The following is a 56,349-nucleotide window of genomic DNA, read 5'->3' as shown; positions in this document are numbered from 1 at the left end:
GCCGCCGATCTCCACGGGCTCGGCGGTGAAACGGTAGGCCGAGGTGAGCACCGGGCCGTCGTGGCGCAGGGTCTCCTCGACGGCGCCGGAGAGCAGCGAGGGGTCGCAGCGGAGGGCGTCGAGCTGATCCGGGTTGGTGAGCAGGGCGTGGACGGCGCCCGAAATGAGGTTGACGGTGGTCTCGTGTCCGGCCACGAGCAGGAGGAACGCCATGCCGAGCGGTTCCTCCGGGGAGAGCTCGTCCTCCCCGTGGGCGGCTGTGGAGGCCAGGGCGCTCAGGAGGTCGTCGCCCGGTCTCCTCAGCTTCTGTTCGACGAGGGCGGTGAGGTAGTCCGTCATGGCCTGTGCGGCGGCGTTCGCGGAGGCCGGGTCGGCGGGGTGGACCATCCCGGTCGACCAGTCCCGGAAAGCGGCCCGGTCGGAGGCGGGGACGCCGAGGAGTTCGCAGATCACGGCCACCGGCAGCGGCATGGCGAAGGCGGCGACCAGATCGGTGCGGCCCCGAGCGGACACGGCGTCCACGAGGTCGTCCGCGATCCGCCTGATGCGCGGGCGCAGCGACTCGACGCGGCGGCCGGTGAACTCCCGGGCCACCAGTCGCCGCAGGCGGGTGTGGTGGGGCGGGTCGGTCTGGAGCATGTTCCGGCCGATCGAGTGGCCGCCGTCGTCCTCCCGGTCGGCCGAGTGGCGTATGTCGTTGCGCAGCCGTGGATCGGTGAGCGCGGCCCGCACCGCGTCGTGGCCGAGGACCAGCCAGACGCCTCCGGTCCGGTCGGTGGGGAAGCGGTGGACCGGGCCGCGCTCGCGCAGCAGGGCGTACACGGGATGGGGGTCGGCGGTGAAGTCCGTGCCGCGGGGGGGGGGCCAGGTGGCCGAGGTCGGGCACGATCATGGGCTGCCTCCAGAAGTGGGTGGGAGCGCGTCGGCGAGTCATCCGGGGAGTGATCCCCGTTTTGCGACGGTAGCAGTGAAACGGGGAGCGGTCCACGCTTTACTGTTAGGGTGCCGTCCATGTGCACGGTCGGGAGAGGCGGGACGAGCGGATCCGCGCCACTGCGGCGGGACGCGCGGCGCAACAGGGAACTGCTGATCGCCGCCGCCCGCGAGGTCTACGCCGAGCAGGGCGTCGAGGCGCCGCTGGACGACATCGCCCGGCGGGCCGGGGTCGGCAACGCCACCCTCTACCGGCACTTCCCCACGCGCGGCGCGCTCATCGAGGCGGTCTTCCGCGACTCGCTCACCGAGACCCTGCGCATGGGGGAGGAGGCGCGGCTCGCCGAGGACCCCTGGGAAGGGCTGACCGCCTACCTGGAGAGGATCTTCGAGGGCCTGGCCGCCGACCGGGGGGCCAACGACCTGATGACCACCGGAGCCGAGGAGTCCCCCTCTCTGGAGGAGTTGCGGGCCCACAACCGCGAGACGGTGGACGCCCTGCTCCGCCGCGCCCGGCAGCAGGGCGCGGTGCGGCCGGACGTCACCGCCGAGGACCTGCTGTTCGCCCTGGCGGCGCTGGGACGGGCGGTACCGGCCTCCGAGGCGGTCGAGCCCGCCGCGTGGCGCCGCTGTCTGGCCCTGCTGCTGGACGGCCTGCGCGCCGAGCCCGTCCGCCCCCTGCCCGCGCCGCCGGTCGGCTTCGGCACCCTGGAGCAGGTGCTGCGCGAACTGGGCCCTTCCGGACCCGGCCGCCGGTAGGAGCACTCCGTCCGGGACCGCCGGGCCGGACGGCGCACGGGCGGTGTCCCACCCCGGCGGCCGACCGTAAGCGGCCGGGGTCCCTCGCCGGAGGCCGGGGCCGGCCGGCCACCCGCACCCGGCCAGGGGGCCACGTCAGTCGGTCCGGCCGGCGGCTCCCTGTCTCCGCTCCGAGCCGTCCGCCCCGCCGGCACCCTCGCCGCTGCCGCCGCCCCGCCGGGGGGAGCGCCATGCCCGGAGCAGCAGAACGGCGGCCGCCAGGGCGGCGATCCCGGCCGGCACGACCGTGTCGGGAACGCCGCCGCCCCAGTCCGCCACCCACCGCTGCAGGGCGAACTCCTGGTCGACGTCGAGCAGCGCGGGCAGTGCCGAGGAGCCGTCGAAGACCAGGAAGACGGCGCCCAGCAGGATGAAGAACAGTCCGGACAGCAGCGAGACGCTGTGCGTCTCCAGCCGTCCGACGCGCAGGGGGCGGCCGCGCAGCCACTTCCTGCGCCCCAGCTCGAAGCGCTCCCAGAACAGGGCCAGGACGAACAGGGGCACGGCCATGCCCAGCGCGTAGACGGCCAGCAGGGCGCCGCCGTACCAGGGGCTGCCGCTGACGGCGGCGACGGTCAGGACGCCGCCCAGGATGGGCCCGGCGCAGAAGCCCGCCAGCCCGTACACCGCGCCCAGGGCCAGGACCGACAGGGGAGAGGAGGGCCGGATGCCGGCCGCGGCCGTCTGCATCCGGCGCGAAGCGAACCCCAGGCCCAGGATCTGGGCGACGCCGAGCGCGATGACCGTCCAGCCCGCGACGGTGACCAGCAGGTCGCGGTTGCCGTAGAACAGCCGGCTGGCGAAGGAGCCGGCGGCGCCCAGCGGGACGAGCGTCAGGCACAGGCCGCCGTAGAAGACCGCGGTCCGGCCCAGCAGCCGGGCCGGGCTGTTGAAGGAGTAGGCGAAGAAGGCGGGCAGGAGCAGGGCGCTGCAGGGGCTGAGCAGGGCGAGCAGCCCGCCGGCGAACGCGGCGAGATATCCGATGTCGCTCACTCGGCGTGCGCCTCCGCGGCCTTCTTCGCGTCCTCGATCGCGTCGGTGAAGACCTCGGTCGGCTGGGCGCCCAGGATGGGCCGGTCGTTGACCAGGAAGGCCGGGGTGCTGGTGACGCCCAGCTCGTAGCCCTCCCGGGAGTCGCGCTCGATCGCCTTGCCGGCGGCGTCACTGTCCATGTCGGAGCGGAACTTCTCCAGGTCCTTCACCCCGGCCTCGCGGGCCATCTCCACGAGCTTGTCCCCGGCGAAGTGGCCGCTGTTCATCTTGCGCTCCTCGCCGAAGGCGAGCTCGTGGAACTCCCGGAACCTGCCCTGCCGCCCGGCGGCGTACCCGGCCCGCGCGGCGGCCTCGGACTCCTCGCCGAAGATCGGGAAGTCGCGCCACTCGATGCGCAGCACACCGGAGTCGACGTACTTCTCGATCAGCTCCGGCTCGGTGTCCCGGGCGAACTTCCCGCAGAACGGGCACTGGAAGTCGGCGTACTCGATCAGCACCACGGGGGCGTCGGTGCTGCCGATGGCGTTCGGGTCGTCGTCGTCGCGGCGGGCGAGGGCGAGGAGGTCCTCGTTGGGGGGTGCGGTGTTCCGCGGGGTCTCCACCCGGGCCGCGGGCTCGTCGCCGGAACCCGAACCGGAGCCCGCGCCCAGGGCCGAGACCAGACCCAGGACGAGTGCGAGGACGAGGACGGCGACGGCGGCCAGGGTGCCGCGCTTGCGGCGTGTGGACGTGCTGGACATGGCGGGCATGGCAAAGCTCCAGGGAAGAACGGAGAGGAACGGGAGGGACGGGAGGAAGCGGTGGACAGCGGGGAGGAGGCGGTCAGGCCGCGGGGGCCGCGTCCCGTACGGGGGTGCGGCAGGCGATCTCACCGGTCAGCCGCTTCACCGCCGCCACGGCCAGCAGAGCGACCGAGGCCAGGGCGAGGAACGGCTGGACGGGGGCCCAGATGCCGAGCGCGCCGGAGGTGCCCAGGGCGATGAGGACGAACTTGTTGCACACCGGGCAGCCCACGGCCAGGAAGGACAGCACACCGCCGATGGAGCCCGAGCGCGATGCCCGGGGTGCGGTGGGGGCCTTGACGTAGGTGGCGATGACGATACCGGCCAGCAGGGCGGTGGCGGCGAGCGTCGGGTAGTTCCACCACAGCGTCGGCGTCATCCGGGAGAAGAGCGGGTTGGGGATGACGGCGGTGGGGAGGCCGACCAGCAGGGCGGTCAGGGCGGCGCCGCCCGCCGCGGCGCCCCAGCGCAGCGGGGTCCACGCCGCGAGGGCGGTGCCGGCCGTGCGCAGGGCACGCGGGAGGGAGGAGAGCATGAGGGAGATCCTGTCCTGTCGTGACGCGGAACCGGGGGACCGGAAGGGCCGTGTGCGGACCGCGTGTGAACGATGACGACGGCGGGAGCCGCGGGAGGCGGCCCCGGGACAGGTCTAGATCCTCAGGACGGTGAAGGCGTGCGGGGCGTGCGTGACGGGCCCGGCCCGGCCCGTGGGAGCCCGGGCGCCGTGGATGTCGGGGTCCGCGGACACGCGGCGCCCGTGAACCTCGGGCGCTGCCACGGGGTCTCCCGCGCCCGTGGCGGATACGACCGCCGGCGCGCCCTCGTCGCCGGAGCACGAGGGGGAGTCGCCGTCGCCCGCCGTGGGCGCGGTCACCGCCGCCATGGCCCGGTCGGTGTACGCGGGCGTCCCCGAGAGGTGGGGCCCCTCCGCGAGGGGCGCGGACCCGGCGGGGGCGAGTGCGCGGTCCTGATGGGCCGCGGAGGCCGACGCCGGGACGCAGAGCACTGTCAGCAGAGCGGTGAGGGCCAGTGCCAGGGCGCAGAGGACCTTCGGGGAGAGGCCGGGGATGCGACGGAAGACGTGCATCGCTTGTGTTCCCCCTCCTCCGCAGGGCTCGGTCGCTCGGTCGGCGTGAGACGCACGGTGTCGAACGTGCGGTCCACCGGGTAACCGGGGACACTCGGCAGCGTACAGGACGGCGTCGACCGCGGATCTTCCTTCCTTCCGCCGGGTGGGCGGGAGAGGCCGGGGCGCGGACACCGCCTCCGTTTCCATACCCCTAGGGGTATAAATGTCCAGAGGGGTCGCCACGCACGGTCGGCACGGGACCGGAGGCGGGCGCGGAGGGGGCCGGCGCCCGGGGAGACGGAGAGCGCAGGGATCGGAGGGACGATGGACAGCCGGGCGTGGGACGAGCGGTACGCGGCCGCGGATCTGGTCTGGGGCGGTGAGCCCAACCGCTGGGTGGTCCGCGAGGACCTCGCGGAATCGGGCCTGGCGTCCCGGCGTGCCGAACGAGTGCGCCGCCCGGTGGCGGGCCCCGAGGGCGGACAGGCCCACGCGATCGACGCCCTGGTGCGCATGGAGCGCCCCCTCCCGGACTGAGCGCCCCTCCGGCCCGAGCGGCCCCGGGCCGCTTGGGCCGGAGGGGATGCCGGGCGTCACTTTCCGGCGGCCTCCCGCAGGGCCTGGACGTCGATCTTCCTCATGCCCAGCATGGCCTTCATGACCTGCTGGGACACCGTTGGGTCGGGGTGGCCCAGCAGTTCGGGCAGTTCCCGCGGGACGATCTGCCACGACAGGCCGTAGCGGTCCTTGAGCCAGCCGCACACGCTCTCCTCGCCGCCGTCGGTGAGCCTGGCCCACAGCTCGTCCACCTCCGCCTGGTCGGCGCAGTCCACCGAGAGCGAGATCGCCTCGCTGAAGGTGAACTCCGGGCCGCCGTTGAGCGCGATGAACTCACGCCCCGCGAGCTCGAAGGTGACGGTCATGACCGATCCCGGCTCGCCCGGCCCGGCCTCGCCGTAGTGCTGGACGTCCGTGATCCGGGAGTCGGGGAAGAGAGAGGTGTAGTACCGGGCGGCCTCCTCGGCCCGGCCGTCGAACCACAGACAGGTCGCGATCTTCTGCTTCTGCATGGCATGCCCTCCTGGTGTGCGGATGCCGAACGCCTTCCGATGGGTGGACCGGCCGGGCCGCCGGAACTCATCGCCGCCCGCCCGGTGGCTTCGGGCGGGCGGCGCACCGGGCGGTGGGGGCGGAAGAATGCGGAAGGATGCCGACGCGCCGGTGGCGCGGCGGTCCGAAGACCGCCGCGCCACCGGTTGTGGGGGGAGGGAGTGTGTGCGGGAGCCGCCGTGACCGGGGTCAGGAGGCGGTGCAGGAACCGAGCCGGGGCGCGTTCCAGTTGCCGTTGGCCATCACCGTGAAGCCGAAGCTGGTGGAGGAGCCGGCCGCCAGGGTGCCGTTCCCGCTGGGCCGCATGGTCATGACGTTGCCGCTGGAGTCCCAGCTCGGGGTGCCGTTCCAGGTGGCGGAGATCTTCTGGGGCGAGGTGACGGTCACCGTCGTGGACCAGTTGGTGATCGGGGCGCTGCCGGCCCTGACGGTCACCCTGCCGTTGAAGCGGTCGCCCCATCGTTCGGTCTGCTCGTAGGTGACGGTGCAGGAGGCCGTGTCGCCGCCACCGGTGGTCCCGCCGTCGGTGCCTCCCGTGGTCCCGCCGCCGTCGGAGCCGCCGAGGGCCTCCATGACGCCCTGGTAGGCGGGCTTCTTGTTGTAGTTGCCGTCGAAGAGCAGCGGGGTGTCGGAGGAGCGCCAGGAGTACTTGTCGGTCACGCCCCAGACGGTGATGCCGGTGCAGCGGGAGACGGCCAGGCAGGCCTGGGTGACGCCCTTGAACTGCTCGGCCTGGGAGGAGCCGGAGCCGGCGATGTCGAGCTCGGTGATCTGGACGTCGACGCCGAGGTCGGCGAAGTTCTGCAGGGTGGTGTGGTAGTTGCTGGGCACCGGGTTGCCGCTGTTGAAGTGGGCCTGGAAGCCGACGCAGTCGATGGGCACGCCGCGCGCCTTGAAGTCCCTGACCATGTTGTACACGGCCTGGGTCTTGGCGTGGTTCCAGTTGTCGGTGTTGTAGTCGTTGTAGCAGAGCTTGGCGTCCGGGTCGGCGGCACGGGCGGTGCGGAAGGCCTCCTCGATGAAGCCGTTGCCCAGGCGCTGCTGGAAGACGGAGTTGCGGCGCGCGCCGCTGGAGCCGTCCTCGAACGCCTCGTTGACCACGTCCCAGGAGTGGACCTGGCCCTTGTACTGGCCCATCACCCGGTTGATGTGGTTGTTCATCGTCGAGCGCAGGTCGTTCGTGGACAGGCTGGTCACCCAGCTCGGCAGCTGGGAGTGCCACACCAGGGTGTGGCCGCGCAGCTTCATGCCCTGGCTGCGGGCGTGGTTGGCGATCCGGTCGGCGGTGGAGAAGTTGAACGAGTTGCGGGAGGGCTGCAGGGCGTCCCACTTCATCGCGTTCTCGGCGGTGATCGAGTCGAACTCCCGGTTCAGGACGCTCATGTAGTCCGACTCGCCCATCCGGCCGGCGGCGATCGCGGTGCCGAAGTAGCGGCCCTGCTCCGCCGCCGCCCCGGCCAGGGTGGAGGCGGCGGAGGCGGTGCCGGTCAGAGCGGTGACGGTGCCTGCGGCCGCCAGCGCCAGGGTGGCGCCCACGACCAGCGCGTTGCGCAGCGCGGAGCGGCCGCGCCGGCCTGGTGTTCTGGGCTCCGGGGAGGTGCGGGGGGTGTCGATCACTGGGGTCCCTTCGTCCGTGGCCCGTCATCGTCCTGCCGGGGCAGAACGGGACGCCGTCGGGCCGGTGGGTGCCGCTCGCGACTCCAGGGCCCGCCACCTGGCACTAGGCCGGTGACAGGTCCATGGCGATCGGCAACGATCGAAGTGGAGTATGCGCTGACCGCAAGCCAGCGTCAATGCTTCCTTCCGGAAAAGTTTCGGACGGTGTCGAGGTTCATTCCCCTTTGTTGGCCAGGGTGTTGAGGCATTTGGGGAGACCTTGGACCCGGTCGAGACATGTGACCGCTCGAAAATTTCGGTAGTTTTCCGGACGGAGTGAAGGGCCCTTCCAGCGGCTGCGGGACCCGGCCGGACAGCACAAGGCCGCGCCGCGACGAGGGGGAGGGGCGTCGCGGGCGCGGCCGTACCGTGCGCATGCCCGGCGATCCGCCGCTCACACCCGGCCGACCGCGGGAAAACGATCCGCGTTCGGTCTTCCGGAGGCCCCGAAGGGCAACGTGCGCCAGCCCCCTGACGCCGTATCACCAGATCGGCATGTTCACCCCTCCGGCCAGGGGCGATGTCGCCGGAGCCGGCGCGGCACTCCTATCCTTCCCCCGGAGCCGAACGGCGCACGGACGGCCGTGGCTCCACGCCGCCCCCGCCGGGCGGACGGTCCGGACGGCGCACGGCCCGGACCTCTCGAGCGACGTACGGAGTGTGCCCATGGCCCTGTGGAACCGCCTCAAGGAATCCGCACAGACGATGCAGGCCCAGTTGGAGGAGAGGAGGAACGAACTCAGGGGCGGCGCGTTCCGCGACGCGTCCATGGCGGTGTGCGCACTCGTCGCCGCGGCCGACGGCAGGGTCGACCCGGCCGAGCGGCGCCGTGTCTCCTACCTGATCGCCAACAACGAGGTGCTGAGGAACTTCCCCGCCGACGAGCTGCGGAGCCTCTTCGAGGACCGGCTGGACGCGATCGCCGCCGACCGCGAGAGCGGCAGGGCCGACGCCCTCAAGGAGATCGCCAAGGCCAGGAGGAAGCCGCTGGAGGCGCGAGCCGTCGTCCAGATCGGCATCGTCATAGCGGGCGCCGACGGCCGCTTCGACCTCGCCGAACGGGCCGTGGTCCGCGAGGTCTGCCAGGCACTGGACCTGCCCCCGCACGAGTTCGACCTTTGAACCGGTGAGCGCGGGGCCCGCGCCTCACACCCCCGCGCCTCACGCCCAGCACCCCGTGCCTCCACGCCCGGTCCTCTCCCCCCGCCGTCCCTCGCCCACATGGCCCACCGCGCCGTTTCGCGCCGCGTGCCGCGGGAACCCGCCGCGAGCGGCAACCGAACGGCACCACGTACGGCGACGTACGGCGAGGGACAGAGGAACAGATGCAGATCGGCTACAAACTGGCGGCGGAGGCGTTCGGGCCCGCCGAACTCGTCCGGCAGGCGGTCCGCGCGGAGCAGGCCGGTTTCGACTTCGTCGAGATCAGTGACCACTACCACCCGTGGCTCGACAACCAGGGCCACTCGCCGTTCGCCTGGACGGTCCTGGGCACCATCGCGGCGAGGACCGAGCGCATCGGACTGGCGACCGGCGTGACCTGTCCGACCGTGCGGTACCACCCGGCGATCATCGCCCAGGCCGCCGCGACGCTCGCCCTGCTCTCGGAGGGCCGGTTCGTCCTCGGCGTCGGCGCCGGCGAGCGGCTCAACGAGCACGTCGTCGGCCGGGGCTTCCCCGCCGTCGCCGCGCGCCACGAGATGCTCCGCGAGGCCCTGGAGATCATCCGGCTGCTGTGGCGCGGCGGATACCGGTCCTACGAGGGCAAGCACCTGCACCTGGAGGACGCGCGGATCTTCGACCTCCCCGAGGAGCTCCCGCTGATCGCGGTGGCCGCCAGCGGCCGCCCGTCGGCGCGGATCGCCGCCGAACTCGGCGACGGGCTGTTCGCGACCGAGGCCAAGCCGGAGATCCTGCGCCGCTACCACGATGCCGGCGGCTCCGGCCCCGCCTACGCCGAGGTGCCCATGGCCTGGGCGCTCGACGAGCACACCGCGGCCCGGGCCGTCCTGGAGACCACCCGGTGGGCCGTCACCGGCTGGAAGGTCATGAGCGAGCTGCCCAATCCGGTCAACTTCGCGGCCGCCACCACCACCGTCCGCGAGGAGGACATGCTCGCCAACTTCGCCTGCGGCCCTGACCCGGCCCGGTTCGTGGAGATGGCGCAGCAGTACGTCGACGCGGGCTTCGACCGGCTGGTGCTGATGAACGCCGGCCCCGACCCGGACGGCTTCATGGAGTTCTACAGCGGCGAGCTGGACCAGCGCATCCGTGCGCTGTCGCCGCGCTCGGCCGGATCCTGAGCGGGACCCCGGAACGGGGTGGAAGGGGGGCGCCGCAGCGCCCCCCTTCCACCCCGTTCCGGGGCCGGTGTCACCCGCGCCTGCCCGGGGCGGGCGTCACCTGCGCCGACAGCGGCACCGCGATGTCCTCCAGCGCCCGCCGCTCGGCCGGCACCGCCAGGAGGACGGCCACCAGCCCGGCCGCGGTCATCAGCCCGGCGCCGATCTGGAAGGCGAGCACGGTGTCCGAGAGGACGCCGGACTCGGTGAGCCTGGCGAAGATCAGCGGACCGCTGATTCCGCCCGCGGCCGTACCGATGGCGTAGAAGAAGGCGATCGCCATCGCCCGCGTCTCCATCGGGAAGACCTCGCTGACCGTCAGATAGGCCGAACTGGCCCCGGCCGAGGCGAAGAACAGCACCACGCACCAGCAGGCCGTCAGCGTGGTGGCGCTCAGATGGCCGCCGCCGAACAGCCAGGCGGTCACGAAGAGCAGCAGTCCGGAGAGGATGTACGTGCCGGAGATCATCACGCGGCGGCCGACGGTGTCGAAGAACCTGCCCAGCAGCAGCGGGCCGAAGAAGTTGCCGACGGCGATGACCGCGAAGTAGTAGCCGGTCGAACCGGTGCCCACGTCGAAGAACGTGGTCAGGATCGCGCCGAAGCCGAAGGTGATGGCGTTGTAGAGGAACGCCTGGCCGACGAAGAGGGACAGCCCCAGCACCGCGCGCTTGCGGTAGTGGGAGAAGACCGTGCGGGCGATCGTCCCGAAGCCGATGCCGCGGCGCGTGTGGATGGTGATCTCACCGGCCGGCGGCGGCAGTTCGGCACCTTTCTCGGCGCGGATGCCCTCCTCGACCTCGCCCACCAGCTTCTCGGCCTTGTCGCCCTGCCCGTGGATGAACTGCCACCGCGGGCTCTCGGGCACATGGCGGCGCACCAGCAGGATGGCCAGACCGAAGACGACGCCGAGCGCGAAGGTCAGCCGCCAGCCGACGTCGAGGGCGAAGACGTCGGTGTCCAGCATCACGACGGACAGCAGCGAGCCGCCCACCGCGCCCAGCCAGAAGCTGCCGTTGATGATCAGGTCGATGCGGCCGCGGTACTTGGAGGGGATCAGCTCGTCGATCGCGGAGTTGATCGCCGCGTACTCGCCGCCGATGCCGAAGCCCGTCAGGAAGCGGCAGGCGAAGAACCACCAGCTGGAGAAGGACAGCGCGGTCAGCGCGGTGGCGCCCAGATAGACGGCCAGGGTGATGATGAAGAGCTTCTTGCGGCCGTAGCGGTCGGTCAGCCAGCCGAAGAACAGCGCCCCCGAACAGGCTCCGGCCACATACAGGGCCGCCGCGATGCCGGTCACCTCGGCGGAGGTGATGGGCAGTCCGCTGCCCTCCTCCGCCAGCCGCCCGGCGATGTTGCCGACGACCGTGACCTCCAGGCCGTCGAGGATCCACACCGTGCCGAGCCCGATCACGATCATCCAGTGCCAGCGCGACCACGGCAGGCGGTCGAGCCGGGCAGGCACGGACGTCGTGACCGTGCCCGTACCCACCGACGGTTCCACGGGGCTGCCAGTCGCCATCACCACTCCCTTCGGCGCCGTGCCGAGGGGATGCGCCTCGGCGCGCTCCTGACGGTTTCCCGGCGGAGAACGGCCCACACGCGGCTGTACGGGGAGGGCGTGCCGGAGGACCGGCGGCCTCAGCCGCCGAGCAGGGCGTCCAGCCAGAGCCGCTCGCGCCGCTCGGTGTACTCGGCGTCCCGCCGCCACGTCTCCCCGTGGCCCTCGTCCCACAGCCTCGCCCACGGCTGGACGCCGTGTGAGGCCCGGTCCCGCAGGAAGTCGTGCATGGCGCGGGTACGGCGCCCCAGCAGGGGCGCCAGACGGCGGCGTTCGTCCTCGTCCAGCCCGTAGGCGCCGGCGAAGGCCCGCAGCCTTGCCCCGGCGTTCGCGCGCCGGAAGGCCGGATTCGCCGACAGCGGGACGAAGCCGTGGGCGGCGTAGGCCAGATCCTCCAGGCGGGAGCCGGGCGCCGCGCCGTCCCAGTCGATGAACGCCCACTCCCGGCCGCCGTCGGACACCAGGTTCCACGGGGCCAGATCGTGGTGGGCGATGATCTCGTGCCCCTCGGCGGGGATCAGCCGCTGCCAGCGGGCGCCGGGCGGCGGGGTGAAACCCGCCACGGCGTCGTGGAACTCCCGGACCAGACGTGCCACCCGCTCCAGCCGGTGGACCGGGTCCAGCAGGGAGAAGCGGTCCGGCCACACGGTCCGGCCCGGCAGGTACGTGAGCACCTCGCGTCCGCGGGCGTCGACGCCCAGCGGCCGGGGCGCCCCCCGGAACCCGGCCCCGTGGAGGTGCTCCAGCAGGGCGTGCACGGCGGGCGTCCAGGGCCCCGCGGGGCGGCGTACGGTGTCGCCCACCCGGACGACGCCCGCGCTGACGTTGCCGCCCGCCAGCGGTTCCTCCGCGAACTCCCGCACGTCATGCTCCACGCCACCCAGTCTCACCCGCCCGCCGCCGCACGCGCACCCGGATTAGGGTGTGGGCGCCCGACGGCCGACGGCCGCACCCCAGCCCCACCCAGGAGCCCCACCGTGCAGCACCCCGACGGATCCGAGACGCCCACCGCCGAGAACGGATTCCCCGGCAGCGGCCGGCGCGTGCTGGTCAGTGGCGCGTCCAGGGGGCTGGGCCGGGCGGTGGCGCGGGCGTTCGCCGCCAACGGCGACACGGTGGCCGTACACCACGGCAGCCGCCGGAAGGACGCCGAGGCCACCCTGGCCTCCCTGCCCGGCGACGGCCACGCCCTGCTCGGCGCGGACCTGGCCGACCCGCGGCAGACCGCCGACCTCGCGGACGCGGCGGCCGAGGTGCTGGGCGGCCTGGACGTCCTGGTGAACAACGCGGCCGTCAACACCCCGCACCCGCCCGCGACCACGGGGTACGAGGACTGGTGCGAGGCCTGGCGGCGGCACGTGGACGTCAACCTGCTCGGCACGGCGAACCTCAGCCACGCCGCCGCCCGCCACATGATCGGCCAGGGCACCGGCGGCCGGATCGTCAACGTCGGCTCGCGCGGGGCGTTCCGCGGCGAGCCCGACCACCCCGCCTACGGTGCCACCAAGGCCGCCGTCCACGCGCTGGGCCAGTCCCTGGCCGTCGCCCTCGCCCCGTACGGCATCGCCGTCACCTCGGTGGCGCCGGGCTTCATCGACACCGAACGCGTCACCCACCGCCTGGCCGGCGCCGAAGGGGAGGCCATCCGCGCGCAGAGCCCGTACGGGCGGGTGGCCTCGCCCGAGGAGGTGGCCGAGGCGGTGCTGTGGCTGGCGTCCCCGCGGGCCCAGTGGAGCGCGGGCGCCGTACTGGACCTGAACGGGGCCTCCTACCTGCGGACCTGAGCGGCGCCGGCCCGTTCGCCCGGACGGGCGGAGCCGGCCGGACCGCCCGGCGGCACCCGTTCGCGGGAGCCTGTGTCCCGAGGGGGCGTGTGCCGCGTACGGTGCGAACGAAGCCGTCCGGCGCACGCCCCGCATCCCGACCCCGGCACGAGGAGCCTCAAGCACCATGGACACGGCCGTCTACCGCCACAACGGACTCGTCTGCGCCGACCACACCCTCCGGGTGCCCCTGGACCACGCCCGCCCGGACGGCCCGGAGATCACCCTGTTCGCCCGCGAGGTGACCGCCGCCGGACGGGAGGGGGAGGACCTGCCCCGGCTGCTGTGGCTCCAGGGCGGCCCCGGTCACCGGGCCGAGCGGCCGAACGCCCCGGGGGCCTGGCTGCGCGAGGCGCTGCGCGACCACCGCGTCGTCCTGATGGACCAGCGCGGCACCGGCCGCAGCACCCCGGCCGACCGCCGCACCCTCGCCACCCTCCCGGACGCCGCCGCCACCGCCGCCCACCTGGCGCACTTCCGCGCCGACTCCATCGTCCGCGACGCCGAACTGCTGCGCCGCCACCTCGCCGCCGACGGCGAGCAGGACCGCCCCTGGACGGTGCTCGGCCAGAGCTTCGGCGGCTTCTGCGCCCTGACCTACCTGTCCCTGGCACCCGAGGGACTGGAGAAGGTGATGATCACCGGCGGCCTGCCCTCCCTGAGCGCACACGCCGACGACGTCTACCGCGCCGCCTACGCCCGTGTGGCGGACCACAACGAGCGCTACTTCGGCCGCTACCCCGGCGACCAGCGCCTGGCCGACGCCGTGGCCGGGCACCTGGAGCGCGAGGACGTACGGCTGCCCACCGGCGAACGGCTGACCGTGCGCCGCTTCCAGACCCTGGGCACCGCCTTCGGCGGCGTCTCCTCCTTCGACTCCCTGCACTACCTGCTGGAGACCGCGCTCGTGCCGGGCGCGCGCGGACCGGAGCTGTCCGACACCTTCCTGCGCGGCGTCGAGGCCGCCGTCTCCTACGCCGAACGCCCCCTGTACGCCGTCCTGCACGAGGCCATCTACGCCCAGGGCGACCGGCCCACCGCCTGGTCCGCGCACCGGGTCCGTGAGGAGTTCCCCGCCTTCGACGCCTCGCGCGGCGGTCCGCTGCGCTTCACCGGGGAGATGGTCTACCCCTGGCACTTCGAGGAGGACCCGGCGCTGGAGCCGTTGCGGGAGGCCGCCCACCTGATCGCCGGGCGCACCGACTGGCCCGCGCTGTACGACGCCGACCGCCTGGCCGCCAACCGGGTGCCGGTGGCGGCGGCCGTCTACCACGACGACATGTACGTCGACCGCGAGCACTCCCTGCGCACCGCCGCCGCCGTACGCGGCCTGCGCCCCTGGATCACCAACGCCCACGCGCACGACGGCGTACGGGTGGACCCCGCCGTCTACAACCGGCTGCTGGCCATGGTGCGCGGCGAGATGTGACGGGCGATCAGGCCCCGTCGGCCTCCTCCGGCGCGTCGACGTCGTACCAGTCGTCGGCCAGCAGGCCGGCGTGCGACGGCTGCACCCCGGCCTGCACCGTGCCGTCGGCGGTGACGAACCGCAGATGGGCGGCGAGCGGCCGGCTCCGCCCGTCGGGGCAGGCACAGACCGACTCCGGTTCCAGGTAGACGTACTTGCCCGGCTGGATCCAGCTGCGGCGCGCCACACGGCGGCCGTCCCTCAGAAGCTCCAGGGCTGCGGAGAAGTCCATGCGGCGAACGTAGCGGACCGTCCGCGAGGCCCTTGAACACCGGATGCCGGATGTGCTATGGGAAGACCCGCGGAATCCGCCGAATCCATCACAGCCCCACAGCCGTCAGAGCCCCACGACGCCGTCCGAGGCCGTGAGTTCGTACTCCAGCGTGATCTCGCGCCTCTCGCCGGGAGCCAGACGGAGCGTGTAACGCACCATGCCCTCCGCGTCCATGCCCTCGTCGGGCTCCGGCAGGCACGCTCCCATTCGCAGCCGCACCTCGACGGCGGAGACCTCCGAGACCGGAACACGCTCGCGGACCACCACGACCGCCGCCTCCCCCTGCGGGGAGGAGTCCAGCCGGGAGACGAACAGCCGCACCGTACGCGTGATCACCGTGCGGTGGTTGACGCCGCTCAGGCCCGCGGTGCCGCGGCTCTCCTCGACATGGCGCACCACCCGGTAGGTGTCCTCGCCGCCGAAGGCCAGCGAGACCTCCTCGCCCCGCCCGGTGAACGGCAGTTCGCCGCGCCCGGTGAACCCGCCACCGTGCACCAGGTCCACCGGCCCGGCCAGCAGCACGTGCCCGGCCCCGTTGGCCACTCTGGCCACCCTGGTCACCAGCGGCGACAGCTCGGGGGCGCACTCCAGCCCGGTGCGGCACGGCGCGGTGAACGCCGACAGGGGCACCCGGTGGGGGCGCCCGTCACAGGCCACGTCGACGGGCGCCGCGGCGGTCATCACCCGCACCTCGCCGCCGTCCGACAGCCCCGGAAGCTCCGCGTCCGCCCCGTCCTGTCCGTCTCCGTTCGGCCCGTTCCCGACCGTGCGCACCTCCTCCTCGCGCAGATCCACCTTCACCGTGCGCCGCTCCGCGGACGAGCGCTCCCGCAGCACCAGCTCGTCCTCGTGCAGCGCCGGGGGACCGGCGGCGAGGGTGGGCCGGGCGGTGGACAGCGACAGCCGCACCCCCTTCCAGTCCTCGCCGGTGCGCTGCCACACCACCGCGTCGGTCTCCAGGCGCACCGACCGCTCGTCCCCGGCCAGCGTCGCCCGGTACGCCGGCCGCCACAGGGCGCAGGGCACCAGATGGGTCAGACGCAGCACGGCGGGCCCGGGGCGGTCGGCCTCGACCACCACCTCGACGACCGCCGTCAGTTCCTGCGGCTCCTCCTCGGAGCGCCGCAGAGCCCGGCGCGCTTCCTCCAGTTCCTCCGCCGCACCGAGCAGCCGGCGCCGCAGCAGACGCAGCTCACCGGAGCGCGCCTCGTCCTCCTCGTCGATCCGCTCCATGCGGTCCGCCCAGCGCTCCGGGTCGGCCGAACCGGCCCCGGCGCCCTCGGTGACGTCGCGGTACAGGTCCGCCCTGGCCTGGGCGACGACCGCGAGGCGGCTCTCCAGCCGCTGCCGCAGCCACCGGGCGTCGCGCAGCTCCTCCTCCAGATCGTGGACCCTGCGGCGCGGCTCCGAGGCGTCCTCGCCCAGGTGCCCGGGGCGCGGGGGCGCGTACGTGCGCACCACCCGGGCGTCGACGACCCTGACGCCGCCCGCACCGCCCTCCCCGGCCGGCACCTCCGCGCGCAGGGAGCGGTCCACGGCCAGCGGCGTCACCGGACCGACCAGCAGCCGCTGCGCGCCCGCTGCCAGTTCGACGCTCCCGTGCCGCTCCACCTGGGCCCGGTCCTCCATGCACGTCACGGCGGTGACCGGCAGAGGGACCGGTTCCGGGCGGGAGGCCGGCGCGCCGGGGCCGGCCGTGTCCTGGGGTGCTCGGGTCATGGTGTGGATCGGTCCCTCCGGTTCCCGCCGACCAGTGCCTTCCCCGAGGGGAACCGCACCTCGTATCCGCCCGTGAGGACGGTGGTCCGGCCCGGCTCCAGCTCCACCCGCCAGATCCGCGCCCCGCGCACATGGTGGCCGTCACCGCCGTCACCGCCGTCGAGGGGCCTGCCGGGGTCCGTCCAGGGCGGCTCGGCCGGGCGCTCCTCGACCCGCACCTCCTTGTCGGCGCCGACGGGCACGCGTTCGCGCACCTCCACCGTGACCCGGTGCGCGAGGCGGTTGGCGAGCTCGACCTCGACCGTGTGGCCGAGCACCGTCGTCCCGCCGCGCAGCCCGGCGGCGGACTCGCGCAGACGCGTACGCCGCGCCGCCTTCACGCTCTCGACCGCGCCGATCCCCACCCTGCGGCACTCTCCGGGCGCGAGGGTGGGCAGCGGCGCGGTGAGGACGAAGTCGCCGTCCACGACGACGTCGGCCGGCCCGGCCGGCAGCGGGTGGCGGGAGGCGTTGGTCAGCAGCACCGTGCCGTACACGGTCGGGTCCACCGACGGCACGCACACGTACTCCGTCACCGTCTCCACCGGGATCTCGCGGACGGGGACGGTGTGCCAGGCCCCGTCCGCGGCCACGTCCACGGGTGCGGCCGTGTCGTAGCGGTGGTGGAAGGAGCCGGCGGACCGACGTACGTCGGCCGCTTGGGCGGGCCGCGCCGGCCGTGCCACGGACTCGGCCCGCCGCCGGTGCTCGGCGACGGCCGCGCTCGTCTTCCCCTGAGCGGGCCACAGCCTGCCGCGCCGGCCGGGCTCGTCCGGGCCGGCCAGCGTCAGGCCCAGGTAGTCGAGCATGCCCTCGGCCGGGACCGGCGGGGAGGGCGGGAGGGGGACGGCCACCGCTCCCGGAGCTCCGGGCACGGCCGGGACGAGCGGCGCGGAGGCCGCGGCGGGGGCGCCGTACGCGGCGAACCCGCGCTCGGCCCGGTGGGGTGTCCGGGGCGTGCCCGGCTCCGGCGCGGCACCCGGCGCCGCGGCCGCGCCGGCCGGGAGCGGCAAGGCCGCGGAGGCGGGCGGCGCCCCGCCGGCCCGGACCGGCACGGGGCCGGGCGGCGGCCCCGGCGGGAGAGCCGCGTCGTAACCGGCGAACAACTCCTCCAGCCCCGGCGGGGGTTCGCGCCACCCCCGCGCGGCGGACTCCTCCTGGCGACGTCCGATCCGCAGCGACCGCAGCCGGGGGACGTCCGCAGGCCGCAGCAGGTCGGCGGTGGACAGGCCCAGCCGTACGCCCGTCCAGTCCTCGCCGGTGCGCTGGGCCACGCAGGCCCGCAGGACGAGCGTCCCGCCGGAGGCGGAGTCCGTGCCGTCCAGCCGCAACTGGTACACCGGCGACCAGGTGGCCCCGGGCACGTGGTACTCGATCTCCAACTCCACCTCGGGGCAGTCCTGTTCGCCTCCGCCGCCGTGCGGCGCGCCGTCCCCGGCCCGTTCCAGGGTCAGGACGGCGGCGGCCGACTCGCCCGCCCGCGTGGCGGGCAGCGCGCTGGAGGCCGCTTCCAGACGGTGGGTGAGTACGTCGACGTCGTGCTCGGCATCGCTCAGTCCGGACTCCACCGCCCGCAGCCGCCCCTGGAGCAGCGCCAGCCGGCCGTCCACGAAACTCGCCAGCGCCAGCAGGGACTCCACCGGAGCCCAGCGGGGCGGGTCCCCGCGGCGGGGCCGCGGCGGCACGGCCCGCAGCTCGGCCACCTTCCCGATCTCCGCGGTGAGCCGGCCGTGCCGCTCGCGCAGCCGGTCCAGCCGGTTCTCGGCCTCCTCCAACTCCAGCTTCAAGGAGGGCAGTTCGCGATCCTGCCGGGGAGCGGCGGACCGCACCGGCCGTACGTCGGTCACCCGCAGCCCGGGCGGTCCGGAGACGACCCGGCCGCGCAGCGAGTGGTCGTACAGGGCGATCGGCAGCCCCTCCGCCCGGACGCGCACGACCGCGTCCGGAGCCTTCGGGCCCCGCGGCAGGGCGCAGCGGGCGCGCCGGACGCACACGGCCCCGACGGCATGCACCACCACGGACTCCAGGGCCGACTCCAGCACGGCTTCCGGTACCGGCTCCCTGCCGGATTCCGTACGCGCACCGCCGCCCGCGACCGCCTCGTCCGTCATACCGCCCCTCACACCCCTCGCCCGACCGGTGACCGCACCATAGCCGCCGGACGGGGCGGCGCAGGAGGCGTTGCGGTGGATCCGGGACGTTCTCCCGTCCTGCTTCAGCCGTCGGACTCCGTGCCGGGCGGCGGCCGTTCACCCGCGGAACTCACGAGGGCCCAGCCTCACCGCGTTCGCGCAGGTACGCGTCCAACTCGGCGGCCCCGGCCAGCATCGCCCGCCCGCGGGCGGACAGCCGGCCGTGCCAGTCGCGCAGAGTGGCCTCCAGCGGCTCCGGCCCGCCGGCCGTCCGCACCCGGTCGACCAGCGGGGCGATCTGCTCCAGCAGATGGCCGCCCCGTCTGAGCTGGTGGACCAGCCGGGCGTCCCGTACGTCGGCCTCGCCGTAGACGCGGTATCCGGTGCGCGGGTCGCGGTGCGGGCGGACCAGTCCGGCACGCTCCCACTTGCGCAGCGTCGCGGGCCGGATGCCGAGCCTCCCGGCCAGCGGCCCGATGAACATGCTGCCGGCCCCGGCCCCGGCCCCGGCCCCGGCCCCGGCCCCGGAGGCCGAGCCCGGCCCGGGGGCCGCGGCGGGATCCAGATCGCGCAGGGCGCTCTCCACGGCCCGGAGGGTCCGGCGGTCCTCCAGGAGCTGGGCGTGGCTCTCGTCGACGAGGCGGAACGCCTCCTCCTGCGAACCCTCGTTCACCGCCCGCATGATCGCCGTCGCCGCCCGGTGGCCGTGGCCGGGCACCAGGGCGAGGAAGGTGCGCAGGGCCCGCGCGTGCAGCGGGGTGTAGACGCGGTAGCCGTGGGGTGTGCGGTCGGCGGCCGGAAGGATGCCGGCCTCCTCGTAGTTCCTGACCGCCTGTGTGGACAGGCCGTGCCCGCGCGCCAGATCGACCGGCCTGAGCCGCTCACCGTTTTGAAGGTTTCTCCCCATGAAGGCGAAGATATCTCGGAAAAGTCTCCACCGAAGGTTCAACGATAGCGTTGAAGGCATGGCTACCGACACCAAGGACATCGCCCGCGCCGTCGACGCGGCGGCCGTCATGGGAGTGCTCCCGGCCCGGCCCCGGATGCTCGCCCTGGGCGAGCCCACCCATGGCGAGGACGCGCTGCTCGGCCTGCGCAACGAACTGTTCCGGCAGCTCGTCGAGGAGGAGGGCTACCGGACGATCGCGATCGAGAGCGACTGCATGGCGGGCCTGACCGTGGACGACTACGTCACCTCCGGCACGGGCACCCTCGACCAGGTCGTGGAGAGCGGGTTCAGCCACGGCTGGGGCGCCTTCGCGGCCAACCGCGAACTCGTGCGCTGGATGCGCGCCCACAACGCCCGCGCCGACGCCGAGGGCCGGCCCACCTCCGACCGGCTCCGCTTCGCCGGTTTCGACGGCCCGCTGGAGATCACCCACGCCGCGAGCCCCCGGCAGGCCCTCACCGCGCTCCACCGCCACCTCGCGGCTCATGTGGACGCGGACCTGCTCCCCTGTGACGAGCGGACGCTCGACCGCCTGCTCGGCGACGACGCCCGGTGGACCGAACCCGCCGCGATGACGGACCCGTCCCGGTCGGTGGGGCGGACCGCCGAGGCGGACGGGCTGCGGCTGCTCGCCGACGACCTGGTGGCGCTGCTGGAGGAGCGGACACCCCACCTGATCGCGGCGGCCTCACGGCAGGAGTGGGACCGGGCGCGCCTGTACGGGCGCACCGCGACCGGCCTGCTGCGATACCACCGCCGGATGGCCGACGCGTCACCGGAGCGTATGGCCCGGCTGTGCGCGCTGCGGGACTCGATGATGGCCGGGAACCTCCTCGCTCTCGCAGACCGGGGCCCGGTGCTCGTCCACGCCCACAACTCCCATCTCCAGCGGGGGAGGAGCACGATGCGGATGTGGGAGGGGCCGGTGGAGTGGTGGGGCGCCGGCGCGCTGGTGAGCGCCCGGCTCGGCGAGGAGTACGCCTTCGTGGCCACGGCTCTGGGCACGATCCGGCACCGGGGGGTGGACGCCCCGCCGCCGGACACCCTCGAAGGACTCCTGTACGCGCTGCCCCGGGACCGCTGCCTCGCCGGTGCCCGGGAGTTGGCCGCCGCCCTCGGCGACCCCCCTCCCGCTCCCCGTGTGTCCTCCTGGTTCGGCTACGCCCCGCTCGATCCGGCCCATCTGGCGGACAGCGACGGCGTCGTGTTCCTCAAGGACGTGCCGCAGGGCTGACCCGCGAGGCCGAGGGCTTGGCGCGCGGCCCTTTCCAGATGCCCGCGCCGCACCTAGGGTCTGGCCGGTAAGCGCTTTCTGCCATCGTCGGCCACCGAAGGAGCCCGAACCCGATGCCCCCGGTCACCCAACGCCTCCGCGCCGCCGTCGTCGGCGCCGGGGCCATCGCCACCGTCGGCCACCTGCCGGCCCTGGAAGCCCACGCGGACGAGGTCGAGCCGGTCGCCGTCGTCGACGTGGACACCGGACGGCTCGACGCCTTCCGCGCGAGGGCGGGCGAAGGGGTGGCGGGCTACACCGACCTGGCCCCGATGCTGGAGCGGGAGAGGCCCGACCTGGTGCTGATCGGCAGCCCGCCCTCCCTCCACCGCGAGCAGGCCGTGGCCGCGCTGCGCGCCGGAGTGTGGGTGCTGTGCGAGAAGCCGCTGTGCCTCCCCCTCGCCGAGTACGACGAGATCGCCGCCGCCGAGGGACCGGAGGAGGACGGCGGCCCGTACGCCACCGTCCTCTTCCAGCACCGCTACGGTTCCGGCGCCGTCCACGCCCGTGAGCTGTTCGCCTCCGGCGCGCTGGGCGCGCCGCTCGTCGCCCACTGCCAGACCACCTGGTACCGCGACGCCGCCTACTACTCCGTCCCCTGGCGCGGCCGGTGGGCCACCGAGGGCGGCGGTCCCGCCATGGGCCACGGCATCCACCAGACGGATCTGCTGCTGCATCTGCTCGGTGACTGGGCCGAGGTGCGGGCCATGGCCGGACGCCTGGTGCACGAGGTGGAGAGCGAGGACGTCTCCACCGCCCTGGTCCGCTTCGAGAGCGGCGCGATGGCCACCGTCGTCAACAGCGTCCTGTCCCCGGAGGAGACCAGCCGCATACGGATCGACTGCGCCGACGCCACCGTCGAACTCACCCATCTGTACGGCCACTCCAACGACGACTGGGTCTACACCCCCGCCCCCCACGTGGCCGGCGCCGCGGACGGCGCCGACCGCGTCCGCGCCTGGCGCACCCCGGCGGCCGACCTGCCCAGCTCCCACACCGCCCAGCTCGCGGCCGTACTGGCCGCCCGGCGCGCGGGCGTCCGGCCGCCCGGCAGCGGCCACGAGGCCCGCCGCACCCTGGAGTTCACCGCCGCCCTGTACAAGTCCGCCTTCACCGGGCTGCCGGTGCGCGCAGGCGAGATCGTCCCCGGCGACCCGTACCACGCCGCCATGCACGGAGACCACCCCGACTGGGCGCCGGGCGCCTCCGGGAGGGGGGCGATCCGATGAGCGCGCCGCTGACTGTCACCCACACCCACGGCGAGCGGATCTCCGTCGCCTGCGCCGGAGTGGAGCTGATGGCCTACGTGTACCGGCCCGACCCGGACGCCTTCGAGTCCCGCAAGCCCTACGCCCACCCGCTGCGAACCCTGGCGGGCCGCACCGTCACCGGCTACCGGCCCAGCGACCACCGCTGGCACAAGGGGCTGCAGATGACCGCCAGCCATCTGTCAGGGCAGAACTTCTGGGGCGGCAACTCCTACGTCCACGGCCGCGGTTACCTGCCGCTGCGGGACCGGGTGGGGTGGATGCGGCACGACGGCTTCGACACGGTGGACGTCCTCGGCCCGGCCGGGGACCGGGTGCGCGTGGCCGAACGGCTGACGTGGATCGAGAACGGCGGAGAGGAGTGGGCCCGGGAGAAGCGCACCGTCGAGGTGCACTCGGCCGAGCCCGGAGAGGGCGCCTGGGCGCTGGACTGGTCGGTCCACCTCACCAACATCCGCGCCGAGCCGTTGGTGTTCGGCTCCCCGACCACCGCCGGACGCGAGATGGCCGGTTACACCGGTCTCCACTGGCGCGGTCCGCGCGACCTCACCGGCGGCGACGTCCTCGGCCCCGGCGGCCGGGGCGGGAAGGGGGAGGCCGGCGCCGCGGCCATGATGGGGACCCGGGCGCCCTGGCTGGCCTTCACCGCCGAACGCGACGGAGCGGACGCGCACACCACCGTGGTCTTCGCCCACGCGCCCGGGAACGACGAAGCGATCCACGCCTCCCACTGGTTCGTGCGCTCCGAACCGACCCCGGTCGTGGCCTTCTCCTGGGCCTTCTTCGAGGAGTTCGAACTGCCGCCGGGCGAGAGCTTCGCCTACCGCTACCGCGTGGTCGTCGCGGACGATGCCTGGGATGAGGGCCGGGTGGAGTCCTGGCTCGGAGCGCACGGCTGGTGAACGCACGGGCGGCGGACACGCGGGGGTGCGCACAGAGCCGGTGAGCGCGCGGCCCGTCCGTCAGGTGCGCGCCTCCAGGTCGCGCCGGGTGTCGTCGCCGTACACGCCCTTCTCATCGCCCCGGATGCCGTACCACTGCTGGTAGCGGGCGACGGCCTCGGTGACCGAGGCGTCGTAGCGGCCGTCGACCTCGCCGCCGGGGTAGATGCCCGGGATCTGACGCAGCCGCCGCTGGAGCTCCTCCACCTCCGGACCGCCGTCCCCCTCCCGCAGCATGCTGGGCAGGGGGCGCCGCGACTGCTGGGAGGCGGGGCCGGGCGGCGGCGCGGCGGACTCCGGCGGTGTTCGGGACGGCTGTGCGGGCGCGGACGGCGTGCCGTCCGGGGAGGACGGGGGTGCGGCGGGAGCGGAGAGGCCGGGGTCCGGTGAGCCGGACGCGGAGGGCGGGGCGTCCGGCGCGGAGGCCGTCCGCTCGGGGGAGGGCGGCGGACCGCCGGACAGCGGTGGGCGGGGGTCGGCGGGCGTCAGGACACCGGAGGCCACCAGCAGGGTCGCCAGGGCGGAGCCGATCGCGCCCGTGGTCAGGGCCAGGGCGGTGGTGCGCGGGCCGCGGCGCCCGGTCAGGAAGCCCGTGCGCGGCTCGGGGGGCGCGGCGGGCCCGGAGGAACCGGCCGGACCGCCCCGGCGGGAGCCGCCGGCCTCCGTACCCCGTGCACCGGCTCCGTCCCCGCTTCCGGAAGCGTCGTCACCGGACCGCTGCGGTGCGCCCGGCCCCGGGCGGTCCCACGGGCCCAGGGAGCGCGGCTCCCCGGCAGCCGGACGGCGCAGCCGTGATCTCGAGTCGGGACGCAACGCCATCTCCCCCCTCCTGTGCTTCCTCCGCACCCGCAGAGCGGGGCGCGGAGGGGACCGCGGTGCGCCCGCGCGAGCGTTCCGCGGCCGACACGCACTCCACCGAGGCGCCGCGCCGCAGAGTACGCGGCCGCTCACGGATGGTCCCGGGGAAGGACCTTACTCGGTCGCGGCCGTGCCGGGGCCCGTCGTGCGCGGGCGGCGCACGGCTTCTTCACGTCCTGGGGCCCCCGGTCGTCCCTGGGCGCTCCGGGGTGCCCGGGTGCGGGTCGGGGGCGGTCAGGGGGCGCCGGAGGCGTCGAGGTAGACCCATGCGCCGGCGTGGCGCACGAAGCGGCTGTGCTCCTCCATGACGCCCTCGCGCCCTCGCTCGGTCCAGTGGGCGCGGAAGGAGACGGCCCCCTCGGTGTGGAAGGGACTGCCGCCGGTGGCGCCGAGGATCTCCAGACGCCGCCACCGGGTTTCCGGGTCCGTCTCCAGCCGCTCGGGCGCGGTGTCCGGATGCCAGGTGCGCAGCAGGTACGCCCGGTCGCGCACGGCGAAGGCGCTGTAGCGGGAGCGCATCAGGGCCTCGGCGGTGGGGGCGGCCGCCCGCCCCCGGTGGAACCGGCCGCAGCAGTCGGAGTAGGAGGCGGGCAGCCCGCACGGGCAGGGCGCACCGGGGGAGAGGGCGGGGGAGGCGGACGGGGCCTTCTGGCGCGGACGGGATCGGCGTCGGGACATGCCTCAATGGTGACCGCCGCGCGGACCGCGGCGCGCTCCGGGGCGCCGGTACCCGGGTACGCCGGTGCGGTCCCGTGTGTTTCCCGGCGCGGAAGGGGGGAGACGGTCCCTGTCGGCGCGCAGGAGCCCGGGAGGCCCCGGAGAGCACGGGAACGGAAAGGGGCGCGTATGACGCGGCAGGACGCCGGGAAGCGGCAGCCGGAGAAGCCCGCAGGGCGGCGTGCCCGGCTGCCCCGGCCGGTGTACGAGAGGGAACTGCTCCGGCTCCAGGAACAGTTGGTGATGATGCAGGAGTGGGTGCGCTCCACCGGCGCCCGGCTGGTCGTGGTCTTCGAGGGGCGTGACGCGGCGGGCAAGGGCGGCGCGATCAAGCGCGTCACCGAGTACCTCAACCCGCGCGTGGCCCGTATCGTCGCCCTGCCCGCGCCCACCGAACGCCAGCGCACCCAGTGGTACTTCCAGCGCTACGCCGAGCAGCTTCCGGCGGCCGGCGAGATCGCGCTGTTCGACCGCAGCTGGTACAACCGCGCGGGTGTCGAGCGCGTCATGGGGTTCTGCACCGACGAGGAGCACGCGCGCTTCCTGCGCCAGTGCCCGGTCTTCGAGCGGCTGCTGATCGAGGACGGCGTCCTGCTGCGCAAGTACTGGTTCTCGGTGAGCGACGAGGAGCAGGAGAGGCGCTTCCGGTCGAGGCTGGAGGACCCCATGCGGCGCTGGAAGCTGTCCCCGATGGATCTGGAGTCCCGCGTCCGCTGGGAGGCGTACTCGCGGGCCAAGGACGAGATGTTCGCCCACACCGACGTCCCCGGGTCCCCCTGGTACGTCGTGGAGGCGGACGACAAGCGGCGGGCGCGGATCAACATGATCGCCCATCTGCTGTCCGGCGTCCCCTACCACGAGATCGAGCCGCCGGAGCTGAGCCTGCCGCCCCGGCCGCCGTCCACGGGCTACCGGCGGCCGCCGAGGGAGACGCAGACCCGCGTGCCCGACCACGCCGCGACCCTGGAGGGGAGCGGTGGGTAGCGGCGCCCATGCCGTGTGCCCGGCGTACGGGGGTTCCGCCGGGCACACGCTGCCTGCCGGAGGCCACCCGCTTCCCGCGGGTTCCGATCGCGCGGTGCGCGGTCTCGCTCCGCTTCTCCGCGTCCGGTGGCCGCCTCCGACGGCCACCACCAGGACACCACGGACACGGCCGGGACGGCAGGGCCGACGGTCCCCCGTCCCCGGGACCGTCGGCCCCGGGGACGGGGCGGGAAGGTCCTATCCTCGGAAGCATGAGCGGGGCCGCGGTCACCCTGTTCCTCTGCGGTGACGTGATGCTCGGCCGGGGCGTCGACCAGATCCTCCCGCACCCCGGCGACCCGGAGCTGCGCGAGGCGTACATCCGGGACGCCCGCTCCTACGTCGGGCTCGTGGAGGCGGCCGGCGGCCCGGTGCCCCGGCCGGCCGGCTTCGAGTGGCCCTGGGGCGAGGCGCTCGCGGCGATCGACGATGCCGCCCCCGACGCCCGGATCGTCAACCTGGAGACCGCCGTCACACGCAGCGGCGCGTTCGCGCCGGGCAAGGGCGTCCACTACCGGATGAGCCCCGCCAACCTCCCCTGCCTGTCGGCCGTCCGCCCCGACGTCTGCGTCCTGGCCAACAACCACGTCCTGGACTTCGGCCGTCCCGGCCTGGAGGAGACGCTCGACGCCCTGGCGGGTGCGGGAATCGCCACGGCGGGGGCGGGCCGGGACCTCGCCGCCGCTCGGCGGCCCGTGCCGGTGCCCCTGGAGGGCGGGCGGCGGGTGGTGGCCTTGGCCTTCGGCATGCCCTCCAGCGGCGTACCGCCGTCCTGGTCCGCGGGCCCCGGACGGCCCGGCGTGGACGTCGTTGCCGAGCCCTCGCCGGCCGCCGCTGCCGCCGTGGCCGAGCGGATCCGCCGGGTCAGGAGGCCGGGGGACGTCGTGGTCGTCTCGGTCCACTGGGGGCCGAACTGGGGCTATGGGGTCTCCGCCGAGGAGACCGGCTTCGCACACGCCCTGGTCGACGGCGGCGCGGACGTCGTCCACGGCCACTCCTCGCACCACCCCCGGCCCCCGGAGGTGTACCGGGGAAGGCTCGTGCTGTACGGCTGCGGTGATCTGGTGAACGACTACGAGGGCATCACCGGATACGAGCGGTACCGGGACGACCTGCGGCTGCTGTACTTCGTCCGGCTGGAGCCGGACGGCCGGACGACCGGTGTGCGGATGGTGCCGCTCCAGGCGCGGCGGATACGGCTGCGCCACGCCTCGCGGGAGGACGCCGAATGGCTGCGGGCGGTCCTGGACCGCGCCGGCTGGCGGCCGGACCCGGACCGGGTGCTGTTCGCGGGGGGCGGGCGCCAGGCGATCGCGGCCGCGATCGCCGCGCTGGTCCCGCGGGGCGGACGGCTGGGCGCCGAGGAGCTGACCTACCCGGTACTGCGGTCCGTCGCGGGCCGGCTGGGGGTGGAGGTCGTCCCGCTGGCGGTGGACGGGGCGGGGGTGGTCCCGCAGGCCGTGGCCGAGGCCCACCGCACAGCACCGCTGGGAGCCGTCTACCTCCAGCCCACCGTCCACAGCCCGCTGGGCCTGGTGACGCCGACGCGGCGACTGGCCGAGCTGGCGGACGTGCTCGACCGGCTGGGCGTGGCCGTGATCGAGGACGCCGTCTGGGCCTTCCTCCGCGACGTACCGCCGCTGGCCGCCCTGCTCCCGGAGCGCACGGTCGTGGTCGACAGCCTCTCCAAGCGCCTGGCCCCAGGGCTGACCGCCGGATACGCGGTCGCCCCTCGCGCCCTCGCGCCCGCCGTCGCCGCGGCGCTGCGCTCCGGGGGATGGGGGCCCGCGCGCTTCGCTCTGGACGCGGCGGGGCGCTGGTGGGCCGAGGGGGCGGTGGAGGAGATCGTGCGGGCCAAACGGCGGGACGCGTCCGCCCGCCGGGAGATCGCCGCCCGCCGGCTGGAGGGCTTCGCGGTCGGCGGCGATCCGTCCTCGTACTTCTGCTGGTGGGAGCTGCCGCGTCCGTGGCGGGCCGACACCTTCGTCGCGGCCGCCGCCCGGCACGGCATCGCGGTCACCCCGGCGGCCGCGTTCGCCGCCGACGGGCTCCGGGCCCCCCACGCCGTACGTCTCGCCCTCGCCTCGCCGCCGCCGGACGTCCTCGCCCGCGCGCTGGACACCCTGGCCGTCCTCGCCCGCTCGGGGCCGGAGGAGGCCTGCGCCGAGTGACCTTCCGCGGACGCGGGCCCTTGCGGGGCAATGTGGGCGGCGGCCACCGGAGAGCCGGTGAACCTGTGGCTCCTGCATGTTCGGGTGATCTGCGTCACGCCCTACGGTACCGGCATTGATTGTCAGGTCCCTTTCAGGCGTAAGGATCCCCCTCGTGAGAGTCATGACCCTCCTGCGCCGCGCGGGTGTGCTGCTGGGCACGCTCGCGCTGGCGTTCACCGGACTGTCCGCCGCCCCGGCGGCGGCCGCCGAACTCGAACGCGTCACCGGCTTCGGTTCCAACCCGGGCGCACTGACCATGTACCGCTACATTCCCGACGACCTGCCCGCCGGCGCCCCGGTCGTCCTCGTCCTGCACGGCTGCACCCAGGACGCGCCCGGCTTCGTGACGACCTACGGCTGGCGCGCGTACGCCGACAGCCGCGGCTTCGCGCTCGTCGCGGCCCAGCAGGAGACGGGCAACAACAGCTCCCGCTGCTTCAACTGGTTCCAGGGCGGCGACACCTCGCGCGGGCGGGGCGAGGCGCTGTCGCTGCGCCAGATGGTCGCCCACACCGTGAGCGCGGTGGGGGCCGACCCGTCCCGGGTGTACGTCGCAGGGTTCTCCGGCGGCGGCGCGATGGCCGCGAGCATGCTCGCGGCCTATCCGGAGGTGTTCGCGGGCGGCGCGGTGCTGGCCGGTGTGCCGCACGGCTGCGCCACCAGCATGGTCGGGGCGTTCGGCTGCATGAACCCGGGCGTCACGAAGACCGCCGCCCAGTGGGGCGATCTGGTCCGCGCCCAGAACCCCGGGTACGGCGGCCCGTGGCCGTCGGTCGCGATCTGGCACGGTGCCTCCGACACCACCGTCGCCCCGGTGAACGCGGACGAGCTGGTCAAGCAGTGGACGAACACGCACGGCACGGACGCCACCGCGGACGGCTCCGCCTCGCTGCCCGGCGGGGTGACGCGGAGGGACTACGGCTCCTCCGCCGGCACCGTCGTGCGCGACTACCGCGTCTCCGGAATGGGGCACGCCGTCCCGGTGCGTCCGTCGGAGGGCTGCGGCACGACCGGCGCGTACACCGCCGACCTGATGTGCTCGACGGCGTACATCACCGCCGACTGGGGCCTGGGCGGCACCGACCCCGGTGACCCCGGTGACCCCGGTGACCCGGGCGACCCCGGCGACCCGGGGACGCCCGCCTGCTTCACGGCGAGCAACTACACCCATGTGCAGCAGGGCCGCGCCACCGTCCGCTACGGCTACACCTACGCGGTCGGCTCCGGTGACGCGCTCGGACTGTGGAACATCTACACCGTCACCTCCCTCACCGAGACCGAGCCCGGCTGGTACGAGCGGACGGCCTCCTGCGGCTGAGCGCCCCGCCACGCCCCCGCCGTACGCCCGCCGGCACGCCCGGGGGGCGTACGGCGCGCCGTACGGCCGGCGCACCGCTCCCCAACAGCCGGTGAACACTCGCCGGAAGCCGGAAACACCACTTCGCCGGAGCCCGGCCCGCTCATATGTTTGACGGCCCTTCACCATGTTCTCCACGGGGGTCGGACAGGCCATGGACATGCTTCGGTGGGAAGTCGTTCTCGCGGTGCTCGGTGTGCTCGTCCCGATCGTCGCCGCGCTCTACGAGTTCGTCTTCGTCGGACGCAAGCGACTCGGCTACCGGGTGCAGATGGACACCACCGCGACCGACGCCGTGCACGCCCGGCTCGCGGGAGTCCAGTACGCGGGGGCGCTCCAGCAGCTGCGGGAGGGCGACGGCACCCGGCTGGTGGACCCGTCGTTCGTCCTGCTGCGCGTGGAGAACAGCGGCGCGACCCACATCGACATCGACGACTACGCCGTCCTCCCCGACGACAGGGTCGGTGTCCGGGTGGAGTTCCCCGGGCGCAGGGTCGCCGGGATGGTGGTGACCGAGCTCAGTGACGACTTCCTGCGCCCCTGCTTCAGCGACGACTCGGGTCTGAACGTGCGCGACGGCGTCATCGAACTCCCCAAGGTGCCGCTCAACCGCTCCGCCCACTACAAGGTCCTGGCCGCCCTGGAGCGCACCGGCGGTGCGGGGGCCGGCACGGACCCGCAGGCGCCGTTCGAGCCGCCCAGGGTCATCGGCGGGATCAAGGGCGGTGTGGGCAACGGCGGCATACAGGAGACCAGGAGCCAGACCGGGACGCCGTGGCAGGCCGTCGTGCTGGTCTGCTTCCTGGTCCTGGTCATCCTCGGGCAGCTCGCCTTCTCCGTGCTCGGCCGCGTGGACGGCGCGGCGCCGCTGGACTGCGCCGGCGGCGAGCTCACCCTCACCGGGTCCACCGCCTTCGAGCCGGTGCTGCGGGAGGCCGCGAAGGCGTACCGGGAGACCTGCGGCGAGCAGGACGTGACGTTCCACCACGACTACCGGGGGAGCAAGGAGGGGCTGGACGCGCTGGCGAGGCAGGGGGCGCGGGAGGGCGAGGGGAACACGCGGATGCTGGCGTTCACCGACGGGGGCAAACGGGACGACCAGCCGCTGCTGCTGCCGCGTCCGGTCGCCTTCACCCTCTTCACCCTCGTCGTCCACGAGGACACCGGGGTCCGGGACCTCACACTGGAGCAGATCGACGGCCTGTACAGCGGGAGGACCGCCAACTGGAAGGACCTGGGAGGAGCGGACCTGCCCGTCCGTCTGGTGAGCCGTCTGAGCAACTCCGGCACCCGCGGCGTCTTCGAGAAGCGGATCTCCGCCGGATCGCGGCAGCTCGTGCGCAACTCCGACGACTGCCGCACCCTGCTGCCGGGCATGCCGCGCGGCCCTCTCAACTGCGAGCGGGGCTCCACCACCGGAGTGCTGGACGAGGTGGCGCGGACGCCCGGGGCGATCGGCTACAGCGGCCTCGACGAGGCGTCCGGACGGAAGGACCTGCGGCTGGTGCGCATCGACGGGCAGCGGGCCACCCCGGAGGCGGCCGACCACGGGGCCTACCCCTTCTGGGAGACGGAGTACGCCCACACCTACGGCGAGCCCCCCGCCAGGTCCCTGGCCGCCGGCTTCCTGCGCTACCTGACGAACGAGGTCGGCAGGGACGTCGTGCGCTCCCGCGGTCACCGGCCCTGCGCCGAGCTGCGGAACCCCGTGCTGTGCCGCCCCGCGCCGGCCACGGCCTCGCGGGAGGCGGGGGCGGGCGAGGGCGCCGGCGGATGACCGCCGCCGCGCCACCGGGCCCGGGCGCGGGGGCCGCCGCCCGGCCGTGCGGCTCCGGGCGGCGGCACACCAGAACCTCTGGTATGCCTTGAATGCCGCGAAATTCTCGAATGTCGTGGATACCGCTCGAATCGGACGAGGCGAACTGGAGATCATCGTGTCCGAACGCAACACGCTCGCCCGCAGCCTGCACGACCTGGGCATGGGCGCATGGTTCGGCGGCTCCCTGATGGGCGCCGTGGGTCTGAACGGCGTCGCCAGGGAGTGGGAGGACGCCGCGACCGGCGACAGGATCGCGAGCATCGGATGGGCGAAGTGGACGCCGGTCAACGGACTGGCCATCGCCGCCCACCTCGCGGGCGCCGTATCCCTGCTGGCGTCCAACATGTACCGCGTGGAGCACCAGCGGGGAGTGGGGGCCTCCTCGGCGATCAAGACCGTCCTGACCGGCGCGGCCCTGGCGGCCACGGCCTACAGCCGCGTCATGGGCAAGAAGCTGGAGATGGCCACCTCCGCCGACCCGGGCAAGGCGGCCGGGGCCCAGCACCACCCGGCCTCCACGGAGGACGCCGAGCGGCAGCTGCGCTGGGCCCAGTGGAGCATCCCCGTGCTGACCGGCGCGCTCACCGTCGTCAGCGCGCTCCAGGGCGAGCAGCAGAAGCCGGTCGAGCAGAAGGCGGGCATGCTGCGCAAGGCCGCCGCCCGCCTGGACATGGGCTGACACGGGACACCGGATACCCGGCGCACGGCACCCGGCACCCGGCACCGGGCGCCGGGTCGCGCGGTGCGTCAGCGGCCGGCGGCGTTCGCCACGAGATCGCCCCGCGCGGCCGCCGGCGTACCGCCGCGGGCCGGCGTGCGCTGCCGGTAGTCGCTGGGCGAGGTGCCGTAGGCGAGGCGGAAGGCGCGGCTGAAGGCGGAGGGGTCGGTCAGACCCCACCGGGCGGCGACGGCGTGGATGGGCGTGCGGTGCAGGGCGGGGTCGGACAGGTCCCGCCGGATGCGCCGCAGCCGCTGGTCGCGCAGGAACGCCGAGACGGTGGAGCCCTCGTCCCGGAACAGCCGGTGCAGATGGCTCAGGGAGATGTGGTGCGCCGCCGCGATCGCGGGCGGGGACAGGTGCGGGTCGTGCAGGTGCCGGCGTATGAAGGCCTGGACGCGCAGCAGCAGGGCCCGCCGCTGGTCCTCCGGCGGCAGCGCGTGGTCGCTCTCCAGGACGTGGGCGAACAGGGCGGACAGCAGATCGACCGCGACCGCGGCCAGCCGGGGCCCGTCGGACGGCCGGTAGCGGGCGGGGTCCGCCGCCACAGTGGTCAGGAACTGCGCCAGCAGCGCCCCCATGCCCTCCCGTGCGGGCAGGCCGCGGCGGGTCAGCCCGGTCAGCCGCTCCGGCGGCAGGTGCAGCAGGTCCCGGGGGACCTCCAGCCCGATGCCGCTGTACGGGCCGTCGCCGTCGCCCGCCCACATCTCGCAGGGGCGCGAGGTGTCCACCACGCACAGGGAACCGGGGCCGTAGCCGTCCGCGCGACCCTCCCGTGCGACCCTCAGCCGCCCCCGCAGCGGCAGGGACACATGGACGGTCCGCGGGTCGTGCCGCCGGACCAGCTCCGGGGTGCGCCGCAGGACGGCGGGCGCGAACTCCGCGGGCCACACCGTGACGGCTCCGAGGCTCAGCACGCGCAGCCGGGCCCGGAAGTCCGCCCGGTGGGGGCTGTCCGCCTCCAGGGGCGCGTGGGCCCGCCGGACCAGTTCGCACCATCGGCCGAACCGCTCGGCCGCGGGCACGTCCTCGCTCGCGAACACCGTCTCGTACACCATGTACTCCTCCTTCTCCCCGGTCGTGTCCCCCGCCGCCGGCCCGGCAGGAGCACACCGGTCAGTCCGGCCATGCCCGAGCCCCGAGTCTCGACCGGCAGGCGTTGTCAGGCAGGCCCGTTCCGCCGCGCCGGACAATTCGCGGCCGGCGCGCGGCCCGTTCCGGGGCGGGAGGCGACGGGGCGGAGCGCGGGCTTGTCGGCCGGTCGCGGGAGGCCTACGGTGGCGCCCGATCGCGGACGCGGCGGGCGGACACGGCGGGGGAGGACACGCGATGGGGCGCCGGGAGAAACCACTGGACCCGGCTGCCGGGCCGGTGCAGCGATTCGCCGTCGAACTGCGTGAGCTGCGCCGGGCGTCGGGCGGCACCACCTATCGGGCGATGGCCCAGCGGGCGCCCTACTCGGCGGCGACGCTGGCCGAGGCGGCGGCCGGCCGCAGACTGCCCACGCTTCCGGTCGCCCTGGCCTACGCGCAGGCCTGCGGCGGCGACCGGGAGGAGTGGGAGGAGCGCTGGCGCCGGGCGTGCGCCGACTCACTGGCCCAGCCGTCCGGCGCTGACGGCGCCGACGCCCCCTACCCGGGGCTCAGACGCTTCCAGCCGGAGGACGAGAAACGGTTCTTCGGACGCGAGCAGCTCACCGGCGACCTCGTACGCCGGGTGGGGGAGAGCCGCTTCACGGCCGTCGTCGGCGCCTCCGGCAGCGGCAAGTCCTCACTGCTGCGCGCGGGGCTGATCCCCGCCCTGCGCTCCGGCACCGCCGCGATGCGGCCTGCCGCCATCCGCGTCTTCACCCCCGGCCCGCGCCCGATGAGGGACCACCCCCGCCTGCTCGCGCCCGCCTCCCGTGCCCCCGACGCGGACACGGTGGTCGTCGTCGACCAGTTCGAGGAGGTCTTCACCCTGTGCCGCGACCCGGGGGAGCGCAGGGAGTTCATCGACCTGCTGCTGGCGGCCCGCCGCCCCCGCAGCCGGCTGCGGGTCGTCGTCGCGGTCAGGGCAGACTTCTTCGGCCACTGCGCGGGCCATCCCGACCTGGCCGACGCCCTGCGGGACGCCACGCTCCTGGTCGGGCCGATGACCCCGGCGCAACTGCGCCGGGCCATCGTCCGCCCGGCCGCCGACGCGGGCCTGATCGTCGAACGCGCCCTCACCGCCAGGCTGGTGGACGAGGCGACCGGCGAGCCCGGAGGACTGCCGCTGATGTCCCACGCCCTGCTGGAGACCTGGCGCCGGCGCCGCGGACGCGCCCTGACCCTGGCGGCCTACGAGGCCGCCGGCGGCATACGCGGCGCCATCGCCCAGACCGCCGAGGACCTCTACACCCGGCTGGACCCCGACCAGGCCGCCGCCGCCCGCGGGATCCTGCTGCGGCTGGTCAACCCCGGCGAGGGGGCGCCCGACACCCGGCGCCCCACCGACCGCGGCGAGCTGGGCGCGGACGGCGCGGGCCGCACCGCCGAGGCGGAGGTGCTGGAGCGGCTGGCGCGGGCCCGCCTGGTCACCCTCGACGGCTCGACGGTAACCCTGGCGCACGAGGCGCTGATCGCGGCCTGGCCCCGGCTGCGCGGCTGGATCGAGGCGGACCGGCGGCGGCTGCTCGTCCACCGGCAGCTGACGGAGGCCGCGCAGGTCTGGCACTCCCTGGACCGCGACGCGGGAGCCCTCTACCGGGGCGCCCGGCTCGCGGCGGCCCGTGACCGGCTCGGCGGCACGGAGGCGGGCCTCACCGCGCTGGAACGGGAGTTCCTGCTGGCCAGCGAGGCCGCGGAGGAGGCGGAGGCGGAGGAGGCCCGGTCCCGGACCATGCGGCTGCGGCGGCTGTCGGTGGTGCTGTCCGCCCTGCTGGTGCTCTGCGCGACCGCGATCGCGGCGACCGTCCAGCAGTACTCGATCGCCCGTGAGCAGCGGCGCGTCGTCACCTCGCACGAACTGGCCGCCCGGGCGGACTCGATGGCCGGGGAGCGCCCGGAGGCGGCGGCGATGCTGGCCCTGGCCGCCTTCCAGCGGGCCGACGTCCCCGAGACGCGCAGCAGTCTGCTGTCCGCCTACGCCCGCTACCGGGCCGACCGGTTCGCCGGGCAGGCCGGCACCGTGGCGGCGATGGGGTTCTCCCCGGACGGCCGAATCCTGGCGACGGCCGGGGACGGCCACGGCGTCAGGCTGTGGGACACCCGGGCCCGCCAGGTCGCCGCCACCCTCACCGGCCACACGGACCGGGTGAACGACGTGGTCTTCTCCCCGGACGGCCGGCTGCTGGCCACCGCGGGCGACGACCGCAGCGTCAAGCTGTGGGACACCCGGAACCACCGGGTCGCCGCCACCCTCACCGGACACACCGGCCAGGCGACGACGGTGGCGTTCTCCCCGGACGGCGACACCCTCGCCACCGGAGGCGGCGACGGGACCGTGCGGCTGTGGGACGTGGCGGAGGAGCGGCAGACGGCCGTCCTGGCCGGGCACACGGGCGAGGTGACGACGGTGGCGTTCTCCCCGGACGGCGACACCCTCGCCACCGGTGGTGTCGACGCCACCTTGCGCGTGTGGGACACCGAGTCGGGCCGCGAGAGCGCCACCCTCACCGTCATGAGGAGCGCGTCGACCGGGCAGCGCAGCCCGGTCCACGACGTGGCGTTCTCCCCGGACGGCCGTGTCCTGGCCGCGGCCGGCACCGAGATCACCCGGCTGTGGGACACCGCCACCTACCACTACCGCAAGACCTCCTCGGTGACGGGCCGCCGCGAACACGCCCACCGGGAACTGGCGTTCACTCCCGACAGCCGTACCCTCGCCGTCACCGCAGCCGACGGCACCGTCAGGTTCTGGGACACCGGCGACCGCCGTACGACCGCCACCATCACCGCCGGGGAGGAACCGGCCGCCTACGAGACGGCACTGTCCCCCGGCGGCCGCGTCCTGGCCGTGGCCGACGGCGAGGGCCGGGTGCAGTTGTGGGACACGGCCACACAGCAGCGGACCGCCGTCCTGGGTACCGCCGTCCCGTTCTCCCGGCTGGCGGCCTTCTCCCCCGACGGGGACACCCTGGCCACCACAGGGAGCGCAGACGGGGCGGTGGAGCTGTGGCGGACGGACGGACACCGCCGGCTGCGCACCCTGGAGCACGGAAGCGACGTGCACGCGGCGGCGTTCTCCCCCGACGGCCGCATCCTGGCCACCGGCACCGCCGACGGCGCGGTCCGGCTGTGGGACGCCGCCTCGGGGCGTCGGCGGGCCGTCCTCACCGGTCATACCGACGCGCTGACGGCCATGGCGTTCTCCCCGGACGGCCGTACCCTGGCCACCGGTTCCTCCGACGACACCGTACGGCTGTGGGAAGCCGCCTCGGGGCGGCGGACGGCCGTCCTCAGACGGCACACCGACCGGGTGCACGCGCTGGACTTCTCCCCGGACGGCCGTACCCTGGCCACGGCCTCCGCCGACCGCACCGTGCTGGTGTGGGAGGTGCGCGGCCGGCGGGTGCGGACCTCCCTGACCGGCCACGAGGGCCCGGTCGCCGGTGTGGCGTTCTCCCCGGGCGGCAGGCTGCTGGCGACCGCGGCCGGAGGCCGCGTCCGGCTGTGGGACACGGCCTCGTACCGCACCGCCGCCACCCTCACGGGCCACCCCGACGGCGCCGAGCACGTGGCGTTCTCCCCGGACGGCGGAACGCTGGTCACCGCGGGGACGGGCACGATCCACCTGTGGGACACCGCCTCACGCGGCACGGCGGCCACTCTCACCGGCGACGGGGAGATCTCAGCCATGGCCCTGAGCCCGGACGGCCGGACGCTGGCGACCGCGGGTGAGGAGAAGCGCCTGTGGCGGCTCGACACCGCAGAGGTGGCGGCCGAGGTCTGCCGTGCGAGGCGGACCCACCGGTGGTCCGAACTGGTCTCGGACCTGCCCGCCGCGCCTTCCTGCCCGTGATGCCCCACGGCCGGGAGGACCGCGAGGCCCTTTACGTGAGTGTCATGCACGGATAAATTCTTGGCACCGCAACAACTTGCGTAAATATTCCGGCAGTTGTTTCAGGCCTGCCGCTCCACCGTTTCACCGCACTGCCCGGCCGGTTCCCGAGGCGCGTCAGGATCCGGTCCCCACGGGGGCTGTGCGGATACGCCGTATCCGCACAGCCGACGAACGCCGCGGCTCCGGCAGCCGCGGCCCTGCCCTGGAGACGCGCATGAAGATCAGTACATCTCCGCCACCACGGCGCTCGTCGGCGGCTGCCGTCGCGGTCGTCGTGGCGAGCGGCCTGCTGGCCCTGCCGGCGGTGGCACCGCCGGGCGGGGCCGCCTCCGAGACCGTGCCCGTCGCGGCGGAGGCCGGGAACACCGCGACGGTCTTCTACCACACCGGGACCAGGAACTGGTCCGAGTACAACCTGCACTGGGCGCCGGACGGCGGGCAGTGGACGGCCGTGCCGGGAGAGGCGATGGAGGCGGCCTGCACGGGCTGGGTGAAGAGGACCGTCGACCTGGGCAGCGCCTCCGGACTGCAGGCCACCTTCAACGACGGCTCGGGGACCTGGGACAACAACGGCGGGCAGAACTACGACCTGGGCACCGGGAACATCACCGTCAGGGACGGCGCGGTCGCCCACTCCGACCCCTGCGCGGGCACCGAACCGGACCCGGGGGAGGGGGACGGCGAGGGGAGCGCCGTCACGGTCTACTACTCGACGGCCGCCCTGGGCTGGTCCACCGCCAACATCCACTACCGGCCGGACGGCGGCGCGTGGACCGAACCGCCCGGCGCCGGCATGGAGGCCGCCTGCGCCGGCTGGTGGAAGCACACCGCGGACCTGGGCGGCGCCGATTCGATGAAGGCCGCCTTCAACAACGGCAACGGGGTCTGGGACAACAACAACGGAACCGACTACACCATCGCCGCCGGAATCGCCACCGTCGAGAACCGGACCGTCACCCAGGACGCCGACGACCCGTGCGCCGACGAGGAGCCCGACACACAGGCCCCCACCGCGCCCGAGGGGGTGACCGCGAGCGCCGACGGCACCTCGGTCGTGGTCTCCTGGGAACCGTCCACCGACGACCGGGGGGTCACCGGCTACCAGGTGACCCGCACCGGCGGGACCAAGGGCACGGTCGTCACCGACGTCGGCTCCACCGTCTTCTCCGACACGGGTCTGGAGGAGAGGACCGCCTACGTGTACACCGTCAGGGCCGTGGACGCGGCGGGCAACCTCTCGGCCCCCTCCGCCGAGGCCGGGGCCACCACCGGTGAGGAGCCGCCCGCGCCCGCCCAGGGCAGGCCGCTGGGCACCGACCCGCGCAAGGACCCGATCTACTTCGTCCTCACCGCCCGCTTCAACGACGGCGACTCCTCCAACAACCGCGGCGGGAACCAGCACGAGAGGTCCGGCAACGCCGCCAACGACGACCCCATGTTCCGCGGCGACTTCAAGGGACTGATCGACCGGCTCGACTACATCAAGGGGCTCGGCTTCTCCGCCGTGTGGATCACCCCCGTGGTCCTCAACCGCTCCGACTACGACTACCACGGCTACCACGGCTGGGACTTCTACCGGGTGGACCCCCGCCTGGAGTCCGCCGGCGCCTCCTACCAGGACCTGATCAACGCCGCCCACGCCAAGGGCATGAAGATCTACCAGGACGTGGTCTACAACCACTCCTCCCGCTGGGGCGCCAAGGGCCTGTTCACCCCGACCGTCCACGGGGTGCGCGACGACGAGTGGAGCTGGTACTACGACGAGCCGAACGAGGGCTTCGAGTACGACGGCCTGACGGTGGACCCGAAGTCCGGCAAGGCCCACTACAACGGGGACCTGTGGTCGACGGCGGAGCCGGCCGGCAACACCTGCCTGAACTGGGGCGAGCCCACCGGCGCCAGGAGTCCGGAGGGGTACACGATCTACAACTGCCAGTGGCCCAGCCCCACCTCCGGCATGTTCCCCCGGGCCCTGTACCACGACTGCTGGATCGGCAACTGGGAGGGCGAGGACTCCCGCTCCTGCTGGATCCACGAGGACCTGGCCGACTTCGACACCGAGAGCGCGGCCGTGCAGAACCATCTGATCGGCGCCTACAACAAGTACATCGACATGGGCGTGGACGGCTTCCGCGTCGACACCGCGGTCCACATACCGCGCACCACCTGGAACCGCCGTTTCCTGCCGGCCATCCAGGAGCGCGTCACACAGCGGTTCGGCGCGGAGGCGGCGAAGAACTTCTTCGTCTTCGGCGAGGTCGCGGCCTTCGTCAACGACAAGTGGAACCGCGGATCGGTCAACCACTCGGCGCAGTTCTACACCTGGAAGGAGCGCAAGGAGTACAGCGCCGACGACACCGAGGCGGCGCTGGAGATGTACCAGTGGGAGCAGGCGCAGGGTCCGGCCGGCCAGCCCGCCTCGGACAACGCCTTCCTGCACGGCAACGACTACCACGCCCCCGACCACAGCCGGTTCTCGGGCATGAACGTCATCGACATGCGCATGCACATGAACTTCGGCGACGCCCGGAACGCCTTCCACAACGGCAAGGACTCCGACGACAGCTACAACGACGCCACCTACAACGTCGTCTACGTCGACAGCCACGACTACGGGCCCAACAAGAGCGGTGACCGCTACACCGGCGGCACCGACGCCTGGGCGGAGAACATGTCGCTGATGTGGACCTTCCGCGGCATCCCCACCCTGTACTACGGCTCGGAGATCGAGTTCCGCAAAGGTGCGAAGATCGACTGCGGGCCCACCTGCCCGCTGGACAGCACCGGCCGCGCCTACTTCGGCGACCACCTCGCCGGAAGCGTCACGGCCTCGGACTTCTCCGAGGTGGCCTCGGCGACCGGAGCGGTCGCCGAGACCCTGGACGAGCCGCTGGTCAGACATGTGCAGCGGCTCAACCGGATCCGGCGCGCGGTGCCGGCCCTGCAAATGGGCCAGTACTCCACCGAGGGGGTCAGCGGTGAGATGGCGTTCAAGCGCCGGTACACCAGCGGCTCCACGGACAGCTTCGCGCTGATCACCGTCACCCACGGCGCCACCTACACCGGCATCCCCAACGGCACCTACACCGACGCCGTCACCGGGGAGAGCAGGCAGGTCACCGGCGGCAGGCTGGCCGTGGACGCCCCGGGCAAGGGCAATCTGCGCGTCTACGTCCTGAACGGCACCGGGAAGATCGGGGCGGACGGCCCCTATCTGAAGTGATCCGCTCCCCGGGGTGACCCGCCCCACCCGTCCCCCGCCCGTGCGCCCGGAGAGGCCCTCCCGCCCGTCCGGGCGCACGGAACCGGGGTCGGTGGGCCGGTGTTCCCGTGACGGTCACGGGATCTTCCCACTGTGCTGTTGGCAGGGACATGTCCATATGGGAAGCTCCGCATATCGAACAACCGTTGGCAGTCCCTGAACCGGGGCTTACCGAAAGGACATCCCCGCATGTCCCGCTCCCGTGGGTCCGCGGCCGGAGGCATAGCCCTGGCCGCGGCCGCCCTGCTGGCCGTGGCCGTCCCCGCCTCCGTCTCGGCCGCCCCCGCTCCGTCCGCCGCGCTCCCGGCCTCCTCGGCGGACACCTACTACGCGCCCGCCGAGGGGAAGACCGGAGCCGCGCTGAAGGCGGCGCTCAACGACATCATCAGCGAGCAGACCAGGCTCTCCTACAGCCAGGTCTGGGACGCGCTGGGAGACACCGACGAGGACCCCTCCGACCCGGACAACGTGATCCTGCTGTACAGCGGCCGCTCCCAGGCGAAGTCCGAGCACGGCGGCAACCTGGGCGACTGGAACCGCGAGCACGTGTGGGCCAAGTCCCACGGCGACTTCGGCACCAGGACCGGACCCGGCACCGACCTGCACCATCTGCGCCCCACGGACGTACGGGTCAACAGCATCCGGGGGAACAAGGACTTCGACGACGGCGGCAGCGCGGTCTCCGGGGCGCCCGGCAACTACACCGACGGCGACAGCTTCGAGCCCCGCGACGCGGTCAAGGGCGACGTGGCCCGCATGATCCTCTACATGGCCGTGCGCTACGAGGGCGAGGACGGCTTCGCCGACCTGGAGCCCAACGACCGGGTGGGCAACGGCTCGGCGCCCTACCACGGGCGTATCAGCGTCCTGAAGCAGTGGCACCGACAGGACCCGCCCGACTCATTCGAGCGCAACCGCAACGAGGTCATCCACGACGAGTACCAGCACAACCGGAACCCGTTCATCGACCGCCCCGAGTGGGTCGAGGCCATCTGGTGAGACCGGACCTCCCGCCGGACGGGCGGTGAGGGAGGAGCGAAGGCGCCGCGGCACCGGCCAGGCCGGTGCCGCGGCGCCCGCGTCTCACGCCTTCCCCGGCCCGGTGGCGGCGGGGCGTTCCCGCCTCGCGCCCCGCTGCCACCAGCGGCGGCGGGGCGGATGGACGGCGCGGCCGACGCGGCGGCCGAGCAGCAGGTAACCCAGCAGCGCGCCGGTGGTGTTGAGGATGACGTCGTCGATGTCGAACGCCCGGCCCGGCACGACGGCCCCCTGCACCAGTTCCACCGCCACCATCACCGCCATGGTCAGCAGGACCACCCGCAGCAGCCCGCGGGCACGCGGCCAGGCCACCGGCAGCAGCACCCCGAACGGCACCCCCAGGGCGATGTTGCCGCCGAGCTGCTTGACGGTGTCGCGGAACGCGGGCTGGCCCAGGTAGCCGCGGATGGAGTCGCCCGGGCCGCCTCGTCCTGCCCGGGTCCGGGTCAGACCGCGGGCGAGCCGGGTGCAGGCGGGGAGGGCGGCGCGGACGGCAAGGAGCCGGAACGCACCGGCGAGCCGGGAGCCGCCGAGGCCCGGAGGGTCTCGGCGTCGGCGTCGGCGAGGGCGGCCTGGGCCAGCAGCCGCCGGGCCAGCTCGCGCGCCTCCTCGGTGGTGAGCGCGGCCCAGGTGCCCGGCGTGCTGTCGCGGTCCGGGCCGAGATCCAGGGTGATCCGGCTGATCGGCCGGTCCGCGGTCGGCAGCCGCAGACACTTCACGGCGATCCGCCGGTCGCAGGAGGTGACCATCGGCGTCTCACCGGCCGGCCGGGGAAGCGCCCGTCCTGTCTCAGCCACTGTTCCCACACCTTCCATCTCATACCGCTCATAACGCAGGGGCACAGTGGGTAGCGCTGTCCGGGCCCGGGATGTTCCCGCCCCGCCGGCACCCGTCGCCTCCGGCCCCGTGCGCGGGCGCGGGAGTGCACGCGCGTACGGCCCGCCGGTCGCACCGGCGGGCCGTACGTCCACCCGTGACCGCCCCCGGGGAGGGGCGGCGGTCTCAGGCCGCCGCGTCGGCCAGCCACAGGTCGGGCCCGAAGACCTCGTACCGGATCTCCCGGGCCGGCACCCCCGCGCGCAGCAACTGCTCGCGCACGGAGCGCATGAAGGGCAGCGGACCGCACAGGTACACGCTCGCGTTGGTGTCCACCTCCAGCTCGTCGAGGTCCATCGCGCCCCGGCGGGCGTAGGGCTCCTCGGTGCCGGGCCGCTCGTACCAGAAAACCGAGCGGGCTCCCGGCAGCCGCTCGACCAGCCGTCCGGTGTCGGCGCGCAGCGCGTGGTCGCCGGGGGAGCGGTCGGCGTGCAGCACCGTCACCGGGCGGGTGGAGCCGGTGACGGCGAGGTGTTCGAGCATGCCGACCATGGGGGTGCAGCCGATTCCGGCGGAGACCAGCATCAGCGGCCGGTCGGACCGGTCCAGCACCACGTCCCCGAAGGGGGCGGACAGGGTCAGTTCGTCGCCCGCCCGCACGGTGCGGTGCAGCAGGCCGGAGACCTCGCCCTCCGGGGCGCCGTCGCCGTGGACCCGTTTGACGGTGATCCGGCGCGTCCGGTCCCCGGGGGCGGAGGAGAGGCTGTACTGGCGCAGCTGGTGGACGCCGTCGGGCATCCGCACCCGCACGCTCACGTACTGGCCCGCACGGGCGGCCGGCGCGGGCGCCCCGTCGGAGGGACGCAGCATGAAGGACACCGTGTCGGGGGTCTCCTCGCGCCGCTCGACGACCGTCCACTGCCGCCAGGGGTGCCCGGGCCTGACCTGCGCCATGAGGTAGAGGCGGGCCTCCTGGGCGATCAGGGCCCCTGCCATCAGCCAGTACACCTCGTCCCAGGCCGCCGCCACCTCGGGGGTGACCGCGTCGCCGAGCACGTCGGCTATGGCGGCGAAGAGGTACTTGTGCACGATCGTGTACTGGTCCTCGGTGACGCCGACGGCGGCGTGCTTGTGGGCGATGCGGGCCAGCAGCGTGTCGGGCCGCGTGCCGGGGTCGGTGACCAGGGCTCCGGCGAAGGCGGCGATGGAACCCGCCAGGGCCTGCCGCTGCGCGCCACTGGCCTGGTTGCCGCGGTTGAACATGCCGTCGAGCAGCTCGGGGCGGTCGGCGAACATGGTCGCGTAGAAGCGGGTGGTGATCTCGTCCAGCGCCCCGCCAACGGCGGGCAGGGTGGCACGGATCACCGCGGCCGATTCGGCGGAAAGCATGACGCTCCTAGGAGGAGGGGGCACGGGGTTCGTCGGCCGCCGGCGTGCGGCCACGACCTGTCTAGCAGCGGTGGGCGGCGCTTTCGGGCGCCCGGCGGGGATCAGGGCCGAAAGGCCCCGCCGCCCGGGACGTACGGCCTCGGCCGCCGCCCCGGGGCGGGGACGTGCGGCCCCGGGGCGGCCCGTGATCGATGCCCCGTACGGCCCGCCGCCCGTGTCCAAGAACGCCTGCCCGTGCCCGGCCGGCCGCCGGGCTCGCGGCGGTTCAGGGGCCGGGCGCGGGCACGGGCGCGGGCAGGCGCAGGGCGATCAGGGCGATGTCGTCGCGTCCGGTGGCGGCGGTGGTGGCCACCAGGCCGTCGCACAGGGCGCCGACCGGTTCGCGGGCGAGGGCCGCGGCGTTGCGCCGCAGCCGCTCCAGCCCCCGGTCGAGGGACTCCCCGGGGCGCTCGACCAGTCCGTCGGTGTAGAGCAGCAGGGTGCAGCCGGGCGGCAGTTCCTCGGACGCGCTGTCGCGGGGGGTGTCCGGCGGCAGGATGCCGAGCAGGGGGCCACGGGCGCCCTCCAGAAAGCGGGCGCCGCCGTCCCCGCAGACCAGCAGGGGAGGGGGGTGCCCGGCGGTGGTGTACGTCAGCCGCCACGGCCCCTTCGCGCTCCCGCCACCCGTCCCCGCCCGTGCCTCCGGGCCGCGCTCCACCCGGGCCATCACACAGGTGGTGGTGCCCGTGTCCGGGTCGAGGGCCTGGACGGCCGCGTCCAGCCGCCGTACGACCTCGCCGGGCGGCCGCCGGCCGTGGTCGGCGGCGAGCGCGCGGAGCATGTTGCGCATCCTGCCCATGGTGACGGCGGCTCCCAGATCGTGCCCGGCGACGTCACCGATGACCAGGGCCAGGGCGTCGCCGGGCAGTGGGAAGGAGTCGTACCAGTCCCCGCCCACGTCGGCCGCGGCCGGGCTGGGCAGATAGCGCGCGGCGATCCGCAGGTGCGGGTGGCCGGGCGGTTCGGTGAGCAGACTGCGCTGCAGCGCCCGCGCCACCCGCTGGGTGCGCTGGAGCCGCAGGGCCTGGCTGAGCGCGTTATGGGCCTGCTCGACCACCTCCCGCATCAGGGTCCGGTGCTGCGGGCCGATCGGCGCGCGGTCCCCGCAGACGAAGGCGGTCACCACGGCGGCCACCGCCCCGTCGACCAGGACCGGCAGTGCCACCCCGCTGTGCGCCCCGGTGCGGGACAGCCAGGACCGCACCCCCGGCGGCGCGACGTCCGCCGGTACGGCGCCCGGGGCGAAGGACCGGTGGACGTCGCGCCGCTCGCGGACGGCGCGGGCGAGCAGATGCCCGGGGCCGACGCGCTCCTCGCGTCGCGGGGGCAGGCCCGCGGGCAGCCCCTCGCGCGCGGTGGCCGCGACCCGCTCCACGGTCAGGCGGCCGTCCCCGGGAGGCTGCCCGGCCGACTCGGGCAGCAGGTAGATGCCGCACTCGTCGGCCAGGGAGGGAACGATCACGCGGCTCAGGGCGGCGAAGGCGTCCGGCGCGTTCTCCGACTCCGTCACCGCCGCGGCGGCACGGCCGAGGAGGGAGTCGCGCAGCTCCCGCCGCCACTGTTCCTCGATGTCGACACAGGCGGCCATCCACTCCAGCACGCCCCCGCCGTCGCGCACCGGCACGGCGCGCAGCAGGCAGTGCCGGTAGGTCCCGTCGGCGTACCGCAGCCGGTAGGTGTGCTAGAACCGCTCGGGCACCTCCCTGACGGCCCGGGACCATGCCTTCGCCAGGGCCGCGCGGTCGTCGGGGTGGGCGGTGCCGAGCCATCCGGTACCGCGCAGCTCCTCCCAGGGGCGCCCCGTCGCACGCTCCCATCCGTCGCTCCCCTCGACGAGGAGCCCGCCGGGGTCCGCCATCCACACCTTCTCGGTGCTCGTGGCCACCAGGTTCTCGTAGCGCAGCAGCGTCCGGCGCCGTTCCTCGGCGAGCGTTCGGGCGTGCTCGGCCGCGGTGACCTCGGCGGTCACCTCGGCGGCGACGACGAGGACCCCGGGCTCCTCCCCGGCCGGGGCGATCCTGGAGATGCTGAACGAGAAGTACCGCCGCTCGACCTCGCCGTGGGCGCAGCGGACGGTGACGGGCGCGGCGGAGACCCTCACCGGTTCCCCGTCGCGGAGCACCGGATCGAGCAGATCGAGATAGCCGCGCTGCTCCAGATCGGCGAACGCCCGCCGCACCGGCGCTCCCAGCGGCCGGTCCCCGAAGATCGCGCGGTAGGCGGCGTTCATGTAGGTCAGGACGTGCCGGGGCCCGCGGCAGACCAGGACCCCGACCGGAGCCGGGTCGAACACCTCCAGGGGCAGCCCGCTGAGTTCCGTGCTCTCCGTGGACCGCCGCGAAAAAGACATAGGAGACATTATTCATTCAGGCGTGGCGTCCTCGCGTGGCGCCGTACGCGCGCACTCGCGGGTGGCCGCCCCCCGGCCCCGCTTCGGCGGCGAGGCGGACGCGGGACGGAGCCGGGGCGGTGATGTTTATCACGATCCCTCCGAAATCCTCGTTTTCCCCCCGTAACCCACCTCGCCGATTGTTCTCATGGGGCAGGCGGGAGACGTGCACGAGGCGCTCTCCCGCAGGTGCTCCGTCTTTCCGGGCGGACCGGTCCGCCCGGAAAGACGGAGCACCTGCGGGCATCGCGGTTGCCTTGATCGCGGCATCCGGGGGAAGGTTGCCGGAGGGCAATTCTCTGTTCGGCGTCCTGCCCGGCGTTCCGTTCAGCGTTCATCCAGCAGAAAGGTGGTGGGGCCCGCGGTACGCGGACCCCCGCTTGTGACGATCTCCGAGGACTCATCTGCCCGGCCGCGCGGCACCGGAACCGGTGCCGCGTGGGACGACGCGCCCTGCGCGGTGGTGGCGGTGGATCCGTCCGGCGTGGTGGTGGGGGCCAACACGGTCGCCACCGGGCTGCTTCCGCAGGCGGTGCCCGGCGCACGGCTGGAGGAGGCGGTGCCGCACTGGCTGGCCGACGCCCACCGGCGCCTGACCGCCTCCCCCAGCCCGCTCTCCGGTCCGGGCGAGCCGCCCGGGGGCGAGGCCGGCGGGCGGATCCTGCGGGCGCATCCGGCCCGGGGCGGGAACGGCGTCGTGGTGTGGTGGCTGCTCGACGACACCGAACTGCGCCTGGCCGAGGACGCCCTGCGCGGCGAGCGGGAACGCACCGCCTTTCTCGCGGAGGTGTCCGAGACCCTCTCGGGCACCCTGAACGTCGAGCGGTGCATGGAGGCGACCGTGCGCCTGGCCGTGCGGCACCTGGCGGACGCGGCCGTGCTGATCGCCCCGGCGGCCGGACGCAGACTGCCGGTCACATACAGCGCCCCCGACGGCCCGGTGCACGGCACGGTCGAGGCGGACCCGGAGACGGTGCCGGGCCTGAGCGAGGCGCTCCAGGGGTTCCCGCCCGCGCCCTCGCGCTGGATCGACCCCGCGCTGCTGCCCGACTGGGTCGTGCCGCCCCGGTTCGACGGACCGGCGGGCTCGGTGGTGGTCACACCCCTGCCCGGCCACGGCGTACCGGCCGGGGCCCTGGTCCTGCTGCGCCGCACCGGCCACACCGCGTTCAGCCGGAGCGAGGAGATCTTCGCGAGGCTGTTCGCCGCCCGGGCCGGAGCCGCGCTGTCGGCCGCCCGCCTGTACGCCGAGCAGGCCGCCATCACCGAAACGCTGATGCGTGAGCTGTTCCCGCCGAAGCTGCGCCGGGTGCACGGAGTCGAGTTCGCCGGCGGCTACCGCGCCTCGGAGCTCAAGGAGTGGGTCGGCGGCGACTTCTACGACCTCCACCCCGCGGCCGGGCCGGACGAGGAGTCCCTGATCGTCCTGGGCGACGTGTGCGGCAAGGGGCTGGAGGCGGCCGTCCTGACCGGGAAGATCCGCAACACGCTGCACGCGCTGCTGCCGATGGCCGACGACCATCCGCGCATGCTCGGCCTGCTCAACGGCGCGCTGGTCAGCTCGCACCACACCCGCTTCGCCACCCTCGTACTGGCCTCCGCCGCCCGCGTGGAGAACCACATCAGACTCAGGCTGACCAGCGCCGGCCACCCTCCGCCGCTGATCGTGCGCGCCGACGGGAAGGTGGAGGAGGCCGACACGCGCGGATCCCTGATCGGCGTGCTGCCGAGGATCCGGGCGCGCACGGCCACGGTCGAGCTCGCGCCGGGCGAGACGTGCCTGCTGTACACCGACGGCATCACCGAGGCCCGCGGCGGTCCCCTGGGCGGCGAGATGTTCGGGGAGCGGCGGCTGAAGGACGCGCTCGGAGAGTGCGCGGCCATGCCGGCGGAGGCGGTGGTCGAACGCGTCCAGATGCTCGCCGGCCAGTGGGTCGCCGGAAGAAGCCACGACGACATGGCCGTCGTCGCCATCACCGCGCCGCGCACCGTGCACCTCAGCGCGGTGGACGGCCACACCCGGGGCAGGTACACGGCATGACCATCCACACAGACCACGCCTCCACCGCCGCGGACTCCGCGGCCGATCCGTGCGCGGCACGGGAGAGACTGTGGGACGCCGTCCGCGAGGGCGACGAGTACGCGGCCTCCGAGGCCGTCTTCGCCGCGCTGGACGCCGGCACGGAACCGGAGGCGGTACTGCTGGACGTCATCGCGCCCGTCCAGCGGAAGGTGGGCACCGAGTGGGCCGCCGACCGCATCACCGTGGCGCAGGAGCACGCCGCCACCGCCATCAACGACCGGATCATCGCCGCACTCGCCCACCGGGTGCGCGGCGCGGCCCGCCCCGGCGCCGGTGCGGGCCGCGTCACGGTCGCCTGTGTGGACGGCGAGTGGCACGCCCTGCCCGCCCGGCTGCTCGCCGAGGTGCTGTCGCTGCGCGGCTGGCAGGTCGACTTCCTCGGCGCCCAGGTCCCCGTCCCGCACCTGATAGCGCACCTGCACCGCACGGGGCCCTGCGCCGTCGCGCTGTCCTCCTCCATTCCCACCCGCCTGCCCACCGCCCACGCCGCGATCACCGCCTGCCAGGCGGCCGGCACCCCGGTGCTGGCCGGCGGCGCGGCCTTCGGCCCCGACGGACGCTACGCACGCCTGCTGGGCGCCGACGCCTGGGCCCCGGACGCCCGCGCCGCCGCCGACAGGCTGGGCGGGGAGGCGCCGCTGCTGCCCGGCCCGCGTTCCGCGCACCACCCGGTCGACGACCTGCCCCACCTGGCCGACCAGGAGTACACGATGATCTCGCGCACCGCCCCCCGGCTGGTGGGGGAGACCATGGCCGGGCTGGAGGAGCGGTTCCCGGCCATGCGCGAGTACACCGAACGCCAGCGGCAGCACACCGCCGAGGACATCGCCCACATCGTCGACTTCCTGTCCACCGCCCTCTACGTCGACGACGAGGAGCTGTTCACCGGCTTCATCACCTGGACCGCGCAGATCCTCACCGCCCGCAAGGTCCCCGCCCACTCCCTTCGCCCCGCGCTGGACCTGCTGGCCGGTCGGTTGAAGGACTTCCCCCGCGCGACCCGCCTGCTGGAACAGGCACACCGGGCCCTCGGCGCGTGCACCGCCCCCGCCCCTGCCCCCACCTCCGACACCACCGGCCACGGAAAGCCCGAATGACACCCATGCACCGCCCCTCCTTCGCACTCGCGGCCGAGACCGGCCCCGGTACCGCCCGGCTCCGCGTCACCGGCGACCTCGACTACGAGACCACCGAGGAACTGGTCGGGGCCGTACGTCTGCACCTCGGCGGCCGGCCGGCGCCGGACGACCTCCACCTCGACTTCGCCGCGCTGAGCACCTGCGACTCCACGGGACTTTCCGGACTGCTGCTCATCCACCGCCTCGCCGGTGTCCACGGCACCCGCCTCCACCTCGACAACCGCCCTTCCTTCCTGGAACGGTTCCTGGAGATCACCGGCACCCTGGAGTACCTCACCGCACCGCCCGAGCAGGAGACCCCGGGACAGCCGGGGGAGCCGGAGCAGCGGCCCGGTGCCCTCTGACGGTGCCCGGCGGCGACCGCACCCCGCCCCGCCCGGGGGTAGGCGTCCGGAAACCGCCGGTCCGGGGGCGGGCGGCGGGCCATGCTGGTGCGGAGCGGACCGGTCCCGTCCGGACCGCGGCCGAGAGGAGACCCAGCACGTGCCCGCAGTGCCCCGGGCGCCCGGAAGGCGCGCGCACACCGTCGTCGACAGCCCCTGCGGCCCGCTCACCCTGGTCGCCGAGGAGGAGCATCTGATCGGCCTCTACATGGAGGCCCAGCGGTACCGGCCCGACGAGTCGGTCTTCGGTGAGCGGCTGCCGGAGCCTGACGGGCTGCCGCTCGCCGGGACGGCCCGGCAGCTGGAGGAGTACTTCGCCGGGCGCCGCGAGACCTTCGACCTGCCGCTGAGGCTGTACGGAACACCGTTCCAGCGACGTGTCTGGGCCGCGCTGCGCGAGATCCCCCACGGACGGACCTGGACCTACGGCCGGCTCGCCGGGCACATCGGCAGGCCGACGGCCTCCCGCGCCGTCGGCCTCGCCAACGGAAGGAACCCGGTCGGCGTCATCGTGCCCTGCCACCGTGTCGTCGGAGCCGACGGCGCCCTGACCGGTTACGGCGGGGGAGTGGAGCGCAAGCGGACGCTGCTGGAGCACGAGCGCGCCCTGCCGGCCGCCGCCGGAGCCCTGCCGTTCCCCGTCTTCTGACCGCTCCCGCCTTCTGACCACCCCTCGGCCGCCGGGGCTGCCTCTCAGCCGCCGAGTGCCGAGGCCAGCAGCCGCAGCGGCGCCGAGCGGCCCCGGCGCGGCACCGTCAGCAGCGGATGACCGCGCACCCCCCAGGTGGCCAGCAGCGCGTTGGCGGCCTCGAAACCGGTGGTGGCCGCCCGCTCCATCAGCGCCACCGGCAGCGTGGTGCGCACCAGGTCACCGGCGAGCACCAGCCGGGGGTGGCCGGTGCGCACCCCCGGCCGGTCCCGCCAGGTGCCGGTGGCGAACAGCGGGCAGTCCTGCCGCCACTCGTGCCGCTCGTCGACGACCGGGGCATCGGCCGTCTCCGGGTAGACGCGGGCCAGCTCGGCCAGGGCAGCCCGCTGGACGGCTGCCCGGTCCGCGCCGGGATCGACGGCGTAGGCGTGCAGCTCCACCACGCTGCCGCCCGTCCGAGCGGCCCAGCGGGCGGCCTCGCCCTCCCACCGGTTCAGGACGCTGACGTTGTCCAGTGGGCCGTAGCCGCTGGTGCCCAGGAAACCCGGCCGGTCGGCGGCCACGGGCCGGCCCAGCCAGTATCGGGAGACCAGGAAGGGCGGGGCCTCGCGCAGCCGCCCGACCGACGCCCGCCAGCCGGGACCGCCCAGCTGCGGGGAGTTGTCGACCAGGGCGCGCAGGCCCGCGCCGTCCACGGCCAGGACGACCGCGTCGTAACGCTCGCCCCGCTCCGCCCCCGGTCCCCGGCCCCCGGCCGTCACCACGGTGAAGCCGTCCCGCTCGGGTCGCACCAGTTCCACGGCGGTGCCGGTGCGCACCCGCGCCCCCAGCCGCTCCAGCCGGGCGGCCAGCGGATCCCACAAAACGGCGGGGAAGGGGCCGTCAGGGACGTCGAAGAGCAGCCCCTCGGCCGAGCCCAGGAAGTAGATGTGGAACATCAGCACCAGTTCGGCCGCCGACAACCGGCGCGGATCGGCGAAGAAACTGCGGGAGAACACCTCGAAGGCCAGGTGCCGGGCGGGTTCGGGGAAGTTGACGGAGTCCAGGAACTCCGCGGCGCTCACGCCGTCCAGCCGCTCGTGGACCTCCGGCACCCGCACGTCGAGCAGGGACAGCGCCGCACGGGGGTTCATGCCCGCCAGTCCCGCGGGGGTGAAGGTCGGGCTGAGGGCGGTGAAGCCCAGCACGCTCCACGGCGGGGTGCGGGGCACCCGCGCGAAGCTGTCCCGCGCTCCGCCGCTGTGCCACAGCGGATAGTCCGGCAGCGGGGTGAGCATCGACAGGGCCGGGTCGATACGCCGCAGCAGATTGCGCAGGTTGTAGTACTGCCGGAAGAAGGCGTGGAAGCCGCGGCTCATGGTGACGGACGTGCCGTCGGCCAGCTTCGTGGACCAGCCCCCGACGCGCCCGCCCAGCACCTCCCCGCGTTCCAGCAGGTCCACGGCCACACCGCGTTCGGCCAGCGCGGTGGCGGCGGTGAGCCCGGCGATGCCGCCGCCCACCACCGCGGCACGCACCTCGCGGTCGCCGACGCGGGCCGCCCCGGCGGGCGCCGGCCGGTGCACGGCGTAGCGGTCGCGGGCGAGCCGGGTGCGGCCCTGGCCCGCGAGCGGGTACGGGAACGGAATTCTCGGGTCTGTCATCAGCAGGCCTTTCGCTGGTGGGGATCACCGGGCCGCGGCACGGCGGCGGACGGCCGGCGCGGCAGGAGGGGAAGTTCGGCCAGGGAGCGCGCCATCGGCCATATGGGGGAGCGCAGACCGATCGCGACCTCCTCGTGGAACGCGGATCGGCCGTCGAGGAAGCGCAGCACGCTGTCCAGCCGGTTGCGGCGGAAGAGGCGGGCGAAGAAGTCCGCGCCGTCCACCCGGCCGGTGGCCAGGGCGCGCAGCAGCGCGGCGTCCATGGCCAGATGGCGGCGGGCGTGCGGCCGGGGCGGCACAGGGGCGCGCCCGGCCGCGAGTGCCGCGGCCACCTGTGCGCTCTGACGCTGGACGGTGGCGAAGGTGTAGCCGGTCGAGGGACGGGTGGCGCCGCCCGCCGTGCCGATGCGGAACACCGAGCGCCCGGCCCGGCGCGCGAAGCGCCCGTCGGTCATGGGGATGACACCCTGCTCGGCTCCGGTGACGGTGAACTCGCCCAGCGGGCGGACGCGTTCGGTGTAGTGCCGCAGCGCGGCCTCGTACTCCCGGACGCTCAGGGGCGAGGGGGAGAACTCGGTGTATTCCACCAGGGCCTCGCGCGGGGTGAGGGGCAGGACGTAGGCGAAGGACAGCCCACGCCGCGGCTGCGGGGTGCGCAGGTCCATCAGCTCCGCCGTGCCCGGGTCGAAGCGGTCCTCGGCGGTACGCACGAACCAGCCCCGGAAGTGCTGCAGCAAGGTGGTGTGGGCGGGCGGCAGGACCCGCGGCGGACGCGAGTCGAACACCCAGCGGCCGGTGAGCGCGAAGGGCCGCCCATCGGCGTCCGTGCCGCTCACCCGCGCGCCGTGCGGCACGTCCCCGACGGCGGTGACGGTGCCGGTGACACGGGTGACGGCGCCGACGGCGGCCAGACGGGCGTCCATCGCACGGATGAAGTCCGCGGAGCGGACCATCAGATAGCGCCGGGGGCTGTCACCGCCCAGGGTCTCCCCACCGGGACCCCGCACCAGCAGCCGCCGCCAGGACGCGGTGACGGGCGCGCCGAGCCCGGCGCCGGGCCTTCCGGCTCCCGCCCCCTCCTCCTCCCAGAAGCACCAGGTGCGCTCGGGACTGCGGACAGGACCAGGCGGCGGCTCCACCACCGCGACCGAGAGAGCGGAGGGGGAGGAGACGTCGAGGAGGTGGCGGACCAGCGACAGCCCCGCGGCTCCCGCGCCGACCACGACCACGTCCGCGTCCGCCCCCGTGTGCGCGACCGGGCCCGCGGTGGTCCCCGGGCGGCTCATCCGCGCTCCCTCCCCCCGACGGCGCCCCCGGCGATCCTTCCCGCACTCCTCCCGGCGCGTTCCCGGCGCCGCATGCCGGGTAGGCGTGCGGCCATCACCGCACACCCCGGGCCCGTACGGGCGGAAGGACGGACACGATGACCCTCCTGCAGGACGGCGCGCTGACCGAGGCGTTCGACGGCGCCTCCACCGCCTACGACCGCCTGACCGGCGCGAACCCCGGCTACCACCGGCAGTTGCGCCGCTCCGCCCGCAGGCTGGCCCTGCCGAACGGCGGCGAGGGCCTGCGCGTACTCGACCTCGGCTGCGGGACCGGCGCCTCCACCGCGGCCCTGCTGGCCGTCGCACCCCGCGCCGAGATCACCGCGGTGGACGCCTCGGCCGGGATGCTGGAGCGGGCCGAGGCCAAGAAATGGCCCGGGAACGTCACCTTCGTCCACACGCCCGCCGAGGAACTGGAGCGGGCGGGGGTGAGCGGGCCGTTCGACGCGGTGTTCGCCGCCTATCTGGTGCGCAACCTGACCGACCCCGACAAGGTGCTGACCGGGCTGCGGGGCCTGCTGCGCCCCGGCGGGCGGCTGGCCGTCCACGAGTACGCGCTGTCCGGCGCGGTGCGGCACCGCCTGGTCTGGACGGCCGTGTGCCGCTCGGTGATCATCCCCGCGGGCTCCCTCGGCCCGGGCGGTGCGGACCTGTACCGCCATCTGTGGCGCAGTGTCCTGGAGTTCGACACCGCGCCGGAACTGGCGGAGCGGCTGACGGCGGCGGGCTTCGAACTCGTCCGCACGGTGCCGCTGCCGGGCTGGGAGTACGGCATCCTCCACACCTTCCTCGCCCGCGCCCCGCGCTGATCCGGGTGCGGAGCCCGGCCCGGAACCCGGCCCGGAACCCGCTGTGAGGGCCGCCGCCCCGGCGGCCCTCACAGCGCCCCCGGGAAACGGCCCTGGCCGCGCAGCAGCCGGCGGCGTTCGGCGTACGCCAGGTCGTCGCGCCACAGCCGGGCCGCGGCCCGCCGCATCAGCGGCCGCAGCAGTGGCGCGGCGGCCCGCGCCACGGCGAAGCCCGGCCGGCCGGAGGTGGCCAGCACGGCCTCGATCACGGCGGTGCGCGGGTCCGGGTCCCCCGGGGCGGTGAGCGGTGTGGCATGGGTCTCCACCGCCGACGTCTCGCCCTCGCCGTCGACGATGTGCATCACCAGCGTGCGCGGTTCCGGTGCGCTGAACGCGGCCCGCACCGGCACGCCCGCCCGGGGACCGACGCGGTAGGCCACGTCGACCAGGAAACGGTCGCCGTTGACGGCCGGGTCCGGCTCCTCCACCACCGTCAGCCGGGTGAAGGCGTACGGATGGAACCACGCCCCGTGCCAGGGGTCGAGCCGGTTGGCGATGACGTCCTCCGGCTCGCAGGCGCCCACCAGGGTCGTCACCGCGTCCACCGAGGCGGCCGGGTCGGGACGCCGCGGCAGGCAGGGCCGCTCCAGCGGCTCCTCGCCGCCCACCGAGTCCAGCCGCACCCACACCAGCACCCCGTCGTCGTACACGGGGTAGGGCTCCCAGCCGGGCATGCCCCGCCCGGTCAGGCCCAGACCGTGCCAGTGGCAGATCAGGCGCCCGGACTCCACCACGCTGTCGCACAGCGGCGCGCCCAGGTGCGGGCAGGCGCCCGGACCGGCCGCCAGGCGCCCGGACTCCGTGCGCCAGAGCACCAGTTCCACCCCGGCGACCGTCCTGCCGAAGGGGCGGCCCGGGCGGATCTCGCGACCGGCCGCCACCACGTACCAGTTGCCCGAGGGACGGGCCGAGGCCCGCTTCAGGGCGTCGGCGATGATCCGGGGCCGGGCCGCCCGCCACGTCGGCTCCTGGCGGCTCCAGCCGGGGTCGGACATCAGTCGCAGGGGGCTGCGCCAACCGGTCGAACCCCCGACACGGCGCTTGGTCAAGACAGCACTCCTCCTCGCTGCGCGTCCCGCCGGCGGGTCCGCGGGGCTTCCTCTGCTCTCTCCGCCGATTCCTCCGCCGGGGCCGGTGGGCGGCCGGGCACCCGCGGCAGGTCACCGGTCAGGGCGCCGCGGGCACGCGAGGCGGCGACGCCGGCCAGGCCGCCCAGCGCCACGGCGGCCCGCCGGCGGCGGGGGACCACCGCACGCCGGTGGAGCACCGCGTACCCGGCCGCCTCGATCCGGTCCAGGATGGCGCGGTAGAGCACGAACGCGGCGCGCACGCAGGGCCGCGAGACCGGGTGCAGCATGGCGATGCCCGGCTCGGCCTCCCGGTAGACCCCCCGGGTGGTCCCGCACAGCTCCCGCAGCGCGGCCCGCACCCGGGCGTCGGTGCGCCCGGACCGGCGGCACCACAGCAGCAGGTCGCGGTCGACGCCGTGGGCGGCCAGCCGGTCCAGCGGCAGGTAGATCCGGCCGCGGTCCAGGTCCTCGCCCACGTCCCGCAGGAAGTTGGTGAGCTGGAAGGCCACCCCGAGCGCCGCGGCGTGCGGGGCGGCCTCCTCACGCGGCACGACCGTGTCCAGCACCGGCAGCACCTGGAGGCCGATCACGGCCGCCGAGCCGTGCGTGTACACCCGCAGATCGTCGAGGGTGGGGTACTCGGTGACGTGCAGGTCCATGGCCATCGAGCGCATGAAGTCGGTGAAGTGCGCCGGGTCGATGGCGTAGCGGGCGGCGGTGTCGGCCAGCGCCGCGATCACCGGGTGCCCGCCGCGCCCGGTGCGCAGGGCCGCCGACAGCTCCTCGTCCAGCTCCGCCAGCGCCCGGGCGCGCTGCTCGGGGGTGAGGGCGGGATCGAGGTCGTCGACGATGTCGTCCGCCCAGCGCGCGAAGCCGTACAGGGCGTGGACGGCCGGGCGCTGGCGGGGGGTGAGCAGCCGGGTGGCCAGGAAGTACGTCCTGCCGTGGCGGGCGTTCAGCTCGCGGCAGCGGGTGTAGGCCGCGCGCAGCGCCGGGTCGTGGACGCCGGCCGCGTCCAGCTCGCGTGCCGTCATACGACCGCCCCCTCGGCCGCGCCGGTACCGGCCGGCGTCTGCGGTGTGCGCCGCGGCGGGCGCGGGCGGCCGGTTCCGGCGGTGATGCGGGCGGCGGCGAGCTTGCCGGAGACCACCACCGTCGGCACGCCCACGCCGGGGGTGGTGCCGCAGCCGGCCAGGACCACGTTCTCCCAGCCGCGCGGCAGGTTCCGCGGCCGGAACGGGCCCGTCTGGGCGAAGGTGTGCGCGGCGGAGAACGGGGTGCCGGCCGCATGCCCCTGCCGGGCCCAGTCTGCCGGGGTGACCAGGTGCTCGGCCTCGATCGCGTCGCCGAAGCCGTCCAGCCCGCGGCGCTCCAGCTCGGCGACCAGCTCGTCGCGGTAGCGGGGGCCGACCC

48 protein-coding genes and 1 pseudogene (2 of these 49 running past the window's edge) are annotated in these 56,349 nt (G+C 74.6%); 23 read left to right on the top strand and 26 right to left on the bottom strand.

The annotated features are described in order from the left end of the window. Positions 1-822, bottom strand: partial view of a cytochrome P450 family protein gene (locus tag IQ279_RS10235; protein ID WP_206348057.1) — the 5' portion only. The gene continues 321 nt to the left of window position 1, outside the view; the window shows 822 of its 1,143 coding nt (coding positions 1-822); it begins with the start codon at positions 820-822; the stop codon falls past the left edge of the window. A gap of 189 nt (positions 823-1,011) precedes the next feature. On the opposite strand from IQ279_RS10235, the gene IQ279_RS10230 reads away from it, so the two are divergent. Then, positions 1,012-1,692: a TetR/AcrR family transcriptional regulator gene (locus IQ279_RS10230; RefSeq protein ID WP_206348056.1), complete on the top strand. Its 681-nt coding sequence runs from the start codon at positions 1,012-1,014 to the stop codon at positions 1,690-1,692. Positions 1,693-1,827: 135 nt separating this feature from the next. Here the strand turns inward: IQ279_RS10230 and IQ279_RS10225 are convergent, their stop codons facing one another. The 4 genes from IQ279_RS10225 to IQ279_RS10210 form a co-directional block, all read right to left on the bottom strand. After that, positions 1,828-2,724, bottom strand: coding sequence for a cytochrome c biogenesis CcdA family protein (locus IQ279_RS10225; protein ID WP_206348055.1), 897 nt, complete (start codon positions 2,722-2,724; stop codon positions 1,828-1,830). Continuing rightward, on the bottom strand, positions 2,721-3,464 hold the full coding sequence (locus tag IQ279_RS10220; RefSeq protein ID WP_206348054.1) for a DsbA family protein: 744 nt from the start codon (positions 3,462-3,464) through the stop codon (positions 2,721-2,723). Before IQ279_RS10220 ends, IQ279_RS10225 begins: the two co-directional genes overlap by 4 nt. 82 nt (positions 3,465-3,546) lie before the next feature. Continuing rightward, the gene (locus tag IQ279_RS10215) at positions 3,547-4,041 is read right to left on the bottom strand and encodes a hypothetical protein (protein ID WP_206348053.1); all 495 of its coding nucleotides are present in this window, start codon (positions 4,039-4,041) and stop codon (positions 3,547-3,549) included. A 114-nt stretch (positions 4,042-4,155) separates the two neighbouring features. Beyond that, positions 4,156-4,593, bottom strand: coding sequence for a hypothetical protein (locus IQ279_RS10210; RefSeq protein ID WP_206348052.1), 438 nt, complete (start codon positions 4,591-4,593; stop codon positions 4,156-4,158). A 306-nt stretch (positions 4,594-4,899) separates the two neighbouring features. On the opposite strand from IQ279_RS10210, the gene IQ279_RS10205 reads away from it, so the two are divergent. Then, positions 4,900-5,112 carry a hypothetical protein gene (locus IQ279_RS10205; RefSeq protein ID WP_206348051.1) on the top strand — a complete coding sequence of 71 codons (213 nt, stop codon included), beginning with the start codon at positions 4,900-4,902 and terminating at the stop codon, positions 5,110-5,112. Between the two features lie 56 nt (positions 5,113-5,168). On the opposite strand, the gene IQ279_RS10200 is transcribed toward IQ279_RS10205, so the two are convergent. Both IQ279_RS10200 and IQ279_RS10195 read right to left on the bottom strand, forming a co-directional pair. Further along, the gene (locus IQ279_RS10200) at positions 5,169-5,645 is read right to left on the bottom strand and encodes a VOC family protein (RefSeq protein WP_206348050.1); all 477 of its coding nucleotides are present in this window, start codon (positions 5,643-5,645) and stop codon (positions 5,169-5,171) included. Between the two features lie 229 nt (positions 5,646-5,874). Further along, on the bottom strand, positions 5,875-7,299 hold the full coding sequence (locus tag IQ279_RS10195) for a glycoside hydrolase family 10 protein (protein ID WP_372445117.1): 1,425 nt from the start codon (positions 7,297-7,299) through the stop codon (positions 5,875-5,877). Positions 7,300-8,007: 708 nt separating this feature from the next. Here IQ279_RS10195 and IQ279_RS10190 point away from each other — a divergent pair. Next, positions 8,008-8,463, top strand: coding sequence for a tellurite resistance TerB family protein (locus IQ279_RS10190; RefSeq protein WP_206348049.1), 456 nt, complete (start codon positions 8,008-8,010; stop codon positions 8,461-8,463). A gap of 203 nt (positions 8,464-8,666) precedes the next feature. Next, positions 8,667-9,644 carry a TIGR03557 family F420-dependent LLM class oxidoreductase gene (locus IQ279_RS10185; protein ID WP_206348048.1) on the top strand — a complete coding sequence of 326 codons (978 nt, stop codon included), beginning with the start codon at positions 8,667-8,669 and terminating at the stop codon, positions 9,642-9,644. A 70-nt stretch (positions 9,645-9,714) separates the two neighbouring features. Here IQ279_RS10185 and IQ279_RS10180 read toward each other — a convergent pair whose 3' ends face one another. Then, a complete protein-coding gene (locus tag IQ279_RS10180) occupies positions 9,715-11,205 on the bottom strand; it encodes an MFS transporter (RefSeq protein ID WP_206348047.1) in 1,491 nt (496 codons plus the stop codon). Positions 11,206-11,324: 119 nt separating this feature from the next. Next, entirely contained in the window at positions 11,325-12,119 is a 795-nt protein-coding gene (locus tag IQ279_RS10175; protein WP_307792291.1) for a phosphotransferase enzyme family protein, read from the bottom strand. 102 nt (positions 12,120-12,221) lie between these two features. Between IQ279_RS10175 and IQ279_RS10170 the strand changes: the two genes are divergently transcribed. Together IQ279_RS10170 and IQ279_RS10165 are read left to right on the top strand one after the other, a co-directional pair. Then, the gene (locus IQ279_RS10170) at positions 12,222-13,028 is read left to right on the top strand and encodes an SDR family NAD(P)-dependent oxidoreductase (protein WP_307792290.1); all 807 of its coding nucleotides are present in this window, start codon (positions 12,222-12,224) and stop codon (positions 13,026-13,028) included. Between the two features lie 166 nt (positions 13,029-13,194). Beyond that, on the top strand, positions 13,195-14,496 hold the full coding sequence (locus tag IQ279_RS10165) for an alpha/beta fold hydrolase (RefSeq protein WP_206348045.1): 1,302 nt from the start codon (positions 13,195-13,197) through the stop codon (positions 14,494-14,496). 7 nt (positions 14,497-14,503) lie between these two features. Here the strand turns inward: IQ279_RS10165 and IQ279_RS10160 are convergent, their stop codons facing one another. The 4 genes from IQ279_RS10160 to IQ279_RS10145 all read right to left on the bottom strand — a co-directional run bounded on the left by IQ279_RS10160 (position 14,504) and on the right by IQ279_RS10145 (position 19,606). Beyond that, the gene (locus tag IQ279_RS10160) at positions 14,504-14,767 is read right to left on the bottom strand and encodes a Thoeris anti-defense Tad2 family protein (protein WP_206348044.1); all 264 of its coding nucleotides are present in this window, start codon (positions 14,765-14,767) and stop codon (positions 14,504-14,506) included. Between the two features lie 105 nt (positions 14,768-14,872). Further along, positions 14,873-16,528: a DUF4139 domain-containing protein gene (locus tag IQ279_RS10155; protein WP_206348043.1), complete on the bottom strand. Its 1,656-nt coding sequence runs from the start codon at positions 16,526-16,528 to the stop codon at positions 14,873-14,875. Further along, complete coding sequence (locus IQ279_RS10150) at positions 16,525-18,678, bottom strand: DUF4139 domain-containing protein (RefSeq protein ID WP_206348042.1); 2,154 nt, start codon at positions 18,676-18,678, stop codon at positions 16,525-16,527. Before IQ279_RS10150 ends, IQ279_RS10155 begins: the two co-directional genes overlap by 4 nt. Positions 18,679-18,829: 151 nt before the next feature. Further along, positions 18,830-19,606: a TioE family transcriptional regulator gene (locus IQ279_RS10145; protein ID WP_206348041.1), complete on the bottom strand. Its 777-nt coding sequence runs from the start codon at positions 19,604-19,606 to the stop codon at positions 18,830-18,832. Between the two features lie 58 nt (positions 19,607-19,664). Between IQ279_RS10145 and IQ279_RS10140 the strand changes: the two genes are divergently transcribed. The 3 genes from IQ279_RS10140 (at position 19,665) to IQ279_RS10130 (ending at position 23,091) form a co-directional block, all read left to right on the top strand. Beyond that, positions 19,665-20,882 (top strand): erythromycin esterase family protein, encoded by a 1,218-nt coding sequence (locus IQ279_RS10140; RefSeq protein WP_206348040.1) that lies wholly within the window; start codon positions 19,665-19,667, stop codon positions 20,880-20,882. Positions 20,883-20,995: 113 nt separating this feature from the next. Beyond that, positions 20,996-22,150 (top strand): Gfo/Idh/MocA family protein, encoded by a 1,155-nt coding sequence (locus tag IQ279_RS10135; protein ID WP_206348039.1) that lies wholly within the window; start codon positions 20,996-20,998, stop codon positions 22,148-22,150. Next, positions 22,147-23,091: a DUF6807 domain-containing protein gene (locus IQ279_RS10130; RefSeq protein ID WP_206348038.1), complete on the top strand. Its 945-nt coding sequence runs from the start codon at positions 22,147-22,149 to the stop codon at positions 23,089-23,091. The genes IQ279_RS10135 and IQ279_RS10130 overlap by 4 nt, the downstream gene beginning before the upstream one ends. A 60-nt stretch (positions 23,092-23,151) precedes the next feature. Here IQ279_RS10130 and IQ279_RS10125 read toward each other — a convergent pair whose 3' ends face one another. Both IQ279_RS10125 and IQ279_RS10120 read right to left on the bottom strand, forming a co-directional pair. Next, a complete protein-coding gene (locus IQ279_RS10125) occupies positions 23,152-23,949 on the bottom strand; it encodes a peptidoglycan-binding domain-containing protein (protein WP_206348037.1) in 798 nt (265 codons plus the stop codon). 273 nt (positions 23,950-24,222) lie between these two features. Continuing rightward, positions 24,223-24,666: a YchJ family protein gene (locus IQ279_RS10120; protein WP_206348036.1), complete on the bottom strand. Its 444-nt coding sequence runs from the start codon at positions 24,664-24,666 to the stop codon at positions 24,223-24,225. 168 nt (positions 24,667-24,834) lie between these two features. Here IQ279_RS10120 and ppk2 point away from each other — a divergent pair, with 168 nt between their 5' ends. From ppk2 to IQ279_RS10095, 6 genes and pseudogenes are all read left to right on the top strand, one after another. Next, the gene (gene ppk2 / locus IQ279_RS10115) at positions 24,835-25,689 is read left to right on the top strand and encodes a polyphosphate kinase 2 (RefSeq protein ID WP_206348035.1); all 855 of its coding nucleotides are present in this window, start codon (positions 24,835-24,837) and stop codon (positions 25,687-25,689) included. A 251-nt stretch (positions 25,690-25,940) separates the two neighbouring features. Beyond that, positions 25,941-26,987: pseudogene (locus tag IQ279_RS27935) on the top strand (CapA family protein); the annotation flags it as partial. Positions 26,988-27,008: 21 nt separating this feature from the next. After that, a complete protein-coding gene (locus tag IQ279_RS27930) occupies positions 27,009-27,899 on the top strand; it encodes an aminotransferase class I/II-fold pyridoxal phosphate-dependent enzyme (protein ID WP_372445116.1) in 891 nt (296 codons plus the stop codon). A gap of 163 nt (positions 27,900-28,062) precedes the next feature. Continuing rightward, positions 28,063-29,259 carry an extracellular catalytic domain type 1 short-chain-length polyhydroxyalkanoate depolymerase gene (locus IQ279_RS10105; protein ID WP_206348107.1) on the top strand — a complete coding sequence of 399 codons (1,197 nt, stop codon included), beginning with the start codon at positions 28,063-28,065 and terminating at the stop codon, positions 29,257-29,259. A gap of 199 nt (positions 29,260-29,458) precedes the next feature. Then, positions 29,459-31,075: a substrate-binding domain-containing protein gene (locus IQ279_RS10100; protein WP_241027884.1), complete on the top strand. Its 1,617-nt coding sequence runs from the start codon at positions 29,459-29,461 to the stop codon at positions 31,073-31,075. Between the two features lie 115 nt (positions 31,076-31,190). Then, a complete protein-coding gene (locus tag IQ279_RS10095) occupies positions 31,191-31,796 on the top strand; it encodes a hypothetical protein (protein ID WP_307792289.1) in 606 nt (201 codons plus the stop codon). 68 nt (positions 31,797-31,864) lie between these two features. Here the strand turns inward: IQ279_RS10095 and IQ279_RS10090 are convergent, their stop codons facing one another. Then, positions 31,865-32,893, bottom strand: a complete 1,029-nt coding sequence (locus IQ279_RS10090) for an AraC-like ligand-binding domain-containing protein (RefSeq protein WP_206348032.1) — start codon at positions 32,891-32,893, stop codon at positions 31,865-31,867. Between the two features lie 271 nt (positions 32,894-33,164). On the opposite strand from IQ279_RS10090, the gene IQ279_RS10085 reads away from it, so the two are divergent. From IQ279_RS10085 to IQ279_RS10075, 3 genes are all read left to right on the top strand, one after another. Continuing rightward, positions 33,165-36,818, top strand: a complete 3,654-nt coding sequence (locus IQ279_RS10085; RefSeq protein WP_206348031.1) for a WD40 repeat domain-containing protein — start codon at positions 33,165-33,167, stop codon at positions 36,816-36,818. Positions 36,819-37,074: 256 nt separating this feature from the next. Then, positions 37,075-40,083 carry a carbohydrate binding domain-containing protein gene (locus tag IQ279_RS10080; protein WP_206348030.1) on the top strand — a complete coding sequence of 1,003 codons (3,009 nt, stop codon included), beginning with the start codon at positions 37,075-37,077 and terminating at the stop codon, positions 40,081-40,083. A gap of 228 nt (positions 40,084-40,311) precedes the next feature. Continuing rightward, on the top strand, positions 40,312-41,121 hold the full coding sequence (locus IQ279_RS10075; RefSeq protein ID WP_206348029.1) for an endonuclease I family protein: 810 nt from the start codon (positions 40,312-40,314) through the stop codon (positions 41,119-41,121). An 84-nt stretch (positions 41,122-41,205) separates the two neighbouring features. Here the strand turns inward: IQ279_RS10075 and IQ279_RS28790 are convergent, their stop codons facing one another. From IQ279_RS28790 to IQ279_RS27915, 5 genes are all read right to left on the bottom strand, one after another. Next, positions 41,206-41,556 carry a VanZ family protein gene (locus IQ279_RS28790; protein WP_505011409.1) on the bottom strand — a complete coding sequence of 117 codons (351 nt, stop codon included), beginning with the start codon at positions 41,554-41,556 and terminating at the stop codon, positions 41,206-41,208. A 50-nt stretch (positions 41,557-41,606) separates the two neighbouring features. Then, positions 41,607-41,957: a hypothetical protein gene (locus IQ279_RS28785; RefSeq protein ID WP_372445114.1), complete on the bottom strand. Its 351-nt coding sequence runs from the start codon at positions 41,955-41,957 to the stop codon at positions 41,607-41,609. 205 nt (positions 41,958-42,162) lie between these two features. Continuing rightward, a complete protein-coding gene (locus IQ279_RS10060) occupies positions 42,163-43,365 on the bottom strand; it encodes a globin domain-containing protein (protein ID WP_206348028.1) in 1,203 nt (400 codons plus the stop codon). A gap of 265 nt (positions 43,366-43,630) precedes the next feature. Further along, positions 43,631-45,028, bottom strand: a complete 1,398-nt coding sequence (locus IQ279_RS27920; protein WP_307792288.1) for a PP2C family protein-serine/threonine phosphatase — start codon at positions 45,026-45,028, stop codon at positions 43,631-43,633. Between the two features lie 57 nt (positions 45,029-45,085). After that, positions 45,086-45,754 carry a PAS domain-containing protein gene (locus tag IQ279_RS27915; RefSeq protein WP_241027883.1) on the bottom strand — a complete coding sequence of 223 codons (669 nt, stop codon included), beginning with the start codon at positions 45,752-45,754 and terminating at the stop codon, positions 45,086-45,088. A 421-nt stretch (positions 45,755-46,175) separates the two neighbouring features. Here IQ279_RS27915 and IQ279_RS10050 point away from each other — a divergent pair, with 421 nt between their 5' ends. From IQ279_RS10050 to IQ279_RS10035, 4 genes are all read left to right on the top strand, one after another. Beyond that, positions 46,176-47,834 carry a PP2C family protein-serine/threonine phosphatase gene (locus IQ279_RS10050; RefSeq protein WP_372445113.1) on the top strand — a complete coding sequence of 553 codons (1,659 nt, stop codon included), beginning with the start codon at positions 46,176-46,178 and terminating at the stop codon, positions 47,832-47,834. Further along, on the top strand, positions 47,831-48,973 hold the full coding sequence (locus IQ279_RS10045; protein ID WP_206348026.1) for a cobalamin B12-binding domain-containing protein: 1,143 nt from the start codon (positions 47,831-47,833) through the stop codon (positions 48,971-48,973). Before IQ279_RS10050 ends, IQ279_RS10045 begins: the two co-directional genes overlap by 4 nt. Beyond that, positions 48,970-49,359, top strand: a complete 390-nt coding sequence (locus tag IQ279_RS10040) for an STAS domain-containing protein (RefSeq protein ID WP_206348025.1) — start codon at positions 48,970-48,972, stop codon at positions 49,357-49,359. Before IQ279_RS10045 ends, IQ279_RS10040 begins: the two co-directional genes overlap by 4 nt. A gap of 139 nt (positions 49,360-49,498) precedes the next feature. Beyond that, positions 49,499-50,047 carry a methylated-DNA--[protein]-cysteine S-methyltransferase gene (locus tag IQ279_RS10035; RefSeq protein ID WP_307792287.1) on the top strand — a complete coding sequence of 183 codons (549 nt, stop codon included), beginning with the start codon at positions 49,499-49,501 and terminating at the stop codon, positions 50,045-50,047. Positions 50,048-50,091: 44 nt separating this feature from the next. Here IQ279_RS10035 and IQ279_RS10030 read toward each other — a convergent pair whose 3' ends face one another. Together IQ279_RS10030 and IQ279_RS10025 are read right to left on the bottom strand one after the other, a co-directional pair. Beyond that, positions 50,092-51,690, bottom strand: a complete 1,599-nt coding sequence (locus IQ279_RS10030) for an FAD-dependent oxidoreductase (protein ID WP_206348024.1) — start codon at positions 51,688-51,690, stop codon at positions 50,092-50,094. After that, a complete protein-coding gene (locus IQ279_RS10025; protein WP_206348023.1) occupies positions 51,690-52,976 on the bottom strand; it encodes a lycopene cyclase family protein in 1,287 nt (428 codons plus the stop codon). Before IQ279_RS10025 ends, IQ279_RS10030 begins: the two co-directional genes overlap by 1 nt. A 137-nt stretch (positions 52,977-53,113) precedes the next feature. Here IQ279_RS10025 and IQ279_RS10020 point away from each other — a divergent pair, with 137 nt between their 5' ends. Further along, the gene (locus tag IQ279_RS10020) at positions 53,114-53,827 is read left to right on the top strand and encodes a class I SAM-dependent methyltransferase (RefSeq protein ID WP_206348022.1); all 714 of its coding nucleotides are present in this window, start codon (positions 53,114-53,116) and stop codon (positions 53,825-53,827) included. 68 nt (positions 53,828-53,895) lie between these two features. Here the strand turns inward: IQ279_RS10020 and IQ279_RS10015 are convergent, their stop codons facing one another. The 3 genes in view from IQ279_RS10015 to crtI are tightly spaced (at most 50 nt apart) and all read right to left on the bottom strand, a layout consistent with a single transcriptional unit that may run on beyond the window. Then, positions 53,896-54,861, bottom strand: a complete 966-nt coding sequence (locus IQ279_RS10015; RefSeq protein ID WP_206348104.1) for a Rieske (2Fe-2S) protein — start codon at positions 54,859-54,861, stop codon at positions 53,896-53,898. Between the two features lie 50 nt (positions 54,862-54,911). Beyond that, on the bottom strand, positions 54,912-55,970 hold the full coding sequence (locus tag IQ279_RS10010) for a phytoene/squalene synthase family protein (RefSeq protein ID WP_206348021.1): 1,059 nt from the start codon (positions 55,968-55,970) through the stop codon (positions 54,912-54,914). Further along, positions 55,967-56,349 carry the final stretch of a phytoene desaturase family protein gene (gene crtI, locus IQ279_RS10005; RefSeq protein WP_206348020.1) on the bottom strand. It continues 1,171 nt past the right edge of the window, so 383 of the gene's 1,554 nt are visible here — the last part of the coding sequence; the start codon falls outside the window, past its right edge; its stop codon occupies positions 55,967-55,969. The genes IQ279_RS10010 and crtI overlap by 4 nt, the downstream gene beginning before the upstream one ends.

The sequence above is a fragment of the Streptomyces verrucosisporus genome (assembly GCF_017114865.1).
GTDB classification, from domain to species: domain Bacteria; phylum Actinomycetota; class Actinomycetes; order Streptomycetales; family Streptomycetaceae; genus Streptomyces; species Streptomyces fenghuangensis.
This window is presented reverse-complemented; position numbering and strand designations above follow the sequence as displayed.

Bases quoted from the DNA above. Each gene is read 5' to 3' on its own strand.
- IQ279_RS10230 (WP_206348056.1), top strand. From the start codon at position 1,012: ATGTGCACGGTCGGGAGAGGCGGGACGAGCGGATCCGCGCCACTGCGG.
- IQ279_RS10220 (WP_206348054.1), bottom strand. From the start codon at position 3,464: ATGTCCAGCACGTCCACACGCCGCAAGCGCGGCACCCTGGCCGCCGTC.
- IQ279_RS10215 (WP_206348053.1), bottom strand. From the start codon at position 4,041: ATGCTCTCCTCCCTCCCGCGTGCCCTGCGCACGGCCGGCACCGCCCTC.
- IQ279_RS10210 (WP_206348052.1), bottom strand. From the start codon at position 4,593: ATGCACGTCTTCCGTCGCATCCCCGGCCTCTCCCCGAAGGTCCTCTGC.
- IQ279_RS10205 (WP_206348051.1), top strand. From the start codon at position 4,900: ATGGACAGCCGGGCGTGGGACGAGCGGTACGCGGCCGCGGATCTGGTC.
- IQ279_RS10200 (WP_206348050.1), bottom strand. From the start codon at position 5,645: ATGCAGAAGCAGAAGATCGCGACCTGTCTGTGGTTCGACGGCCGGGCC.
- IQ279_RS10190 (WP_206348049.1), top strand. From the start codon at position 8,008: ATGGCCCTGTGGAACCGCCTCAAGGAATCCGCACAGACGATGCAGGCC.
- IQ279_RS10185 (WP_206348048.1), top strand. From the start codon at position 8,667: ATGCAGATCGGCTACAAACTGGCGGCGGAGGCGTTCGGGCCCGCCGAA.
- IQ279_RS10180 (WP_206348047.1), bottom strand. From the start codon at position 11,205: ATGGCGACTGGCAGCCCCGTGGAACCGTCGGTGGGTACGGGCACGGTC.
- IQ279_RS10165 (WP_206348045.1), top strand. From the start codon at position 13,195: ATGGACACGGCCGTCTACCGCCACAACGGACTCGTCTGCGCCGACCAC.
- IQ279_RS10160 (WP_206348044.1), bottom strand. From the start codon at position 14,767: ATGGACTTCTCCGCAGCCCTGGAGCTTCTGAGGGACGGCCGCCGTGTG.
- IQ279_RS10155 (WP_206348043.1), bottom strand. From the start codon at position 16,528: ATGACCCGAGCACCCCAGGACACGGCCGGCCCCGGCGCGCCGGCCTCC.
- IQ279_RS10150 (WP_206348042.1), bottom strand. From the start codon at position 18,678: ATGACGGACGAGGCGGTCGCGGGCGGCGGTGCGCGTACGGAATCCGGC.
- IQ279_RS10145 (WP_206348041.1), bottom strand. From the start codon at position 19,606: ATGGGGAGAAACCTTCAAAACGGTGAGCGGCTCAGGCCGGTCGATCTG.
- IQ279_RS10140 (WP_206348040.1), top strand. From the start codon at position 19,665: ATGGCTACCGACACCAAGGACATCGCCCGCGCCGTCGACGCGGCGGCC.
- IQ279_RS10135 (WP_206348039.1), top strand. From the start codon at position 20,996: ATGCCCCCGGTCACCCAACGCCTCCGCGCCGCCGTCGTCGGCGCCGGG.
- IQ279_RS10130 (WP_206348038.1), top strand. From the start codon at position 22,147: ATGAGCGCGCCGCTGACTGTCACCCACACCCACGGCGAGCGGATCTCC.
- IQ279_RS10125 (WP_206348037.1), bottom strand. From the start codon at position 23,949: ATGGCGTTGCGTCCCGACTCGAGATCACGGCTGCGCCGTCCGGCTGCC.
- IQ279_RS10120 (WP_206348036.1), bottom strand. From the start codon at position 24,666: ATGTCCCGACGCCGATCCCGTCCGCGCCAGAAGGCCCCGTCCGCCTCC.
- ppk2 (WP_206348035.1), top strand. From the start codon at position 24,835: ATGACGCGGCAGGACGCCGGGAAGCGGCAGCCGGAGAAGCCCGCAGGG.
- IQ279_RS10105 (WP_206348107.1), top strand. From the start codon at position 28,063: ATGACCCTCCTGCGCCGCGCGGGTGTGCTGCTGGGCACGCTCGCGCTG.
- IQ279_RS10100 (WP_241027884.1), top strand. From the start codon at position 29,459: ATGCTTCGGTGGGAAGTCGTTCTCGCGGTGCTCGGTGTGCTCGTCCCG.
- IQ279_RS10090 (WP_206348032.1), bottom strand. From the start codon at position 32,893: ATGGTGTACGAGACGGTGTTCGCGAGCGAGGACGTGCCCGCGGCCGAG.
- IQ279_RS10085 (WP_206348031.1), top strand. From the start codon at position 33,165: ATGGGGCGCCGGGAGAAACCACTGGACCCGGCTGCCGGGCCGGTGCAG.
- IQ279_RS10080 (WP_206348030.1), top strand. From the start codon at position 37,075: ATGAAGATCAGTACATCTCCGCCACCACGGCGCTCGTCGGCGGCTGCC.
- IQ279_RS10075 (WP_206348029.1), top strand. From the start codon at position 40,312: ATGTCCCGCTCCCGTGGGTCCGCGGCCGGAGGCATAGCCCTGGCCGCG.
- IQ279_RS10060 (WP_206348028.1), bottom strand. From the start codon at position 43,365: ATGCTTTCCGCCGAATCGGCCGCGGTGATCCGTGCCACCCTGCCCGCC.
- IQ279_RS27915 (WP_241027883.1), bottom strand. From the start codon at position 45,754: ATGTCTTTTTCGCGGCGGTCCACGGAGAGCACGGAACTCAGCGGGCTG.
- IQ279_RS10045 (WP_206348026.1), top strand. From the start codon at position 47,831: ATGACCATCCACACAGACCACGCCTCCACCGCCGCGGACTCCGCGGCC.
- IQ279_RS10040 (WP_206348025.1), top strand. From the start codon at position 48,970: ATGACACCCATGCACCGCCCCTCCTTCGCACTCGCGGCCGAGACCGGC.
- IQ279_RS10030 (WP_206348024.1), bottom strand. From the start codon at position 51,690: ATGACAGACCCGAGAATTCCGTTCCCGTACCCGCTCGCGGGCCAGGGC.
- IQ279_RS10025 (WP_206348023.1), bottom strand. From the start codon at position 52,976: ATGAGCCGCCCGGGGACCACCGCGGGCCCGGTCGCGCACACGGGGGCG.
- IQ279_RS10020 (WP_206348022.1), top strand. From the start codon at position 53,114: ATGACCCTCCTGCAGGACGGCGCGCTGACCGAGGCGTTCGACGGCGCC.
- IQ279_RS10015 (WP_206348104.1), bottom strand. From the start codon at position 54,861: ATGTCCGACCCCGGCTGGAGCCGCCAGGAGCCGACGTGGCGGGCGGCC.
- IQ279_RS10010 (WP_206348021.1), bottom strand. From the start codon at position 55,970: ATGACGGCACGCGAGCTGGACGCGGCCGGCGTCCACGACCCGGCGCTG.